The following is a 57671-nucleotide window of genomic DNA, read 5'->3' as shown; positions in this document are numbered from 1 at the left end:
GCTCGTTGCGTCCGGCTTGTGCGATGACGTCGCCCTTCTTCACTTCCGTGCCTACCGCCACCTTAACGCTGTCGAGGCTTTGGTACACGGTCACGAGGCCGTCCGGATGCGTAATCTCCACGAATTGGCCGACGAGCGGCTGCTTGTCCACGGCGGTTACCTTGCCGCCCTTTGCGGCCAGCACATCAAAGGTCTTGCTGTCCTCACGAGCGAGCGCAATGCCCGTCTGCGGGAGGAACTGGTCCTGGTACTCCAGCATCGCGGCTGCCTTCTCTTCGGCACTGGCATTCTTGTTGTAGTAGTTCGAGACGACATCCAGTGCGGTGCGGTCGGCAACCGGCCAAGCCATTTCTTCAACCGTTGCATTGGCGGGTACAGCATCATCCGGGGTCGGCTTCGTTTTATCCGGCTCCGTCATCGCCGTCTGCGGCGTATCGCTTCCGGTCAGCTTGTCGCTAACCGTTCCTTGATACCACCACATTAACGAAAAGATAATAGCCGCCGCTGCCAGATAGATTGCCGGATAGGCCCATTTTTTGCTGAGCATCCTTTTCCAGGTGCCGGCAGGTTTGGCGGTTTGCTGCTCCTCGGTAGTTTGGGGAGCGTCTTGCAAGTCTTTGTTCTCTTTCATTATATCATCACCTCATCACCCATTGTTGCCAGATTGGAAGCTTTTATACGCCCCGGATGAAAGGTTATGAAAAAGAAGTTTCAAAGCTTGCCGCCGCCTAGCGGCCCAGCGCAGAAGCGGGAAGGACCGCGCCGGCCTCTTCCAATTGGACGCCGCGATAGTAGTAGGTGATAATCTCTTCGGCAGTCTTCCCGGCCGCCGCCATCCCGTTCGCTCCCCATTGGCTCATGCCCACGCCATGGCCGTTGCCGTAGGTGGTTACGAGAATTTCATCCCCGCTCACCTTCCACGTAAAAGCGGAGGAGCGAAGACCCAGCTTCTCCCGCACTTCCCGCCCGCTGAACGTGGTACGGCCGATTTTTAGCGTTCCGACTCGCTTCCCCTCCGTCCGCTCCGTAACCTTCATCTGGGCGAACGCTTGGCGGATGCTGATCTTGCCGGACAGCCCTAGCTTTTGCAGCAGCTGCCGCCCGGTAAACCGGACGGTCGCTTCATAGCCGGGAGCTTCCTTGTCCCACGGGCTGCTCACGCTTTTCAGGTAAGGCTCCGAGACGCTCCAATACTCCTCCGCATTTTCCGTATAGCCGTTGCCCACGGAGAAAAAGACGGCGTTTATCGGCTTGCCTTTGTAGGTAATGATCTTACCGGCGGTCTCTTCCACCGCTTGCCGGAGCCGGGCCAGCTTCTCCTCATAGGCGGCTCCCCACGCCTTCTTCAGCTTGGCACGGGTAAGGTACGCTTGATGCTGCACCGTATCCGTGACCCAGGCCGTCTTGACCGGCACGCCGCTGAAGTCCTCGTCCAGGTAACGCCGGACGATGTAGGTTCTAGCGGCAAGCGCCTGTGCCTTGAGTGCCTCAGGGGCAAAGTCCGCCGGCATCTCGGCGGCCACCACCCCGAGGACATAGTCCTCGATCGGCAGGCGTTCGACCGTCTTCGCCTGTGACAGATACACCGGCACGACAAGCGAAAGCTTCTCCGCAAGCGGCGCAGCCGGGGCGCCGGGGTCGGCAGGAGCAGCGGCAGGAGCGCCCTGCCCGGCCTTTCCGCTGCCGGGCTGCGGGCTGGCTGCGGCCGGGCGAAGCTCCGTCGTAGCCGGGCTCTTGCCGCGCTCGTGCAAAAGAGCGCCTGCCGTTACCACCCCGAGCGCCGCTAGCAGGGCGGCGCCGAGGCAGAGAATCGGCAGCGAGGGGGTTCGGCGCACGCGCCACAGGGTCGTGCCGGGCGGGGATGCATTCGCCCCGCCGACCGCCGTCGTGCTGGTGAAGATGACGAGGCGGGGCCGGCGGATGACGCGGGACAACTGTTTCCGCAGCGGAATTCCGGCGCGTCTGCCTTCCTTCATGGCTTTCAGCGCAAGGGTTCCGACCGCCGCCAGCTTCCTCCACCGCGAAGCCGCTCGGCTTTCTTTTTTCAATCGATTCACTCCCTTTCGGGTTCTAGGGCTGTACTCGCTTGTCTGGTTCTCTCTATCAGGATTGCCCTCTCAAACCGGTTTGCAAACCAAGCCATGGAAGAATACAAGTGGCAAACAAGCTCGGCCATGGGACAATACCTACTCTATGAGGTGATCAGACCTGCTAGAACCCCAATAGAAGAGAATCCCCCTACCCGCCTCCGTCGCATAATGCGGAAAACGCGAAAAGGCCTCATCCTTCCATTTCGGAGGGATGAGGCTCTCGTGCAGCGCCGTTCTATTCTATTTCATGCGAAACAGCATCCAGCCGCCTCCGCCAACCATGAGGAGGGCCATGACCGTACCGCCGTAAGCGCGAAGGAGGGAGTTCATGAAGGCGGGGGCCGTCTCGCTCATCAGAACGAGGCAACCGGCGATGATCAACACCCCGCCCAGTACAGCCGGACGAAAGGGAAGCTCGTCTGCCTCATGAAGCGAAATCCCGTCCTCCATCAGGCGATTGACGAGGCGGGCCCTATGCATCGCATCGAACAAGCAGTAGAGGTAGAGAAGTGGAATTCCCAGCGAGAGAAACAGCGTGAGGGACGTGGAGAGGATGAACTCATTCCCGAGTGAAACGGCGATGGAAATGAGGACGATATTCAGCACGAGCCCGATCAGATAGGAAACCCCTCGCCTCATCAGGCCGAGGTACAGGTGTCCGAGTCCCGGGATGAGAAGGGAGAAGAACACCGCCAGCCCCACTCGCTTGCGGGGAGGTTTGGGATAGGGCGAGTATGGCGGGTACGGCGGGTGAAAGTCGTCCGGCGGTCCGGGGGGAGGGGAATAACGGAAGTCTGGCATGGACTCGATCTCCTTCGCTTGGCATTTGCCCTCATTGTAGAGGTTGCTTGTCATAGCCGGGTAGTGTCGGATGTCATCTTTCTCGTGACGGGAGCGTCATGTCCGCTGCAACCCGCTGTCATTTGCTGCAACCTGCCGCAACAGTCTACTTGCCCTCGCCGCTTGCAAACCAGGCGCGTTCTGTCGCCATGCGCGCCGCCTCCGCCCGGTTGCGCACGTCCATCTTCGAATAAACCGAGCTGATGTAGTTGCGCACCGTTCCTTCGGAGATGAACAGCTTGGATGCAATCTCCCGATTGGACAGGCCGTCGGACAGCCCGCGCAGCACCTGCTGCTCCCGCTCACTTAGGCCGAAAGCTTCAGCGGTGCTGAGAGCGGGGGACGAAGCTTCGGATCGCCCGTTCCCCGCCTGCGCGAAGATTTCGCGCGCCAAGCTTTGGGGAATCAGCGTCTCCCCCCGAGAGACGTGACGGATGCCGGAAGCGAGGTCCTGCGGGTCCATCGCCTTCAGCAAATAGCCTTCTGCGCCGGCATTCAGAGCGCCGAGCACCAATTGGACCTCCTGGAAGGTGGTGAGGATGATCACCTTCACCTGCGGCCATTGCTCCTTGATCCGCCGGGTCGCCTCAACTCCGTCCATCACCGGCATCTGAATGTCCATTAGTATGACATCGGGCTGTTCCACCCGACAGCATTCCACTCCCTCACTTCCGTCCTTGGCGAGCCATGCGACGGTAAGGTCGGGCTCCATGTCGAGCACGATCTTCAAGCTCTTGCGGATCAGCTCCTGATCCTCAACCAGCCCCAATCGGATCGTCTTCCTCATCTCCGTATTCACTCCGTCTCCTCCTCGTTTACCGATGGCTGGCCTGTCCGCCCGGCGCTCGCCCCCATGCCCATCACGGGGACGAGCGGCAGAACGCAGCGCAGCACCGTCTCCTTCCCCGGCCGGGAGGAGAGCGCAAGGCTTCCCTGCAGCGTCGCCACGCGCTCCTCCATGGAACGAAGGCCGAAGCCGGGCAGGAGCTTCTCGAAGCCGCTGCCGTTGTCGGCCACCATCACCTCAAGCTGCTCGGGGACAAAGGTAAGCGCGAGACGCACCCGGGAGGCCTGTCCATGCCGCTTGGCATTCGTCAGCCCCTCCTGCACGCAGCGAACCGCGGTCAGCCGCACTCCCTGCGGAACAGCGATTTCCTCTCCGCTTACCGACAGCTCCAGCTCCGTTCCGGTCGATCGCTCGAACTCCGACGCCAGCCGACGAACCTCCTCCAGCAGGCTGCCCGTGGGGTCGTCTGCCAGTCGGTGGATGCTTCGCCGCGTCGCGTCCAGTCCCTGCCGGGTAGAAGCAAGCAGCTCGCGCAAATGCTCCTTCGCCTCCTCCGGCGCCCCGTCGATCTGATAGCGGACCGCATCCATCCCGATGATAACCGAGGTGAGGGTGTGTCCCACCGTGTCGTGCAAATCTCTCGCCAACCGGCTGCGTTCCTCGAGGAGCGTGATTCGCTCGATCTGCTGCGAATACTGCTCCAGCGTCGCATTTTTCTCCCGAACGTCCGCCATCAGTTCGCGAATGCGCTGTCCCTCGGACACGAGCAAGGAGAGAGCAAGCCCCAATCCGTAAAAGGCCAGATACGAAACGAGGGTGTTGGCCACTGCCCCGAGCTCCCGAAGCTCCAGAGCCCCTCCTCCGTTCCCCAGCCAAAAGCCTGCCAGGGGGATGACCGCTACGACGAGCGGCGCCGCATACCAAAGTCCTTTTCGTCCTGTCATATAACCAATGGTTAAGGGCATGTAAAGGAAGTTGAACAAGGGGTCCCCTTCATAGAGGGTAGAGGTGTAGAGATATAGCCCGCCGGTCAGCACAATTTCTAATCCGGCATAAGCGAGCGGGCGAATCAATTGCGGGCGGAAGAACAATTGCGGCAACAGGAAGGAGAGAAAGAACCCCGCCGGAAGCAGATAATCGGCCGCTTCTGTCATCGGCTGCTGGAGTAGGCCGGCTACCCCGACGACGAACCAAACCGTTCGCAGCAAAAACAAAAAGGTGTTGAGCCCGGTCCATTTTCCTGCAAGCTCCCGGTTCTTGTCGTCCGTCATGCCGCCCCCTGCCCTCCCTCCTGTTGTCCCTATTACGAAATTCCTCTTGTCCCCATTATAAAAGAAGCTTCCCTGAAGCGGGTAGTGCCGTCTGTCATGAGCTTTGTCATACAAGCATGCGTCGACTCCGGGTAAGTCCCCAAAATGGGCCATACATGTGATGTGATGACCCCGGCAAACCAAAACAAGGCCGCCTGGAATATCTTCCAAGCGGCCTTGCTGTTTCTAAAAGAGAAACGATTTGATCATCCATGTACGCCATGTCAGCGTCCCATCTCACATTCTATGGCATAGAGCCTTTACGCCAGGGTTGGCTGAACCTGAAAGCGCGGGAGCTTTTCTTTCTCCGACTGCTCGGCAGCCGCTGCTGCTTCGGCTTCCGCCTTCGCCGCGACCGCTTCCGCGTCAATCCGAACGATATCAGCGCCCAAGGTATACAGGTTGCGGACGATGTCGGTGTAGCCGCGGTCGATGTGATGGATATCGGTAATCTCCGATTCCCCATCGGCAGTCATCGCCGCCAGAATCAACGCCGCGCCCGCCCGAAGATCCGTAGCCCGCAGCTTTGCCCCCGATAGCTTGCGCCCGCCGTTCACCACGGCGGTGCGTCCGTTGACCGCAATGTCCGCATTCATGCTGAGGAATGCTTCTACATGCATGAAGCGGTTCTCGAAGATCGTCTCCGTCACGAGGCTTGTGCCGTCTGCCCTTAGGAGCAGGGCCATCATCTGCGATTGCAGATCGGTCGGGAAGCCCGGATGCGGCAGCGTCTTGATGTCGACCGCCTTCAGCCGTTCTCCGGCTACCACGCGAAGGGCATTGTCCTCTTCTTCTACCGCGACACCCATCTCCTGCAGCTTGGAGATGAGGGGGCGCAGATGGTCGGCGATCGCCCCCTCCACCCGCACATTGCCGCCGGTAATCGCAGCGGCAATCATATACGTCCCCGCTTCAATCCGATCGGGAATGACCGTATGCACCGCTCCCGTCAAGCTTTCCACTCCGTCAATTCGGATGACACCGGTGCCCGCGCCGCGAACCTTGGCCCCCATAGCGCCGAGGAAATTGGCGAGATCGACAATCTCCGGCTCCATAGCGGCGTTCTCAATGATCGTCGTGCCCTCCGCAAGCGTTGCGGCGAGCATAATGTTCTCCGTGGCGCCCACACTGGCGACATCCAGGTAAATCTTCGCTCCCTTGAGCCGATTCTCCGAGCGAACCTCAATCCAGCCAGCCCCGACTTCGATCTCGGCGCCCATGGCTTCAAAGCCCTTCAAGTGCTGGTCAATCGGCCTTGTGCCGATGGCGCAGCCGCCGGGAAGCGAGATCCGCGCCTTGCCGAGCCGAGCCAGGAGCGGTCCGAGCACGAGGAAGGACGCGCGCATGCGCTGAACCAGCTCCGGGTCTGCCTCCGTCCGTGTCAAACGGGTTGCGTCGATCTGGACGGTTCCCTCGCTGTACTCCACTTGAGCGCCCAGGCTCGCCACCACCTGGTTGATGGTGAGAACGTCGTCCAGCCGGGGAGCCTCATGAATGATGCTTTTGCCCTCCGAACCAAGCAGCGTCGCCGCTAGAATAGGCAGAACCGCATTTTTGGCCCCGCTGATTTTGACCGTTCCCTTTAAGCTATGTCCACCGCGGACGATGATTTTCTTCATGCCGCACCCCTCCGCGTTCTGATGTTAACGCTAGTCATCTTCATACTGTTCGAAGCCTCATTTTCTTTTCATACGGTACCTGTTGCGCAAGGCCCGTTTTTTCCGTTCAACCGATTCGTTATACCCATTTTGAGCGGATGAGCGGCAGGTTATGCACTCGCCTTCGGAGGTGGTTGCCGCTTGCCTGGTTTCTGCTGATCTCAATCAGAAAAAGCCCTTCAAGCCAGAAGACCAGCTGATGTAATCGGTAAAGAAACGCCCTACCTCATAGCCGATCACGATGGCCAGCAGCAGCCGCAAAAGACCGGCCTTGAACGATTTCGGCTCCTTTATGATTCGGTCAAATTTCACCTGATCGAGAGCAATCCATGCGACCACAATGCACACAAGCATCGTGATGAGCGACGTCAGGCTCCCGACCGCAAGCGATCGTGCAATCCAATCCTCCTTCAACGCGGTACTCCCTTCTCCCTACAGAGTATGTGCCTTGGGCTCAGTTGGTTAATTCCCCATTGTTAACTTTAATGAGTACGGCTGAGCTTCTGGATTTGAGCCCGGTGCTGCCGAAACCTTGGCGTAATAAGTTCCCGGCTGCAGCTTCACGCTGGCGCCTTTTTCACGAAGGGCCAAGTCTTCCTGGCCATCCAGGGTACCCGCCTTCGCGATGGTCTTCACCGTGGAATCGGCCAGGATCAAATCGAGGTCTCCCGATGTCCACTCGCTCGTCATCGTCACCTTCACCTCGGTCTCCTTGCTGACCTTGAAGCGGAACCAGTCGACATCCTTCGGGTTGCTGATCACACCGCTGTAGGCCAAGTCCGGGCGCATCGCGGACGCTTGGTACGGCCGGTCGTCCGGTTCGCGCGGGTCCACCTTTTGCCCGTCGTAGTCGACTCGAAGCGTGTACTCCCCGGCAGGCGGCATCTGAGACCGCTCAATGCTTCCTACTCGAATGTAATAAAGCCCCGGCCTTACTTCCGCCTGATCAATTCGCTCCGGCTTGCCTTCATCCGCTCGGTCGACCACGGAGGCCGTCTCGTCCGCCCTTTGCAGCAAGAGGGTTAAATCGATCCTCTGCGAAACGGTGGACACCTTCAAGCTGAGCTTGCCGGGACGGTCCACCTGAAGGGAGAACCAATCTTCGTCACCTGATCGGTGGAAGGTTCCGGTCAGCACATGGCTGCGCGGGGCCAGCCGGTACGCGGTGTAGGGACGATCATTGCTTTCAAACCGATCCTCTTTCATCCGAAACTCCGGCAGCACATGGAGAACATCCGTCGGGTCCCCCTTCGGCAGGACAATTCGGATGGATAGACTTCCCGTCTTCACCGGGATTACATAAACGGCGTTTACGTTCGGCTGGATAACCTTCCCGGCAGCCTCTCCTTCATAATGCGCTTCGACAATGGCGTTGCTCGCCAGCCGATAAGGGGACAAGGTCAGGTCTACGTATCCGTCATAAGCGATGTCCAGCTTTACCCACTGTGCTCCTCCTCCCCCTGGAGGGGTCAGGTCGGTGAGTTTGCCGATCGGCAATTTCCTTGCTGTTTCTTTGGTAAGTCCGGCGTAGGAACGTATGGGGGCGTCCTTCGCAAGCGCCAGTGCGCGATCAGCCCGGAGCAGGCCGTAGCCGGTCTCGCTGTCCCAGCCTGCCCCCATCAGATCTTCAGCCGTCTCGCGAATGAGCGTCCGCACATCGCCGGGGTCAAGGCCCGGGTCCCGCTCCAGCACAAGCGCTGCCACCGCGGCCACTTGCGGTGCGGCGAGGGAGGTGCCGCCGCTGAAGCGGTAGGTTCCCTTGAGCGAGGTGGTAAAGACGTTCCACGGAGCAACCACGTCCATCTCCGGTCCGAAGTTGGAGAGCACCGCGCGGGAGTTATCTCCCATCACACCGCCTACAGCCAACACCGTCGGATAAGCGGCCGGGTATTTGACGTCCTTTCCTTCGTTTCCGGAAGCGGCGACGAGCAGCACGCCCTTCGATTCCGCATACCGGACCACGGTCTCCATATAGGTAGACGGTTTATTCAAGCCCAGCGACAGGACGACAATCTTCGCTCCGTGATCGACGGCATAACGAATGCCTTCCCCTAGGAGGTCTTCATCTCCCGTCCCGTCGGCCTCGAGTGCCTTGATCGGCATAAGATGCGCATTCGGCGCAATCCCGGCAATCCCTTTTTCATTGTTAGCCACTGCGGCAATGACCCCGGCCACATTCGTTCCATGCCCATTGTCATCCATAGGCGGAGTGCCCGGCGTAACGAGATTGGTTCCCTCAACCAGACGAGATGCCAAATCAGGGTGATTGAGCTCGATTCCGGTGTCGACGACTGCCACGACGACAGGCTTGGTGCCAGCGGGCAGCGGCTCCGGGTCGGGAACCCGAATCTGCTTTAAGTAAGTTTGGTGGCTCAGCATCGGATCGTTCGGAACCGCGGCCACCTGATAGGATTGATTTTGTTGGATGGAGACCGCTTCATCGGAGGCGGACCAGCGGGCGAGCCACGCCGAAACGCTCTTCCCTTGAGCCGGGCGAGCTACGGTTACATGCGCGTGTTCATGGCGACGAATCAGCTCGCTCTCCGCGAGGAAAGCGGCTGGAGGCTCGTCCTTCCATTCCACGATCCAGGAATCCGACAGCGCCGCTTGGTCGCCGGCAGGCACGGAAGAGGCTCCCGACGGCGCAGGGGCAAGGCTTCCGAAGGAAGAAAGAAGGAGGATCAGCAATCCCATCATGACAGCGGACACGATCCGGGTCGGATGCTTTCTTCTCATGTAAGGCAACCCTCACTCTGTTTATTTCAACAACTGGCTTCCGGCTACTCGCAGTCGATCTATAGGAGCCTTCCCTCACGCGCATTCTCTGCGTAACTTACGTGAGCAGGGCCCGATAAGGGATGAGAATTATCCCTGTTCTTGCATCATTTAACAGGAGTCGAACGAAAAAAGGCAGCGAATCGCTGCCTTGATTGCTGCTTGAAGCACGCATCCGGGTCGAAAGGTCCGGCTCTTCAACGTTCCGTTCCAGCATACCATTTCCGTTAGAAGAAATCCATGGCCCGCTTGAAAATGTTCGTGATGGGCCCGAGCAGCATTTGCGGGAAAAGCCCAAGCAGAACCCCCGTAATGGCACAACCCCAAAGAACAGCCTTAAGCGTCCAAGGAATCGTATCGTTCGGGTTTGCATTCGGACTTGCTTCCCATTCACCGCGAAGGAACATCTGGCGAATCAAGCGGAAGACGTAGACGAGAGCAAGGACGCTTGCCACGGCCATGAAGAGAGCGATGCCATACATCCTCAGCTGTACGGCCCCGAAGAGCAGGAACAGCTTGCTGAAGAAGCCTGCCGTCACTGGCAGCCCCGCCAGCGAGAGCAGGACGAGCAGCAGGGCGGCAGCGGTTCCCGGCGAGCGATAGTACAAGCCGGAGAAGCCGGAGAGCTCCGAGTTGCCGGAGAGCCGCTCCACGATCATCAGGCCCGCATAGGAGCCGAGCATCATAAGCAAATAGGCGGTGAAGGCATACACCAGCTCGGCAAGGCTGGTGAGCGAAACCGTGGAGAAGGATATCCCCGCCGGGAGAAGCAGGCAGCCCGTGCCCGCTACCCCTGCATAAGCAAGGAGCCGCCTCCCGTTCGTCTGACGGAGGGCGAGGAGGTTCCCCACCGCCGTCGAGAGTACGGCCAGCACCAGAATGCCCTGAAAGGCATCCTGCGCCAGCAGGCTCGCCCCTTCCGCCAAGGCTCCCTCGGGCACCGGCTGGCCGTAAAAGCCCCCGTAGAAAAGCCGAAGCAGCAGAGCGATTCCCGCTCCTCTTCCGATCACGGCGTGAAAAGCAGCGATCGGGGGGCTCGCTCCCTCGGAAGCGGCGATGGCTCCGTCGTGAAACGGAGCAGCGGCCAGTTTTACCCCTATCCCAACCAGAAGCAAGATCGCTGCCGCATACAGAAGCGGGATAAACCCGGGGTCCACTGTGCGGATGGACTCTCGGATCCCATCAAGCCGGGTGGAGCCGGATATCCCATAGAGAAGAGACATTCCGTAGAGGATGATCGCCGACGCGATTCCCCCCTGCAGGAAGAGCTTGAATGCCCCTTCGTTCGCCTTGCGGTCCCTACGCCGGATCCCCGCGAGCACCGAGCTGGACAAGCTTAACGTCTCCAGGCCGATGTAAAGGGTGATCAGGTCCGTGGAAGAAACCATCACCAGCGCCCCGAGGGAGGCAGAGAGCAGGAGTGCGTGGTATTCGCCCGCCGCCGTAATCCTTTCCCGCTCGGTCACGCCCCGGCTGAGGAGCAGGATGAGGCCGGTTCCCCCGAGAAGAAGCAGCTTCATCACGCTGCTGAAAGGATCGATTCGATAGCTTCCTCCGAAGAAAAGGAGAGGCTCCTTCATCCCGAACTGCGGAAGGAGGAGGCCCGCCGCGACCGCGATAACGGCAAGCGCCAGCCCGTTGTGCACCTGACGGGCCCTTGCCGTAGGCAGAAACAGATCAAGCAGCAGGATTAGAGCGAAGCCGGCAAGAAGGAGAAGCTCCGGTGCAAGACGCAGCATATCTCCAGCGTTGAATGAGCTCCAGGCAGAGGTATCCATCGTTTAGTCCCCTCCCTTTTCCACGCTGGATTGGATGTGGGCCGTAAACCCGGCAATGGTCTTCTCGACATGTTGACTGACGATTCCGGGGTAGATTCCGACGAGAAGAATGAGCGTAGTAAGCACAATGATCGGCACGGCTTCCCAGAGTGCGGCATCCCCGCGGCTGCCGCCTCCTGCCCCCTGCCCCCTATGCTCCTCACGGGGCTTTTGGAAGAGCAGCCCCTGAATCGTTCGCAGCATCACCGCCGCAAGGAGCAAGATGCCGATCACGGCGGCTGCGGCTACCCCACGGTGGGATTTCGCGATTCCGATGAAGATGAGAAGCTGACCGGGAAAGCCCGCCAGGCCGGGAAGGCCGGCAAATGCGAATGAAGCGAACAGCAGAACGCCGGTCAGGAAGGGATAGGCGGACCCAAGCCCAGCCAGTCGGACGAGCTCGGTCGAGCCGGCCCGTTCGCCCCAGCTTCCGATCAAGAGGAACAGAAGCGCTGAGATCAACCCGTGCGAGACGAGCAGAAGCACGGCTCCCGTCCAGCCCTCGGTGCTGAACGTCGTGAGCCCCAGAAGGACAAGGCTCATCTGACTCACGTTGGCGTAGGCAAGGAAGGATCGCAGCTCCCGTTGGGCGAGGGCGACCAGGGCCCCATAGAGAAAGCCGATCAGCCCGAGGACCGCGAGGGAAGAAGCCGCCGCTTTGGCCTGCTCGGGGAAAAGAACGAAGGCAAAGCGGAGCAAGCCGTATGCCCCCATCGTCATCCAAACCGCCGAGTGGATCATGGAGATGCAGGAAGCCGCTTCCGCCTGCACCCGAACGGCCGCCCGATGGAACGGTACGATCGGGAGAAGCAAGCCGAAGCCGGCAACCAGCAGCCCAAACAGGCTTACCCTCATCCCCGTGGTCATGGTGAATGGATTATCCACATAGTTCACGTAGGCGGCCGGGTTAGTAAAGAGGTTCATGCGAATCGTATCCAGGTCCCCGCTGTACCGAAAGGCCATCGTGGATTCCTCCACCGTGAACCCGGCCGTGCCGATCAGGATCAGGAAGGCGGTGGCGATCAGTGCTACCCCCATTCCGGCCGTAACCAGAAACCGGCTAGCCGCCTTCTCCCGGTCCGCCCCGCCCCAGATCCCCACGAGGAAATACATCGGAACGAGCGCGAACGCGAGAAACAAAAGGAACAGCGCCAGGTCGCGCGCCAGCAGCAATCCGATGACCGCTGTCTCCAGAAGCAAAAGCTGGATGTAAAAGAGCTTCCAGCGCTTCTTGATCTGCCGTGAGGCGAGCGAGGCCATGGCGAAGACGAGCGCCGTCAGAAAGACGAGCGGGAGCGACAAGCCATCCGCTGCAAGGTGGTAGTCGAAGGTTAGCGTGTAAGTGGAAGCGCCAAGCAGCTCCCGCTCCAGCGGAATGCGTATCCACGGGTAGCGCTCTGCCAACTGAAGGGTTCCCACCACCCCTTGGTAATGCACATAAGCCGTCCCTGCGAATAGGAGAGGCAGGAAAGAAGTCGCCATGCCCATCCTCTGCAGCAATCGGCCGTTTCCCTTCGGGGCTACTGCAAGGAACAGCACTCCAAGGAGTGGGGAAGCGAGCAACAAGCTTAGGAGGGGGAGTTTATCCCACATGCCAACCCCTCCTTCCGACGTACATCAGCAGCAGAACGACGAGGCCCGCGAGCGTAAGGAGCCCGTAGGTTTGCACGCGGCCGTTCTGCGGCCGGGCGAGCAGCCGGGCGAGCCCGTTTACGCTGCGCTCGGCCAGCACAAACAGCCGCTGGACAACGGCGCGCTCGAAGGCCGCTGCGGCGCGGGCGAGACCGCTCAGCGCCGCAGCCGCCGCCCGAGATAGCGCCGCGAAGCCAAACTCGGCCTCGGCCAGCGCCTGCAGGCGGGCGAAGCGGTCGCTCGCGCGCGAACCGCGCCGGTACAAGGCGAGGCCGGACGCAAAGCCGGCGGCGCTGAAGACGGCGACGAGCGCCAAGGCGAGGCCGCTCGCGCTGGGGCTGGCTCCGCCGCTGCCGGTGATCCAGCGGCCGAAGCCGGTGGCGTCGCCTGGCAGCAGCAAGGCCCCGCCCAGCACGGCGCAGGCGGCAAGCGCAAGCAGCGGGATCGCCGCGGAATCGGCGGGTACGCCCGCGCGGTCACCTTCCCGCAACGCGGGCGCGGGGAAGGCGAGGCGCAGGGCGCGGGCCATGCCGAAGGCGGTGAGCCCCGCGGTGAGAAGCGCGGCGGCGGCCAGTCCGGGATGCGGGCGAAGCCCCTCCGCTGCGATGGCGCCCCACGACCAGAAGCCGGAGAGGGGCGGGAGCCCGGCCAGCGCCAAGGCGCCCAAGGTGAACGTGCGTGCCGCCAACGGGTGCTGGGCGGCGAAGCCGGATTGGCCCAACCGGCGAAGGTCATCGGTGCCGGCTAGTTGGACGATAACGCCCGCCGCGAGAAGCACGAGCGCCTTGGAGAAGGCGTGCGTGAACAGATGGGCGAGCCCGGCGGCGTAGCCTGCATAGCTTCCCAGCCCGAGTGCGATCAGCACCAGGCCCAGCTGGCTGACGGTGGAATGGGCGAGCAGGCGGCCCACTCCCTTCGATAGGGCGGCCTGGATCGCTCCGAACAGCGCGGTACAGGCCCCGACAAGGGCGAGGCCTTGCAGCGCGATCGGCGAATGCAGCAAGATCGGGTACGTTCGGGCCAGGAGGTAGACGCCTCCGGCCGTCGTTGCTGCCGTGTGAAGAAGGGCCGCCGCTGGAAGGGGAGTGCGGTCGCTCGCGACGAGCCATAGGTGGAACGGAAGCTGCGCGGCTTTCGCGATCGCCGCGACGACGAGCAGCAGCGCCGCCGCCGTGACCACTCCACCGGGAAGGAAGGCCTCCCCCGACTCGGGAAACACATTTTGAAGGGTAAGGAAGTCTACTTCCGCTTCCGGCATCGAAGCATACAAGAGCAGGATCGCAACCAACAGTGCCCCATCTCCGAGCTTGCTCGCAAGGAACAGGCGCTTGGCCGCGAGGCCCACCCCCGGCGCTTCACCCCGAAAGCCAACCAGCAAGAAGCCTGCAAAGCCCAGCAGCTCCCAAAACAAATAAAACTGCAAGAGATTGGGTGAGAGCACAAGGCCCAGCATGGAGAACAGGAGCAGGGCTTGGTAGCCGAGAAAAGCCGGGTACCGCTCCTCTTCCATCATCCCGCCGCAGGAGTAAATGACGACGAGCAGAGAAAGGGATGTGACCAAGAGCAAGAAAAAGGCGCTTAGGTTTGTCACTTCAAACCCAAAGCTCAAGGTGAAGCTTCCCGCCTTGAGCCAGGTCCAATTGTTCCACGTGTAACCGGGAGAAGGGTCCGCATGCCGGCCCACCAGGACGAGCAGGGCGATAACCCAGGATGCACAGGCGGTGGAGACGCTTAAGGCGGCGGCTGACCGCTTCGCCTGACGGCCCATGGCGAGAAGCAAGAGGAAGGAGGCAAAGGGAAAAAGCAGCGTCAGCCAGGCGTAATGTAGAACCTCGGGCGGCATGAGCCCCCTCCTTTCTCAGTCTTTGAGTTCGTCCATGTCTTGGACATCATCCGTCGGTTTATTGCGGAACAGGGCCAGCAGCAGCGAGAGTCCGACCACCGCCGTAGCAGTTGCCACCAGGATGGCCAAGAGCGAGAACACCTGCCCCGAGGAAGAGGGAGTCGGCCCCAGTCGAGAGAACCCGACGAGGTTCAGTATCGCCCCGTTCAGCATCATCAGCAGCGACAACAGTACAACGGTGGCTTTTCGTCGGGTCAAAGCCCCATACAAGCCCAGGCAAAAGAGGAACGCCCCCAGCATGAGGCAGGGAACCAGCAGCTCGTTCATTCGCCGCCCTCCTCCCGTCGAATCAAGATGACGGCCGCGACCATCGCAATGGCAAGCAGTAGTGCCGCGAGCCCGAACGCCCAGGCGTAGGGGTGAAAAAGAAGCCCGAGTAGCTCGCGCCAGGTTCCCACGTCCGCCGACTCGGAGCCCTTGGCGAAGGGGGTCTTTCCGATAACGAGAACAAGAAAACCGAAGAGAAACAAGGCGCCTGCTGCCGCAAGCAAGCGGTGAATGAGCGCCGGAGCAGCCGACTTCTTCGCCTGCGTATGTTTCATAAAGGTGAGTGCGATCCAGGTGAGGGCCATCACAGCTCCTGTCCCCCAGAAGAATTGGAAGGCCGCTGCCACAGGAGCTTGGAGAAGCAGATAGATTCCAGCCAAGCTAAGGAAGACAACCCCCGCCGAAGTGAGCTGGCGGGACGTTTTCTCGGAACGCAGCAAAGAAAGACCGCCGCCTGCCGCAAGGATTGCCAAGAGGAGAAAGAGGAGCCCTTCCGGCTCCTTCGTTAGATCAGCAAGGGAAGTCCACATCTCGACGGGTCCCCCTTCGTGGTTTAATTCTTTCTTCCTTACCCATTCGGGATGAAGCGCAGCTTTTCCTGTCTGCACGTCCCATGAATCCGATGGAAGGGAACAAAAAAAGCGAAGGATCAGCTCCTCCGCTTTCGCTTAATGCTTATGTCTGGCAACATGAATCCGGTTGACGGCCCGCTTGAGTGCGAGCTCGGCACGGACGGCGTCGTACTCGTCGAGATGAAGCAGCCGGCTTTCCGCACGCCGCTTCGCCTCTTCGGCCCGGCTCAGGTCAATCTCATCCGGAAGCTCGGCCGTCTCGGCAAGGATGACGACCTTCTCCTTGGTGACCTCCATAAAGCCGCCGCCGATTGCAATAACCTCCTCCGCCCTTCCATCCGTCTTGATGCGGATCGGGGAAATTCGGAGAGGAGTGAGCAGCGGAATGTGGTTGGGGAGAATCCCGAGCTGTCCTTCGACGCCCTCGACCACGATCATGTTCACGTCGTGATCGTACACCTTGCGCTCCGGAGTCACGATTTCGAGTCTAAATGTGCTCACGTTCCAGCACCCTCCTGACTGAAACGGGATGCCTCTTCCCCCGCAAACGAGGCGGAAGAACGACATGTTCTTCGGCCCCTGCGGCGAAAACGGGTTCCGTTACAGAGTTTTCGCTTTCTCCACGGCGTCCTCGATGGAGCCGACGTTGATAAAGGCGATCTCCGGCAAGTCGTCGTATTTGCCCTCCAGCAGCTCCTTGAAGCTGCGGACGGTTTCCTTAACCGGTACATAGATACCTGGAATGCCGTTGAACGCGGCGGCCATGTGAAGCGGTTGGGACAGGAAGTTTTGAACCTTTCTTGCCCGGTATACCGTCACCTTGTCCTCGTCGCTCAGTTCGTCCATCCCGAGGATCGCGATGATGTCCTGAAGCTCTTTGTAGCGCTGCAAGAGACGCTTAACGCCTTGCGCCACTTCGTAGTGCTCTTCCCCAACGACTTCCGGGGTGAGGATCCGGGAGCTGGATGCGAGCGGGTCAACCGCCGGGAAAATCCCGATGGCCGCGATGTTCCGTTCCAGGTTGGTCGTGGCGTCCAAGTGAGCAAACGCCGTAGCCGGAGCCGGGTCGGTGTAGTCATCCGCCGGAACGTAGATCGCTTGGATCGACGTAACCGAACCGCTGCGGGTCGTGGTGATCCGTTCTTGCAGTTGACCCATTTCCGTTGCGAGCGTCGGTTGGTACCCTACGGCAGACGGCATGCGGCCAAGCAGAGCGGATACTTCGGAACCGGCTTGGGTAAAGCGGAAAATGTTGTCGATGAAGAGCAGAACGTCGCGGTTCTCTTCGTCGCGGAAGTACTCGGCCATCGTCAAACCGGCCAGAGCTACACGAAGACGAGCGCCGGGCGGTTCGTTCATTTGGCCGAAGACCATCGCCGTCTTCTCGATAACGCCGGATTCGGTCATTTCGTGGTAAAGGTCGTTCCCTTCCCGGGTCCGTTCCCCTACGCCTGCAAATACCGAAATCCCGCCGTGTTCTTGAGCGATGTTATGGATGAGCTCCTGCATCGTAACTGTCTTGCCGACGCCGGCGCCGCCGAACAGGCCGATCTTGCCGCCCTTCGGATACGGAGCCAGGAGGTCGATGACCTTGATCCCGGTCTCAAGGATTTCCTGAGTCGGGGAGAGGTCTTCAAAGCTCGGAGCCGGCTTGTGGATCGGGCTGAACTTCTTCGCTTGAAGGGGTTCCTTGCGGTCGATGCAATCGCCGACTACGTTGAACACGCGGCCCAGCGTTTCCGGTCCGATCGGGACCGAAAGAGGGGCTCCGGTGTCAACGGCTTCCATGCCGCGTACGAGGCCGTCCGTGCTGGACATGGCGATGCAGCGAATCGCATTGTCGCCCAGGTGGAGAGCGGTCTCAAGCGTTACCCGAAGGTCTTTCTCTCCAGCCGATTCCGCTTTCTTATCAATGGTGATGGCGCTCAGAAGGTCAGGAAGGCTTCCGCGTTCGAACTCAATGTCGACGACAGGACCCATGACCTGAATAACGCGTCCTTTGTTCATTTTAATTCCCTCCTAGTATCCATCCGCTCCCTGTAAGTGGGGCGGATCTACGCCGAATCCAGGCTACGCCTGCGAGTTCGCACCCGCGACAATCTCCGTAATCTCCTGGGTGATTGCAGCCTGCCGTGCCCGGTTGTACGTAAGCGTGAGATTGCCGATCAGCTTGGTGGCATTCTTCGATGCACTGCCCATCGCTGTCATTTTGGCTCCGAATTCGCTGGCCTTGCTTTCGAGGAGGGCGCTGTAGATGAGCGTCTCCGCATACTTGGGCAGCAACACGGCGAGCACATCCTCCGCCGAGGGCTCGAAGTTATAATCGACCGATCCGCGCTCCGCAGGAATGTCTTCGAGCGGAAGCAACTGCTTCAGCGTGGGCACCTGCATGATCGCGTTCACGAACCGGTTGTAGATGATGTGGATCTCGTCGAACGATCCGTTGGCGAAGTCTTTGACCGCCGAGGAAGCCAAATCCTTGATGTCGCTGAACATCGGCGTGTCCGACAGACCCGTCACTTCTTCCAAGACGGGGAAATTCCGCCGGCGGAAGTAGTCCCGTCCTTTGCGTCCCACGATGAGAAGCGTGTATTCGTCCGGCGACTGATGGCGCTCCTCAAGCACCTGAAGCGTCTTGCGGATCAGGTTGGCGTTAAAGCCCCCTGCGAGCCCGCGGTCAGACGTCATGACGAGATAGGCGGTCTTCTTGACCGGCCGCTTCTGGAGCATCGGGTGGGTCACATCCGCTTGCACGGCGGCGATATGGGAGACCATCTCGCGGATTTTCTCCTCGTACGGTCTAGCCGCTTCCGCCTTTTGCTGCGCCTTGCGCAGCTTGGACGCCGCGACCATCTCCATCGCCTTCGTGATTTGCTTCATGTTTTGGACGCTTCGGATTTGGCGTTTGATTTCGCGCATTCCTTTTGCCATGGTTTTCACCTCAATGCTTTCAGAGATGGGTGAGGTATATCCTCACCTTGATGAAAGCAACTTCGTAAGCAATCGCTATGCTTTCAGAGATGGGTGAGGTATATCCTCACCTTGATGAAAGCAACTTCGTAAGCAATCGCTAAGCTTTCAAAGATAAGTCCGGTTAAACCCGACTCTGATGAAAGCAACTTCGTAAGCAACTGCTAGCTTTCCGTTCGTTTATTTCGAGGGAGCGAATCCCTTGCGGAATTGTTCAATGGCTTCCTTCAGCGCCTTCTCGTTGTCGGCGGTCAGGTCCTTCGTCTCGCGAATGGAGGTGAGGATGTCCGGTTGGTTGGCATCGAGGTAGGCGAGGAAATCGTGCTCAAAGCGTTTGATGTCTTCGATCGCGACTTCATCAAGGTAGCCCTTGGTTGCGGTGTACAGGCTCACCACTTGCTTTTCCACGCTGAGCGGCTGTTGAATGCCTTGCTTCAGCATTTCCATCAAGCGAGCACCGCGGTTCAGGCGGGCTTTGGTGGAGCGGTCGAGGTCGGAGCCGAACTGGGCGAAAGCTTGCAGCTCGCGGTATTGGGCGAGGTCCAGCTTCAGCGTACCGGCTACCTTCTTCATGGCCTTGATCTGAGCCGAGCTGCCGACCCGGGATACGGATACCCCGACGTTGATGGCCGGGCGTTGGCCCGCGTAGAACAGATCGGATTCCAGGAAGATCTGACCGTCCGTGATGGAGATCACGTTCGTCGGAATGTAAGCGGAGATGTCGCCCGCTTGCGTTTCAATGAACGGCAGCGCCGTCAGCGAGCCGCCGCCGAGCTCATCGCTCAGCTTTGCTGCCCGTTCGAGCAGGCGGGAGTGGAGATAGAAGACGTCGCCGGGATAAGCTTCCCGACCCGGAGGACGGCGGAGCAACAGCGACAGCTCGCGGTAAGCGGCTGCTTGCTTCGAAAGGTCATCATAGATGATCAGCACGTGCTCGCCGCGGTACATGAAGTACTCACCCATGGCGCAGCCAGCATATGGAGCCAGGTAGAGCAGCGGAGACGGCTCGGATGCACTCGCCGTCACCACGATGGTGTAATCCATCGCTCCGGCGCGCTGCAGGGTGCCGACTACGTTGGCTACCGTGGATTGCTTTTGGCCGATGGCGACGTAGATGCACTTCACGCCATTGCCCTTTTGGTTGATGATCGTGTCGATCGCGATCGTCGTCTTCCCGGTTTGGCGGTCGCCGATCACGAGCTCCCGTTGGCCGCGGCCGATCGGGATCATCGAGTCAATCGCTTTAATCCCCGTTTGCATCGGCTCGAAGACGGACTTGCGGTCCATGACGCCGGGAGCGGGAGATTCGATGTTGCGGAATTCGGTCGTGGCTGCCGGACCCTTGCCGTCAACCGGAATGCCGAGCGTATTGACGACACGGCCAAGCAGGGCGTCGCCTACCGGAACCTGCATGATGCGGCCGGTGCGCTTCACTTGGTCGCCTTCCCGAATATCCGAATACGGACCGAGAATAACGATACCGACGTTGCTTTCCTCCAGGTTGAGCGCCATCCCCATGACGCCGTTGGAGAATTCCAGAAGCTCGCCGGCCATGCAGTTTTCCAGGCCGTGAGCGCGGGCAATCCCGTCACCGACGGTGATAACCGTGCCGACTTCGTATACTTGCAGGTCGGCTTGGTAGTTCTCGATCTGACTTTTGATCAGCGTGCTGATTTCTTCCGCTCTTATACTCAAAGGAATTCACCCCTATCTACAATGCTTTGCTGGTTACCAAGGTTTTGCGCAGACGGGCGAGCTTCCCAGAGAGGCTGCCGTCATACAGCATGTCGCCGATCCGTACCGTGAGACCCCCGAGCAGGTCGCTGTCGATGACATTGACCACGCGAATTGTCTTGCCGGTCTTCTTGCTGAACTGGGCTGCAATCTCGGCGGCTTCCTCTTCCGTAAGCGGAAAAGGAGTGGTGACCACGGCTTCGGCTTGCCCGAGGGCAGCGCCGGCGAGCTTGCGGTAGTCCTCGATGAGGGACGGAAGCAGCGCCTCGCGTCGGCGGTCCACCAGCAGCTTGAGCAGGTTCTCCACCTCTTCGGCTACCTTCCCCGCAAACAGGCTCGAAAGGACGCCCTTCTTCACTTCCGGCTGCAAGCCGGGGTGACCCAGAAGGGTTCTCAGCTCTTGGCTTGTCTCGTAGGCAGACGCCACCAGCTTGAGGTCCTCTTCTACTTGTACGGCGCGCCCGCGTTCGCTGGCCAGCTCATATAGCGCCTTCGCATAGCGTTTGGATGCTGCCGTGTCCCTGCTCATGACTGGTTATCCCCAATCTCTTTGAGGTAGTCGTCAACCAGCTTCTTTTGCGCGCTCGGATCGACTTCTTTCTCGATGATCTTGGAGGCGATGCGCACGGACATGTCGCTCACTTCGCTGCGCAGGGCGCTGATGGCTTTGTTCTTTTCGCTCTCGATCTGCTGAACCGCTTCTTCCTTCACGCGGGTCGCTTCGGTACGAGCGGAGTGAATAATCTCTTCTGCTTGACGGTTAGACGATTGACGGGCTTGCTCGACGATGCCGAACGCTTCCTTGCGCGCCGTGTCCAGCGCAGCCTTTTGATCGTCCAGGAACTTCTGGCTTTCGGCCCGACTGGCCTCCGCCTTCTGAATTTCACTTTGCACATACTCGCGCCGCTTCTCCATCATGCCGAACAGCGGTCCGAACGCGTATTTGTTCAGGAGCAGGTACAGCACGATAAAGGAAATGATTGTTACAAGAAAATTTACTAAATTAAAGGTCACGGTTAGTCCTCCCTTCGGCAGCATGGCCGCTAATGCGGCCACAAGGATAAACGGCTTTCGGCGCCGGATGGACGCCGAACGTTTACCGCAGGATTGCCGGAATCAAACAGTCACACGCCTACTTCCGGCCATACAAGTAAAAGGAAGGCGCGGATGGCTTAGGCCTTCCCCGCCAAACCCGGTCAATATGAACTTAGGCTCCGAAGTAGAACAGGAACGCGAGGACGACACCCAGAATCGGCACAACTTCGACGATACCGACACCAATGAACATCGTGGTTTGCAGCGTGCCGCGCAGCTCCGGCTGGCGGGAAATGCCTTCCAGCGTTTTGCTGACGATCATGGCGTTACCAATACCGGCGGCGATAGCGCCGAGACCTACTACGATTGCTGCTGCGAGATATGCTAATACTCCCATTTTGAAATCCTCCCTAAGCGTTGTTTTATTGGGTATGGAAAGGTCTGCCCGGGTTCTTATGTGCGATGTCCGAACAGGCTTTGAAGCTCATTGGATGCATGTCTTGCCGAAGGGTTAGGCATGCTCCTCCTCATGGACCGTCGCCTGAGCGATGTACACGAGCGTGAGGATGGTAAACAGGAATGCCTGGATCGCCCCGACAAAAATACTGAAGCCCTGCCAGACAGCCATCAACGGGATCCCGAAGAATCCGGCCATGGTGATGGTGGAGATCAACACTTCACCCGCGAAGATATTGGCGTACAAACGAATAGCCAACGTGACGGGTTTGGCAATGGTCTCAAGCAGGTTTAACGGGAAGAAGAAGAAGTAAGGCTCGAAATAGTGTTTCAGGTAATGGCGGGTGTTCTTTGTCGCCCCTTGGAAGTGGATGATGAGGAACACGACGAGCGCCAGCCCGGCTGTGATCGACAGATCCGCCGTCGGCGACTTCCACCAGGAGATCTCAGCACCGTGATGGCCTTTGGCGATCGCAGTATCGATGACCTCTTGGGAAACGAGTGTCTGCCCTGCCACAATCAACGGCTCATGATGCTCGGTTGTCACCAGAAGCGGCAGCCCGAGCAGGTTGCTTATAAAGATAAACATGATCAGCGTCATGCCCAGAGAGACGTATTTCTTGCCCGTCTTCATATCCTGGGTGCTCGCCACCATGCCTTGTACAAACTCGACGACCCACTCCAAAAAGTTTTGCAGTTTGGAAGGGCGGGTTACGGAGAGGTTTCTCACCGACAGCCGGGCGAGTACAAACACGATGATGCAGGCAACCAAGATGGTCAAAACGCCGGCGACGTCAACCTCGAAGCCGTGGCCCAGATCCCATATCGGAAATTCATGCATGGATATAATTCACCCCTTTCCCCAACCTTGCCCTTAGTGTTTTCGAAAAGCGGAGAAAATCCCGTAAACAATCGTGCCAAACTGGACGAAAACCAGTCCGATCACCATGCCGACGAGATTGACCTGGGGCGCTTTGAAGGCCAGGTAGGTCGCTGCAAGCACAATGCCCACTCGCGTGACGAAACCAAATCCCAAGGTTCTTGTCTCCGACCTTTGAACGAGATGTCGGGTGATGCGCTCGGTCTTCCGACCGAGATTCCAAGAGATGGCCACGCTGACGGCCGTCCCAAGTGCCAATCCCAGTCCCATCGCTCGAAACGAAGGGAGGAGAAGGGCGAGCACCAAGGAGGCGGTTATAAAGCAGAAAGCGTGGCGAAACAGCTTGCGAAGCAGTGCAGCCAGGTCATCCATTCGAATCCTCCAAAAAGCGCTTGATCAGGAGAACCGCTCCTGCAAGACCTAGCGCGAGACCAGCAAGCGTACCTGCGATCATCCAGGTTTTGCCGCCATCCGTCAGTCGATCTATGTATCGGCCGCCGAAGTACCCTCCCAAGACCGCGATGCCTACCTCCACAGCAAGCGACCCGACAAGTCCGGCAGCTTTCCACGCGTCGTAAGGCTTCGTTGATCCGGGTTCCGGCATGCGGTTGTCCCCTTTCAGAACCTTTTAAGCGGTTGCAAGCAGACCCTTTCCCGGGACGAAAATCCCTCGAAGAATCCTCATTCATTGTAGCTAAGGCGTGCATCAGTGTCAATTCGATAAAAAGATAAATTTCTGTGAACGGGCATCTAAAAAACCCTGATAAATCAACACTTGTGTCGTTTTGTTCTTTTTGCTACCGTTTCCACTGTGACGCACTCTATTGACAAATCTCACAATCTGTTATATGGGGCTTTGTACCTAGTTTGCATAATTCACGGAAATCCCTTGCTATTACTGGGGTTTTCGGTGTTGCCTACGACCAACATTTCCAATGAAAGTCGGCCGGTCCGAGGCAAAAGCCCCGCCGGCCGTCAGAATTCGCTATTTTGTTGTCATTCGCCCGCACCGAACGGTTCCGGTCCGTCTTGGGCGATTCCGAAGTGGTATTTGATCGCCTGTACTATTCGCTCCGAAGCGTGCCCGTCCCCGTAAGGATTAGCGGCCTGGCTCATGCGAGCGTACAGCTCATCATCGGTCAGCAGCGCTTTTGTGCGTGCGTACACATCCTCTTCCTTGGTGCCAACCAGCTCCAGCGTACCGGCATCGACGCCTTCCGGCCGCTCGGTCGTATCCCGAAGCACCAGGACCGGAACGCCGAAGGACGGAGCTTCTTCCTGCAGGCCGCCCGAATCAGTGAGAATCAGGTGGGTATGCGGATAGAAGTTGTACATGTCCATGACATCAAGCGGATCGATCAGCTGGATGCGTGGATGATGGCCGAGAATCTCGCCCGCCGGCTCACGTACAGCAGGGCTCAGATGGACCGGGTAGACGATCGCAACATCCTCAAACTCGTCAGCAATGCGCTTTACCGCCCGGAAAATCTGACGATGCGGCTCCCCTTGCGATTCGCGGCGATGCGCGGTCATCAGGATGAGGCGCTTGCCCTTCGCCCAATCGAGCATGGGGTGCGTATACCCTTCACGGACCATGTAGCTCGGTACGTCCGTGATGGTATTGCCCGTAATAAACACGCGATCTTGCGGCTTGTTTTCCTTAAGCAGATTGCCCGCCGACCACGAGGTCGGGGCAAAGTGCAAATCCGCGAGAACACCGGTCAGCTGCCGGTTCATCTCCTCCGGGTAGGGAGACAGCTTGTTCCAGGTGCGCAGGCCCGCTTCCACGTGCCCCACCTGAATCTGCTGCAGAAATGCGGCGTAGCTCGCGAGGAAGGTTGTGATCGTGTCCCCATGGACAAGCACAAGATCCGGCTTTGCTTCGGCCAGCACCGGCTGAAGTCCTTGAATGACCCGCACCGTCAATTCTTCCAGCGACTGCCGGTCTTTCATGACGTTCAGGTCATAATCGGCCTGAATGGCGAAAGTCTCCATCACCTGATCCAACATCTGCCGATGCTGGGCGGTGAGGCATACCACTGACTCGATTTCCTCCGGATGGCGCTCCAGCTCAAGCACGAGCGGGGCCATCTTGATGGCCTCGGGTCTCGTTCCGAAGACCGTCATCACTTTCAGTCGCTTCATAGACTCACCTTACCTTATCCATGGAAGCCGGACGCGCAAGGCGTCGGTCCGAAATGGGAAAAAGCCCGCTTCCCCGCCGGGCACCCTATATCGTACGAACGAGAAGCGCTCCGGTTTCATTTTAATCTTTTTATTTGGTTCCAAACAGACGGTCGCCTGCATCCCCAAGACCTGGAATGATGTAGCCGTGATCGTTCAGGTGATCGTCAATCGCCGCTACGTACACGTCCACATCCGGGTGAGCTTCCTCAATCGCCTTGACGCCTTCGGGTGCTGCGATGAGGCACATCAGCTTGATCTGCGTACAGCCGAGTCGCTTCAGCACGTCGATCGCTGCAATCGCGGAGCCGCCGGTTGCCAGCATCGGGTCGATGACGATCAGCTCGCGTTCGGTAACGTCCGTCGGCAGCTTGGTGTAATATTCGACCGGTTGCAGCGTCTCCGGATCACGATAGAGGCCGATATGGCCGACCTTGGCTGCCGGAAGCAGCTTCAGCACGCCGTCTACCATGCCGAGACCGGCACGCAGGATCGGAATCAGGCCCAGCATGCGGCCGGAGATGATCTTCGATTCGGTGGTGGCCACGGGGGTCTTCACCGTAACCGTCTCAAGCGGAATGCTGCGGGTGATCTCATAGGCCATCAAGGTCGCCACTTCATCGACCAGCTCGCGGAAATCCTTGGTCGTCGTGTTTTCGTCACGAATGTACGTCAGTTTGTGTTGAATCAGCGGATGATCGCATACTACTACTTGTCCCATCAGGTTTCCTCCCGAACGGTTTCCCGTTTTTCCTTAAAACTTTGTCCATTATAGCACAACCGATTCATTTAATCTTTTCCAAAACCATGAACGTGTCATTCTTCTTTATGAGCGGAAAATGCAAAAAAAGAGCCGGCGCATCAACCGCTTGGGGGCGGAGTGCGCCGAGCTCTTTGGAACGTGTTAGCAAACCCATGCATGGGCGGATAATGATGAGAAACTCTGAAGTTTGGCCGTCTGCGGCCATCGTCAGAGAACCTTAATAAGCAAGGTCCTTGTACAGCGGGAATTGCTCCGTCAGCTCGCGAACCATGCCGCGCGCCTTGTTCAGAGCCGCCTCATCCGTCGGATTCTTTAGCGTGAGCGCGATGATTTGACCGATCGTTTTCATCGCAGCTTCGTCCATTCCGCGGCTCGTCGCAGCCGGAGTGCCGATGCGGATGCCGCTCGTCACGTTCGGGCTCGTCGGGTCAAACGGAATGGCATTCTTGTTGACGGTCACGCCGACTTCGTCGAGCAGGCGCTCGGCGGCTTTGCCCGTGATGTTGATGCTGCGGAGGTCGACGAGCATCAGGTGGTTGTCGGTTCCCCCGGAGACGATGGTCAAGCCTTCCGCGATCAATTCCTCAGCCAGCACCTTGGCGTTCTTGACGACCTGTTCGGCATACGTCTTGAAGTCCGGCTTCAGCACTTCGCCGAAGGATGCAGCCTTGCCGGCAATGACATGCTCCAGCGGGCCGCCCTGGGTTCCCGGGAAGACGGCTTTGTCGATCGGCTGCGCCCACGCCTTGCGCGTGAGGATCATCCCGCCGCGCGGACCGCGCAGCGTCTTGTGGGTGGTCGTGGTCACAAACTGGGCGTGCGGGACCGGGCTCGGGTGGACGCCGGCGGCGACGAGGCCCGCAATGTGGGCCATGTCGACCATGAAGAGGGCGCCGACATCCTGCGCGATGGACGCGAACGCTTCGAAGTCGATGGTGCGCGGGTAGGCGCTCGCGCCGGCTACGATCAGCCGCGGACGATGCTTGAAGGCCGCCTTGCGGACTTCGTCATAGTCGATGCGGAAGTTGTCCTCGCGGACCCCGTAGGCCGCGAAGTTGTACAGCAGGCCGGAGGCGTTGACCGGGCTGCCGTGCGTCAGATGGCCGCCGTGGGCGAGGTTCATGCCGAGCACCGTCTCACCGGGCTTCAAGGCGGCGAGGTAGACGGCAAGGTTTGCTTGCGCGCCGGAGTGCGGCTGAACGTTGGCATGCTCGGCGCCGAAGATTTCCTTGGCGCGGTCGCGGGCGATGTCCTCGACGATGTCGACAAACTCACAGCCGCCATAGTACCGCTTGCCTGGGTACCCTTCCGCATATTTGTTGGTCAGCACGGACCCCATCGCTTCGAGTACGGCCGGGCTGACGAAGTTTTCGGAAGCGATCAGCTCAATGTTGTTCTTCTGACGGTTCAGTTCCTTCCCCATCGCTGCGAGAAGCTCCGGGTCCTGCTTGCGCAAATGTTCCATGTCCATCCTCCCAATGATTTGGATAATGTGTCAGGCGCGTCTCCCTTGCTCAAAAAGAACTAGAGCCAGAAAGCACACCCGTATGATAACCGTGCCGGGCAAGAGATGCCCGGTCACTGGAACTTCCCCATTTCGAACCTGGCGCGGGCGACCGCGCCTGCGGTTACGTGCAAGAGCCGAGCTCGCGAGCCGCCGCCGGGTCGTAGACCGCGCGCGGGCCGCCGATCAGCTTCGGGCGGCTGTACGCCATCGTCACTGCGGCTTCGCCGATCCGCTTCACAGTCGGACGAACCGGCACGGCGACGGGCTTCAGATGCATGCCGATGAGCGTTGACCCGATGTCGATCCCGGCATCGGCCCGCACCGCTTCCAGGACGACCGGCGCGCTCGCCATCTGGTAGGCATACGCGGCGAGAGAGCCGCCCGCGTGGGCGACCGGGATGACCGAGACCGGTTCCCATGCCGGATAGTGCGCGAGCCATTCGCGTTCCGCCACGAGCGCGCGGTTCAGGTGCTCGCAGCATTGGAACACCGGGCGGATGCCCTTCTTCTGCCGCACGCGCTGAACCCCTTCCCAGAGGCCGCGCGCGATGACCAAGCTGCCGGCGGAGCCGATTCGCTGACCGGCCACCTCGCTCGTGCTGGCCCCGATGACCACGAGGCTGCCGACGGCTAGACCGCCCGCCTCCACCAGCTCCAGCAGGGCTTGCTCCACAAGATCGGCAAGCTCGTCCGAAGACAGCGCCGCCTCCCGTTGTTCGCTCATATCGATTCGTCCCCTTCCCTACGCTCTTCACTCACCCTTCAACCGACTTCACCTTCGGGTAAGATCAGGGATGGAGAGCCGCCGAGTTCTCCAGCTGCATAACCTTGGCGATCCGTCCTTGATGCCGTTCTCCCTGCGAGAAATCGGTCGACAGCCAGACGCGGAGAATCTCCTCGGCAAGCCCCGGGCCGACCACGCGCTCGCCAATGGCCAGCACGTTTGAGTCGTTATGCTCCCTCGTCGCTTTGGCGGAAAAGAGGTCGTGCACAAGTGCACAGCGGATGCCGGGAACCTTGTTCGCTGCAATGGTCATTCCAATGCCGGTTCCGCAGATCAGCACCCCCTTGTCGGCTGCTCCTGCCGTCACTTTGCCGCAGACGGCAGCGGCATAATCGGGATAATCGACAGAATCCGGTCCGTTGCTGCCGAGGTCGATGACCTCATGCCCCAGGCTCTTGACCACCTCCGCTAGCTTGTTCTTCAGTTCGTAGCCGGCGTGGTCGGCCCCCATTGCAATCTTCATGTCTAACGCTTCCCCTTTCAATCAAGGGCATGCTTACAAACACGCCCAGTTCTGCGTCCTATTATACCCCGAATCGCCTCCTCTTGGCACGAGATGCCCTGATAAAGGTTGGGGTGTCCGCCGATAAGAGAAGGCGATCCCCGGTGGCATGGCAACAAAAAAAGAGCACACTCACGCACAAAACATGCGCAAGCGTTGCTCTCGCCCAGGCGGCCGGCCGTTCTCCGAAGCTTCCCTGTGGATATCCACTCGAGCCGCCAGTCACTTCGGAGCTGCATACGTTGTCTCTATCGTAGCGGGATCGACGCCTTTTGTAAAGGCCATCACCGCTTCAACTTTCTTCCTGCTTCAGCCTCTCGATTAACCGCGCAAGGGCGCCCTCGATATCGCGCGCACAGATGCGGTAATCTTCCAGCGTCCCTCCGAACGGATCCGAGATGTCCTGTTCCTGTACGAGGCTTTCCAGAAACCGCACCCTTCCTCTCTCCGCTTCAGACAGGTGCTGCCCGAGTGAATGCTTCGTAACGAGCTCGACCAGTTCCCGATCCGCCCCTTCCTCCTCGCGTTCACAACCCGCATACTCCAGAAGGGTAAAAATCTTCCCCTGCGCCGACGGAAACCGAGACAGCACCTGGTTCTTGTGCCGGGCCGTCATCGTCAGAATCAGGTCCGCCTCCGTGACGAGCGATTCTCGGACCGGCTGCGAGTGAAGCCTTTCTCTCACGCCCTTGTCGGCAAGCACTCGCTGGGAGTGGGAGGAGATGGAGCTTCCTTCCATGGCGGCGACTCCCGCCGACTTCACCTCAATAGACAGGCCGGCTTCCAGAGCCATCTTGCGCAAAAGCCCCTCGGCCATCGGACTGCGGCATGTGTTGCCGGTGCAGACGAACAGTATGGTTTTTCCCATGAAAGTGTCTCCTTTCCGAAGAAATCGGGTGATTTCTCCATTATACCCTATTCGGAGACCGTTAGGGAAACGGGAGCTTGAGGAGATTTTCGCCTCTTTCTCATGAGAACTAGCCAGAAGGTTCCTTGTTCGGCTATCGTCAGAGGATTGCGCTCGAAGGAGTTCGACTGGCGGTCGAATGTGCACCTAGATGCTAGAACAAAAAACGGAGCCCGAACGTGAGCAGGATGAACCCCCCGAACGCTTCTCCATAGCTGCCTACCCATTCGCCCACTCGCCGTCCGAGCAAGAGCCCAGAGATCGACATCAATCCGCCGAAGGCGCCAAAGAGCAGCACCGTCAGGATGAGGTCCGTGGCGAACATGCCCAGCGAAACCCCGACGGAGAACGAATCGATGCTCACCGACAGCGCAAACAGCAGCATGCCCCAGGTGGAGCGATAGCCAGCGGTTTGAGGCCGGTCGGGCTTGAGCGAGTTGTAGATCATATGAGCCCCGAGCAGGACAAGCAGGACGCCTCCTGCGGCCGTCGCCAGACTACCGAGCAGCTCCCCCAGATAATGGCCCGTGAAGATTCCAATCAACGGCATCACCACATGGAAGATCGCGATGATCACGCTCAGCTTGAGCACATCAAGCAGCCGGATTCCGCGAAGCCCGATCCCGATTCCGAGCGAAAAAGCGTCCAGCCCGAGGGCGAACGCCATCAAAATGAGCGTGACCCATTCTCCCCACTGCACGGTGTTCATGATCCACTCCCCTTTAAGACCGAAGCTAGTCCTGAGACGACGCGAGCACGGCGCTCATCATCGGCATTTGAGCGGGAGCCGCTAAGGGTCCATCCACCATGCGCCAAGAGCTCGTCAGTCTCTTGGTACAAGACTATGCGCTGCTAAGAGGAAACATGTCCTTCGGGCTCGCGTAAAGGGGAACTTGCATAAAAGCATATAAAAAAGCGAGATGACGTCTCTTCTCTCAACAGAAGAGGTGTCTCTCGCAGATAAACTCAAAGCTCATGCGGAACCCCCTGGCCCATGGCCGGGAAGTTCATTCACCCGGATTCGTCGGGTCGTCCAGCCGAATGACCCGACCGCCCGCCGCCTTGCGCAGCCGGTTCATGACCGCTGCACCGATGCCCGCCTCATCCACGGCCTCGGCCAGAATGAACGTAACCCCCGCCTCGTCGAAGCGGCGGAGCGCATCATAGAGGCCGCGGGCGAACGTCTGCGGCTCGGCTTCCCGGCCGAACACGACGACGGCATCGGCCGCAGGATAACGGGCGGCGCGTTCCTCCGCCGCCAGCACGCCGGTGCGCTCGCCCTGCGCCTTACGGCGGGCGAGCTCGGCATTGATCCACGCGGTGCGGGCTCCCTCCTCACGTGCGGTGACGAGCGTGAGGGCGCCCTTCGGCGCGTAGTGCTTGTACTTCACGCCCGGGGATTTCGGCGCTTCCGTTTCGGGAGCGGCGGCCCCTGGGGGCTGGTTGGCGGAAGCGGCGGTCAGGGGGTCCGCCCCGGCGTTCATCTCGCCCGCGACCGTGACGGCGATGCCGGGCAGCGCGCGGCGAAGGTCCTCGGCACTCACACCGCCGGGGCGCAGGATGTGGACGCCCGCCGTTCCCGCCTCGACGACCGTCGACTCGACGCCGACGCCGGTCGCACCGCCGTCGACCACTCCGGCGATGGCGCCGGACAGGTCGTCCAGCACGTGCTCGGCGCGCGTCGGGCTCGGCCGCCCGGACCGATTGGCGCTCGGCGCGGCCAGCGGGCGACCCGACGCCCGGATGAGCGCAAGCGCAACCGGGTCGTCGGGCATGCGCACGCCGACCGTGGAGAGCCCGGCGGTTACGCGAGGCGAGACAGCGCCCGGCATGACCGGCAGGATCAGCGTGAGCGGGCCGGGCCAAAACGCATCCATGAGCCGTTTCGACAGCTCGTTCGGCTCTGCGGTCAGCCCCACCAGTTGCTCGCGGTCGGCGATATGCACGATCAGCGGGTTATCCGCCGGCCGTCCCTTGGCCGCGAATACCCGCTCCACCGCTTCCGTATTTCCCGCATCCGCCCCAAGCCCGTAGACCGTCTCGGTCGGAAACGCCACCGGCTCGCCTTGCCGGAGCTTGTCCGCGGCCTCACGGATCGCGGGATGCCCCGGATCGACTTGGACCGGGTCGACTTGCCACCTCTTCGTCATGTGTCATTCCCCATTTTTATCTCAGACGGGCAGGGCCCGCCCCTGTTGTTCAGGTTTACGCGGAGTTTCCATCGGGCCAAGAACCGCCCGAAACCACTGTTGCCCATTATAGCGCGACTTCCCCATTACTGTCACGGGAGCGAGTCCCGTTACCCTTCGGACGGAACCGGGATAGAACCCTGGCGGAGTCTCTTTGCCCCTTCCTTCTTCTAAGAGAACAGCCCCTTGACCCAGCGGAAGAACGATTTCAGCATCTCCCAGAGGAAGAACTTCGCCTTCGGCGCTTCCTCGGCCTTCTGGTCCTCTCCCTGATCGGCACTCGCGCTCTTGTCCAGCTTGCCGTTCTCGGCCTTGTCCTTCTCGGCGCCTTTCTTTGAGGCGTCACTCGCCGCGGCTCCAGCCTTCCCTTCGCCAGCAGCAGCTTTCTTGTCGTCCGCTTCCTTTTTGGTGAGTACGGCCTGTTTCAGCTCGGCCCCGTCCTCTTCCTTGGCTACCGCGTCGGCGAAGCAGAGCGGCGGGAACAGCACGCACCACCAGTTCTGGCCTTCTCCCCGGCCGAGCGTGATGCGCAGTGCTTCATATTCTCCTGCCCCGTAGAGCTTGGACCCGAACATTTTCTCCGGAAATTCCACCTGCCCCAGCTCCACGGAATATCCGTACGAAAAGCCCCGCGTCTCCAGAAGGCGCCCCACCAGCTCTTCTAGCTCGGGAAGATGGGAGCGAATGGCGGCTCGCGCGCCTGCCAAGTCCGTCGGCGAGGATGCCCACCCGTTCAGTTGGGCCTCAATGCGGTCGCGGATGACGCGCTTGATCGCCTGATCTGCAATCGTGTCCGAGTTGGCGATGATGCGGATGCGAATCGACTCTCCCGGAATGCCCGACTGACCGAGGGCTCCTGCTTTTTGCGTCTGCCACTGCAGAAGCAGCATCAGCAAGGAGAAACAGAGCAGTGCCGCAACCCGACCGTTCATTCGCTTGACCATCCTCATCACGCCCGCTTTCTTCGTTCATAGCCTCAGTATCGCCAGCGGGCAACTCTCGTAAACGTGCAACTCTATGAAAATTACTATGAAAATCGTGAAGCTCGATTCAAGGCGAGATTCAGGTCAAGTAGGTCAGGTAATTGCCGTGGAGCGGATGCGCATGCATGCCTTAAGCAATGCGAATTCACCCGCAAATTGTGTTATGATTTGACCGAGTAGATGCCCGAACGGAGGCTTAGCGCGTGCACTGGTATAAAACCTTTTTCGCAAATATCGCGATCCTGCTTACGTTGACGTATCTCGCCAGCCTGTTCAACAAGTACCTCCTGCAGGGAATCAGCCGCAGAAATCAGAGCCTGCTCTTCATTTTTGCCGCCATTCTCGGCGGGTGGGTGTCGATGTTCTTTGGACTGCCGCTTGCGGAGGATGTGCTCTTCGACCTTCGGTTCGTTCCGCTCATCATCGCGCCCATGTTCGTGAATTCGTCCTCCTGCTATCTTTTGATCGGAGCCGGCATTGGACTCTCCCGCCTGACCTTCTCGCCGACGGCTGCGGCTTCTTGGGTCGGCCTTTTGAATATGGTCATTCTGGGTCTCGTTGCGGCCGCCTTGCACGAGGTGCTGAAATCGCGGTCCTATTCTTCCCTGCAAAAGAACCTCATCTTCCTGTTTGTGATAAACGTCCTTAACGTGGTGGTGATAACCGCGTTCGGCGTCATCCCGGCGTGGGAGTATTTGACGCACATCGCTCCGCTGACCTTTCCGATGAGCATCCTGCTGAGTCTGTTCTTCTCCTTGCTCGTACGGGATTTTCAAATGGATTCCCGCCGTCAGGTAAACCTCCGCGAGGCGAACCGGGAACTGGCGGTCCAATATGAGATTTCACAGCAGCAGACGGCGGAGCTCGAGGAGACCACGGCGGCCCTGGAGGAGCACACTCGCATGCTGCAGCTGAGCAACCAATACAAGAGTGAGTTTCTCGCCAATATGTCCCATGAGCTGCGCACCCCGTTGAACAGCATGCTGATCCTCTCGCAGCTGCTCGCAGAGAATCGGAACAAAACGCTGCCGCCCGAAGAGGTCAGCTATGCCGAGATGATCCATTCGTCCGGCAAGGACCTGCTTCGTCTGATTAACGACATCCTCGACTTCTCCAAGGTAGAGGCAGGCAGACTTGAGCTCATCCGGGAGCCGGTCAACCTGAATGAGCTTCCCAGCATCCTCGAGCGCACCTTTCATCCGCTCGCCCAGCAGAAGGAGCTGGCCTTTCAGATCCAGCTTGATTCGGGGCTTCCCGATATCATCGGAACAGACGGTCAGCGGCTGCACCAGATCTTGACCAACCTTCTTTCGAATGCGTTTAAGTTTACGGAAAAGGGAATGGTCACCCTTTCCCTTCGCCGCTGTGAGCAAAATGAGGTGGTGGAGGCCTTCCGCCTGCAAACGGAACGGATGCCGGAAGGACTTCCGGACCTCAGCGCCTTCGGTGCATTATTCGAGCCGATCCAGAATTGGGGTCGCCTGCCCGAAGGAGGCCGCTTGCTGCCGCTCTCGTCAGCGGCGGGTGCAGCTGCGAAGAGCAGCCTTCCGCTGGAAGAGCCGGGTGCTGCGGAATCAACTGGTACAGGTCCCCCGCCGGCAGACCGCGAGGCTTCCAGGCAAGCCGCATCCGAATGGCTGGCTTTCACCGTGGAAGATACGGGCATCGGCATCCCGAAGGAAAAGCACTCCTTCGTCTTTGAAGCCTTCCGCCAGGCAGACGGCACGACGAGCCGGAAGTATGGCGGTACGGGCCTCGGCCTGTCCATCTCGCGCGAATTCGCGAAGCTGCTCGGCGGCTTCATTCAGTTGGACAGCGAGGTGGGCTGCGGGAGCCGCTTCACGCTGTATTTGCCCTATTCCCCCGAGCCGAAGGGGGATTGAGCGAGGGCAAGTGAGTTTCTTTTATCGCTACCAAAACAAGAAGAGCTTCTCCCTTGATAAGACCGCGGGATCGCGGCCAAGGGGAAGCTCTTTTCGTTTGCTCTCATTGTTCGATTCGGTTATCCGGTTCCCGCCACCACATGGCGGGGGATGCCCGCATAATCGACGATCTGCTCGGTCCACTCGAAGCGGCCGGTGGAGCGGAGAAGCGCCTCCACCGCATCCGCCTGGCCCTGGCCCAGCTCGAAGCCCACGAGGCGCGGAACCGCCGCGAGCTGGTCAAGCTGTTCAACCATCCGCCGATAGGGAATAAGGCCGTCCGGACCGCCGTCCAGCGCGAGATGCGGCTCATGATCGCGCACCTCGCGCATGAGGCCGGAGATATCGGCGGACGGAATGTACGGCGGATTGGAGACGAGAATATCCGGCGCGAGCCCGGCTTCCGCGAGCGGCGCCAGCAGGTCGCCCTGCAGCCAGCGAATGCGGTCGGCTGCGCCGTGATGAGCCGCATTCTCGCGGGCGACTGCCAGGGCGTCCGGCGACAAGTCGACGGCCGCGAGCTGCCACGCCGGGCACAGCGTCGCCAGCGTGACCACGATGGCTCCGCTGCCGGTGCCGATGTCGGCGGCAAGCGGAGCCCCTTCGGGCCACAAGCGGCCGCCGTGGCGAGCGATGGCCTCGACAAGCAGCTCCGTCTCCGGCCGCGGGATGAGCACCGCCGGACTCACCTGGAAGGAGAGCCCGTAAAATTCCTGCTCGCCGGTGATGTACTGCAGCGGTTCTCCGGCCGCGCGGCGTGCAAGCCGCGCCTGCCATTTCTCCTCCGCTGCCGTCGGGAACGGCTCGGGGAAGCGCCACAGCAGCTCGGCATCGGGAACACCGAGCTGCAGGGCGAGGAGGCGGCGGACGCTCACCTCTGCTTCTTCGACTCCCGCCGCCCGTAAAAAAGAGGAAGCCTGCACATAGGCTTCCCGAATGGTTTTTGCTGTTGCTTCTGGAGTCATGAGGGCTCCTCCTATCTATCTATCAAGCCAACCGGCTTATTGAGCTTTTTCGAGCAGCTCCGCTTGGGCGGCCACCGTCAGCGATCCGATGATCTCACCCAGATCACCGTTCAGCACGGTATCCAGCCGATGCAGCGTGAGGCCGATGCGGTGATCGGTTACGCGGCTCTGCGGGAAGTTGTACGTGCGGATGCGTTCGCTTCGGTCTCCCGTGCCCACCTTGCTCTTCCGCTCGTCGGCGTATTTCGCCTGTTCCTCTTGCAGGAACTTGTCGTAGATGCGGGCGCGCAGCACCTGCAGCGCCTTCTCCTTGTTGGAGTTCTGCGACTTGCCATCCTGACAGGTCGCCACGATGCCCGTCGGAACGTGCGTAACGCGCACCGCCGACTTTGTCGTGTTGACGGACTGTCCGCCCGCGCCGCTCGAACAGAAGGTATCGACGCGGATGTCGCTCTCCTTGATGTCGATCTCGACTTCCTCGGCTTCCGGAATCACCGCAACCGTCGAGGTGGAGGTATGAATCCGGCCGCCTGATTCGGTAACGGGAATCCGTTGAACACGGTGAGCCCCGCTCTCGTATTTCAGCTTGCTGTAAGCCCCTTTGCCGCTGATCATGAACACGACTTCCTTGAAGCCGCCGAGGTCGTTTACGCTCGTATCGAGTATCTCGACCTTCCAGCCCTGCGTGTCCGCGTAGCGGGTATACATGCGGTACAGGTCGCCTGCGAAGAGTGCCGCTTCATCGCCGCCAGCCGCCCCCCGGATTTCGACGATCACGTTCTTGTCGTCGTTCGGGTCCTTCGGCAGCATGAGCACGGTGAGGCGCTCCTCCAGCTCTTCCTTGCGCGTGCTGAGCTCATCAATTTCAAGCTTCACCATCTCGCGCATCTCATCGTCCAGCTTTTCATTTTGCATCGCCTTGGCCGCATCCAGCTCCGAGACCACGCTCTCGTATTCTTTGTAGGCGTCGTACGCTTCCTGCAGATCGGATTGCTCCTTGGAGTACTCCCTCAGCTTGGCCGAGTCGTTCGCCACATCCGGATCGCACAGGAGCTCGCTCAATTTGTCATAGCGGTCTGCCAACGCTTGCAGACGGTCCAGCATGATGGTTCCCTTCCTTTCCTATTCGGATCCTTTGGCTGATCTATGCAATAACGATCACATCGGTCCCGCTCTCCTCGCCTGGTTTCCTTCTACACGTTAAAACGGAAGTGCATGACGTCGCCGTCTGCCACAACATACTCCTTGCCTTCAAGCCGCAGCTGCCCCTTCTCCCGAGCTGCTGCCATCGAACCGGCCGTCACCAGGTCGTCATACGAGACCACCTCGGCGCGAATGAAGCCGCGCTCGAAATCGGTATGAATGACCCCGGCGGCTTGCGGAGCTTTCGTTCCCTGCTGAATGGTCCAGGCGCGAACCTCTTGAACCCCCGCCGTGAAATACGTATACAACCCGAGGAGCTTGTAGGCGGCACGGATCAACCGGTTAAGTCCCGATTCCGTAAGGCCCAGCTCCTCCAGGAACATCTCTTTGTCCTCGCCCTCCAGCTCGGCGATCTCCGACTCCACCTTCGCGCTGATCGGAACGACCTCTGCGCCTTCGGCAGCGGCGTATTCGCGTACCGTTTGCACGTACGGGTTCTCGTCAGCATTGGCTGCTTCCGCTTCGCTTACGTTCGCGGCATAGACGATCTTCTTCAGTGTGAGCAGCGGCATGTCGCGAATGAGCAGGCGCTCTTCGTCCGACATCTCGACGCTGCGTGCTGGTTTATCTTCATAGAGCGCGTCCTTGATGCGCTCCAGCAGTTCGACTTCAGCGGCGTACTTCTTGTCTCCGCCCTTCATATTCTTGCGCGTGCGGTCGATGCGCTTCTCTACCGACTCCAGGTCAGCCAGAATCAGCTCGAGGTTGATCGTCTCGATGTCGCTGATCGGGTCCACCTTGCCGGAGACGTGGGTGATGTTCTCGTCGACGAAGCAGCGAACGACATGCACGATCGCGTCTACCTCGCGAATGTGGGCAAGAAACTTGTTGCCAAGGCCTTCCCCTTTGCTCGCGCCCTTGACGAGTCCGGCGATATCGACAAATTCAAACGCCGTCGGAACGATGCGGTTCGGGGTCACGACCTTTGCCAGTCCCGCAAGCCGTTCATCCGGAACTTCAACCACGCCGACATTCGGATCAATGGTGCAGAACGGGTAATTGGCCGATTCAGCTCCTGCCTGGGTAATCGCGTTAAAGAGGGTGGACTTGCCAACGTTCGGCAAACCGACAATGCCTGCTTTCAATGCCATCTATAGAACACTCCTTGTCATCTGGAAGAGTACATCCTTATTATTATACAGAAAAAGCCGATAAAAGGATAGGGGAGCCACGGCGGTTTGAGAACCTTTGTCAAATGAGTGTAATTCTTGCCCTGATTTTCTGAATGAACTATAATTTAGGTGGATTAGAGGGGGAACGTATGACCACGTCCAGGACTCATATCGAAATGTTCGTTCCTTGGTGCTCGACCCTATAGGAAAGTCCTCCTGTTTCGGGAGGACTTTTGTGTCGATTTAACCCCCTCAAGAATCGGGCATTCCTTAAAAACGCAACACCCTCCAATCCGCCACCATGTCCGTTTGGGCATGGAATGCTTTTCGGCTGTCCGGCCAAGAATTTGTGCATTTGGAGAGGTGTGTGCGGCTATGCGCATATTGATTGCGGACGACCATGAAATCCTGCTGCTGGGTCTATGTCAATTGATGAAGACGGAGTCGGACATGGACGTGATCGGTACGGCGAAGAACGGCAAGGAAGCCTTGGAAAAGACGATCGAGCTCGTTCCGGACATCGTGATCATGGATATTCATATGCCGGTGATGGACGGTTTGACGGCGACCCGAATGATCAAGGAGACCCTTCCTCAGGTGGAGGTCCTCATCTTCACTGCTCTCGACGGGCCGGATGACCTTCGAAAGATTCTCGAATCCGGCGCCTCCGGCTACCTGCTCAAAACTTACGGCGACAATGACCTGTTTACCGCCATTCGGTCGGTCTATGCCCGTTCTCCCTATCTATACCCCCATGCCATGAAGCATATGATTCGCACAACTCCTCCCTTGACCGTTCCGGGTCCGGCGGCGGCCCCTCCTTCGTTCACGGCGGCCAAATCTACGCTGACCCCTCGGGAACAGCAGGTCCTTTTCTTGATTGCCAAGGGACATTCCAACCGTGATATCGCCGAGGTGTTGAGCATTTCCGTCAAGACCGTCGAAGCCTTCAAAAGCAAGATTATGAACAAGCTGCACCTGTATACTCGTCCAGCACTTGTGGACTACGCGGAGAAGGCGGGGTACTTTTTGAAATGACCCGATTGGAAAAGCACCGGAGCTTATGCTTCGGTGCTTTTTTCCATCCTTACCATCCCCTTGCTCCGAATCCCCCTCCTTACGACCTATCGAACTCTTACGGGTTATCCCCCTATCCTTACTCCCTTTCTCTGTTCTACGTAGGAACTTTCCCTAATTGAAAGGGATTATCGATCATGAAATAATTCCCTATAATGCATAATTCGACATAACACTGTTATGGAGGATAAATGAGGGGAGGGACTTATGACGTTCAGAGGTAAGGAAGGCCTAGCTCGTCTATTCCGAACGAAGAACCATTCGAAGGGGCAAGCTTCCCAACGGTCAGTAACCCAAGCACCCGCAAAACGCGACAAAACCAATTGGAGGAATGCTCGAATGAAGGTGAAAATCCAAACCCGATTGACCCTTGCTTTTCTCGCTGTGCTTATTCTCCCGAGTGCCGCCATCGGTTGGGCTTCCTACAACAAAGCCGCTTCTGCGGTGACCAGTCAGATTCAGTCCAACACCGAGCAAAACGTCTCCTACGTGAATCGGCAAATTACCGACCTGCTTAAAACCAGCTTGACCGACATGGACTACTTAGGCAAATCCGTAAATGGCTCCATGGCTCAAGGGGGCAATAGTCCTGAAATTCGCAAGGTGCTGGACGCCTACAAAGCCGTTCACGCTCAGTATGACTCTGTGTTTTATGCCAACCCCTCTGGGCTGATGATTCAGTCCCCCAATAAAGCCCTTGATGGGGATTACGATCCAACGAAGCGGCCGTGGTTCTCCAACGCAAGCGACAACAAAGGGAAAGCGGTCGTGTCCGACCCAATCGTATCGAAGGACGGCACCGGCAAGATTCTCGTTCATACATCCAAGGCGACGGATGACGGCTCCGGTGTCATCGGCGGAGGCCTTGACCTGACCTATCTGTCGCAGGTCGTCAACTCCTACAAGATTGGGGAATACGGGTACGTCTTTATCGTCGATGCCCAGCATAATTATTTGATTCACCCGACGAGAGAGATCGGCTCCAAGAACGAACAGACGTATATCGACGATATTTACAAAGTGGACAAGGGCACCATTTCCTATAACGTGGACGGAAAAGACAAGCGAGCTGTCTTCGCCACAAACCCGGAAACGGGCTGGAAGATCGTCGGGACCATCGAGGTGTCTGAGATCAAGGCAGCTTCCCAAGACATTCTCTACACGACGCTTGAGGTGCTGTTGATCGCTATCGTGCTGGGCGTTATTGTCATCATCCTGATCACCCGTTCCATTACCACACCGCTCAAGCGGGTAAATGCCGCTACGAAGCGCATCGCGGACGGAGACCTTACGGAAGACGTGGTCGTCGCTTCCCGCGACGAGTTGGGTGAGCTGTCCAGCTCGGTCAATGAAATGATGCACAAGCTGCGCGAGTTGATCGGCGGAGTGGTTCACTCCTCGCAAAACGTAGCGGCTGCCTCCCAGCAAATCTCCGCAACGACCGAGGAGATTGCCTCCGGAAGCACCGAGCAGGCCAACGCCGCCCTCAATATGCAGGAGCTGTTCCGCGAGTTGACGGATGCGATCAACAACGTAGCCCAAAACGCGGAGGAAGCTGCCGACCTGGCGGCGCAATCGACGAAGATCGCGGGAACGGGCGGCGTCAAGATCACCCAATCCATCGAGAGCATGAACCACGTCAATCGCCAGATGAACCATCTGGAGGAAGACTCGCAGCGCATCGGGGAAATCATCGAGGTCATCGACGACATCGCCGATCAGACGAACCTGCTCGCCTTGAACGCAGCCATCGAGGCGGCGCGTGCCGGCGAACAAGGCCGCGGCTTCGCGGTTGTTGCCGATGAGGTGCGCAAGCTTGCTGAACGCAGCAGCGACGCCACGAAGCAGATCACGACGATTATCAAAGGCATGCAGGAAAATACCCGCAAGAGCGTCCAAGCCGTTTCGAGCGGCATGAAGCAATCCGAGGAGACCGGAACGGCATTCGAGGAGATCATCCAGAAGATCCGCGAGACCGCGCACAAGGTCGATGAGATCGCCGCAGCTTGCGAGGAACAGGCGGCTCAGACGGGCGAGGTCCTGCAAGCGATCGAAAGCATCTCTTCCGCGAGCCAGCAATCGGCGGCTGCATCGGAGGAGACGGCCGCTACCTCGCAATCACTCGCCCAGCTGGCAGACGGATTGAATGAAGCCGTCTCTGTCTTCAAGGTGAATTAAAGAAAGAGGTGGCCCTATGCCCGAACCGGGAACCGAGCAATACATTGAATTCATGGTTCAAGACGAGCAATACGCCATCTCGATTCATGACATTTTTGAAATCATCAAGATGCAGACGATCACGCCCCTGCCGAATGCAACTCACTACGTCCGGGGCGTCATCAACCTGCGCGGCAGCATCGTGCCGGTCCTCAGCCTGCGGAGCCTCTTCTCGCTGGAAGAAGCCGCCTATACGAAAGCAACCCGGATCGTCGTCGTTCACCACCACGAAGAAACCGTCGGCATCATCGTCGACCGGGTCAACAAGGTGACCACCTTTTCCGATATTCAGTCCCCTCCAGAACAGGTGGGCGACCGGGACGGCGTGCTCTTTACCGGCATCGGCATTGCGCCGCACGGGCTGATCGGCATTTTGAAGCTGGAGCAGGTCCTGCTTCATGAGCAGGGGTGACCGAATGTGAATGCGGATTATCAAGCCGCCTTTTTAGAGGAGCTGGAAGAACTGTTGCTCGTCATGGATCACGACGTGCTGAAGCTGGAGCAGGAGGCCGATTCTGAGCCGATTGTGCAGAGCCTGTTTCGCATCGCCCATACCATTAAGGGTTCATCGGCCGTCATGGGCTATGAGGAGATCATGCTCCTCACCCATGCGCTCGAGAGCTTGCTCGAACGTGTTCGGAATAAAACACTTGCCGTTTCGATCGACCTGATCGATCTTCTGTTTCGTGCGATGGACGGGCTGAAGCATGCGCGGGATCAACTGGTTCTGGGGGTTCCCTGTCCCGTTGACCTCGCCCTGCTGATGGGAGAGTTGAGCGCCTTTTCCTCTGCTCTACCCCCTGTCCCCCGTCGCACCCAGGTGCAAGCCGCTCCGCCGGAGCTGGGAAAGAAGGTGCAGGAAGCCCGCGATCAGGGCTTCCAGGTTCACTGGATTTCCCTATCGATCGCAGCAGAATGCCTCATCAAGGGGGCCCGTGCGTTCCTCATCAGCTCTCGGCTGAAGGAATGGGGAGACATTCTTGTCGCCAATCCCGATCTGGATGAGATTGATGAGCTTTCCCAAGGGGAACTGGAGATCCGCTTCCTCTACGCCGGAGGCCAAACCTTGGAAAGCCTCGAAGCGCTGCTGCTGTCGCTGACGGAAGTCGTTCGATTGAAGATTGATCCCTATGAAGAACCGGAATCCGGGACAGACCCTTCCTTCCAGGAAGAATATCCGTCAGCGGTGAGGCCGTCTCCCTCCCCTGCGGCGGGGAAAAACCAGTCGGTTCGGGTAAACGTGGAGCGCCTGGAGCATCTGATGAACCTGGTCGGTGAGCTGGTTATCGACCAGACCCGCATCGCTCAGATCAAGCGGCAGCAAAAAAAGGAGGTCATCCACGAAACCGTGGAGGACCTCGAACAAGTATCGGATCACCTTACCCGCATCATCACGGACTTGCAGGAGTGCGTCATGAAGGCACGGATGTTCCCGATCGATCAGCTGTTCAGTCGCTTTCCTCGCATGGTGCGCGATCTTGCTCGCTCCCTCGGTAAGGAGGTCCGCCTCATCATGGACGGGAAGGACACCGACCTGGACCGTACCTTGATCGAGGAGATCGCCGATCCTCTCGTTCATCTGGTCCGCAATGCCGTCGATCACGGGATCGAGCTGCCGGACGCTCGCGAGAAAGCCGGCAAGGACCGCAAGGGAACCTTGCGGCTGCAAGCGGCCCACGAGGACAACCAGGTGGTGCTCACGCTGGAGGATGACGGAACCGGTATCGATCCCGAACGGATGAGGCAATCGGCCGTAGCCAAACAGCTTCTCAGCCGAGAGGAAGCCGCCCTGCTTTCGGATTACGAGGCGATTCGCCTGATCTTCCGGCCCGGCTTCTCCACAGCGTCCCGGGTCAGCGACATCTCCGGGCGCGGGGTCGGGATGGACATTGTCCGAAGTCACATCGAGAAGCTGAACGGTATGATCGACATTGAGACTCGCTGGGGACAAGGGACGCGCTTCAAAATCAAGCTCCCCCTCACGCTTGCGATCATCGTCGGCCTCCTGGTCAAGCTCGGCTCCGAGACGTTTATCATTCCGATGAGCAACATCGCGGAGATTGTGCGCGTCGAGCCGAAGGAAATCAAAACCATCAAGGGACAGCCGGTGCTTCTGCTTCGGAACCAGGTGATCCCGGTGGCCTGCATTCACGAACAGCTCCAGGTGGAGAAAGGCGATTGGACGCGGAAGCACATCCCGCTCGTGATCGTCGGCTCCGCCGAAAGAAGGCTTGCGCTCGCCGTGGACGAGCTGCTCGGCAACCAGGAGATCGTGATCAAGTCGCTCGGCCATTATGTCGGCAAGGTTCCGGGCATAGCAGGCGCTACGATCCTGGGCGACGGCAAGGTTGCCTTCATCCTGGATATCTCCAGCATCTTTACCTTAGCCGAGGGCCGCCATTCTGGAGGCGGCTTCGAGAAGTAACCAAACGGGGTGGGGCGATAATCGCCTCACCCCGTTGTGCGTATTCGAGTGTGCAGAGGGTCGATAAGCCGCGCCTACCCCCGGCTCTCCGTTGAAGCAGGCGGAAGGATCGCTGGGCAGACACGGTTTCGCCCGCGCTCCTTGGCCTGGTAAAGCGCTTTGTCCGCCTTTTGCAGCAAGTCCGCAAGCGAATCCCCAACCGTTTGAACCGTAGCAAGCCCAAAGCTTGAGGTGACCGTGATCTCCTCTTCCTCCCATGGAAGGGGGGAATGTGCCAGGTCGGTTCGAATCGCTTCCGCTATACCGAAGGCTCCGGACAGGCTGGTCCGGGGAAGAGCACAGACCAGCTCCTCTCCTCCATAGCGGGCAAATAAGGCCGCCTCCGGAAGGTGCCTCTGGCAGATCTGGACGACATGCACGAGAGCCTGATCCCCGGCAAAATGGCCGTACGTGTCATTCACCAGCTTAAAATGGTCGATGTCCAGCAGGAAAAGGGAGAAGCCCTTTCCTTCATAGAGACAGGCTTGATAGAGCTGTTCCGCCTGCTCCAAAAAGAAGGTTCGGCTCAAGATCCGGGTCAGGCCGTCATGGGTAGCCAAATACCGAAGCCGCTCTTCGCTCACCGCGGCTTCGGTAACATCGAGCAGGGTCATCATGCGGCCGATCGCGTCGCCCCTGCGATTGAGAACAGGCGCCACGTACACTTCGTAATGCCGGATATCTTCCTGCTGCTCCCAGCGAATGCGCTGCCCGCCATCGAGCTCGGAGGAGGCAAGGCGGGTGAGCAGATTTCGCCCGCCGGCTTCCATCTCCTTAAGCTTATCCAGGGTAAAGCCAAGATGGGGCGTGCACAGGACGGGAACAATCCGCTGGGCCGCCCGATTGTAGTCGACAAGCCGATCAAGCGGGTCGAGCACAATGACGCCGTCCCGCATGCTTTCAAAGATAAAATCTCGCGCAATGGGCGCGATGTCGATCATGCCGGTCGTCTTCATCGCCCAAATGTAGCAGGCGGAGGTCAGGGTGAGAACAAAGGGAACGGGGTCCATTCCGTAGGGAGTGGCCCCTATCATATAGAGGAAGGCCGAAGCGATCGGCAGCAATTGGCCGATCAGCATGGCGAATACTTGCTTGCGGTAGACCGGCGTCTTCCGCCACTGGCCAATCAGAATCAAGGAAGCCAACAAGAGGCAGCCAAAGGTGTAACAGCCTTGGACCACATACCAGTTTCCTACGACGACATCGGCTGTCTTGTAAGGGGCTCCTTCCCGCCAGTAGATAGAGCGGTAGAAGAGGTGGTGCCAGGAATTGGTCAGCAGCAGGATGAGGGACAGGGAAGGAATGATGAACAGGCTGGCGATCACCTTCCGCTTCAGCCACCGCTCCATGGCGGTGTAGTGAAGGACGGCCAGCAAGGACAGCGGAGGACAAAAGGCGATTCCGATGTACTCCACTCCGATCCAGCCCATGACCTCGGGGAGCGTCTGGCTCACAAGCTCCATGGCAAAGCCAAATATGTAGATGGATGCCGTTATGGATACTCCAAAAAAGGCCCATTTCCCTGTGAAATGGGTTTTGATCGTTCCGACATAAACGCCCATGAGGAGGTTGAGGACCCCCGATATCGACACAAGGGTGAGGAGGACGATGGTGATGGAATTCAACGGCTTTGGGCTCCTCTCGGTCGCGATGGAGGAATTCTCGTGAAACCCCCTTATTATATCATGGACCGACAGGCTTGTATGCGGCTTCTGCTACGGCATATCCTTGACGCATAAGCGGTTTAAGCTCCTTCTGGGGGGGAGCTGAGGTTTAGCTCGACCTCTTCTTCACGGGCATTACGGCCAGCACGTTCTCGTTCTTGAACAAGCGGGGAGCATGCCGCGACCAGCAATAGGCGGTCATCCCATCGGGATCGGCCGACAGCACGCGAATCCTCCGCTGGGTAAGCCGATTCTCCCGATCCAGATAAATGATATCGACGTTCTTTCCTACATACCGTTCAAAAGGGGTCATCATTCAGGAATCCTCCTCATTCCTCATTCCGGATCTGAAATTTCCTCATTCTACATGTTCCTCATTCCGCTTCCGCATGTAGAAGCTCCGTTCCCCTTCTTTCACGTTGAGAAAACAGGAACTTCTGTTCCCCCTTAGTATACTCCACTCTCTGCCAGTTATGCAAACCTATGTTCGTATTTTTTGTGTATTTTGCGCGAACGGCTTCCTAATCTTCAACGGAGGGGGCTTAGTTTGCCAAGGAATGCGCAGCCAAGTAAAATAAGTGGAGTTATCCACTGAGTTGTCCACCGATTTGGGTAGTTATCCACAGTTTTATCCACAACATGTTAACAACGAATGAATGTTCGTTTTTTAGCATGCCGAAAGGAAGAGTCGGATGTCTGAAACCGCTGACCTGCACGAGCACTGGATGAAAGAAGCGCTGCGGGAGGCCGAGAAAGCCCGTGATATCGGCGAAGTGCCCATCGGGGCGGTGATTGTCAGGAATGGCGAGATTATCGGGCGCGGTCATAATCTCCGGGAGATTGCCGCCGATCCGACTGCTCATGCGGAGATGATCGCCATTCGCCAAGCCAGCGAAGCAATTGGAGCTTGGCGGCTGCTCGACTGCACGCTCTACGTAACGCTAGAACCCTGCCCTATGTGTGCGGGGGCCATCGTTCAGGCGCGGGTCCCTGCCGTTGTATATGGAACGGAAGACCCGAAGGCCGGATGCGCCGGAACACTCATGAATCTCCTGCAGGAGCCGCGATTCAATCACCGGACAGAGGTAATCGGTCCAATGCTTCAGGAGGAATGCGCCGGCATCCTTACGTCCTTCTTCCAGGACTTGCGCCGCAGATTGAAAGAAGAAAGGAAGGAACGTTCTTGAGATCCTCAAAATGGCTTATTCTCGCCGGAGCATGCAGCTACGGCATTCTCTCTACCTTTGTCGTCTTCGCCTATGACCAAGGCTTCACGGTCGACGAGGTCGTAGGAGGGCAAAACTTCCTCGGGTTTTTGCTGATGGCCCTCACCTTCGGCATGTCCCGGTTGGCTGCCAAAAAGAAGGCCGCCTCCGCTCCCTCCGGCTTTGGCCGACTCAGCATCGGCAATAAGCTGCGGGGCAGGGATTACGCCGGACTGCTCGCGGTCGGGCTGCTGATGGCCTCCACCGGGATGCTGTACTACGGAGCCCTCTCCTACATCCCGGCTTCCCTTGCGATCGTCCTGCTCTTCCAATTTACCTGGATCGGGGTGCTCATCGACGCGCTTCTGCTGCGGCGCAGACCCTCGGGCTTGGAATGGGGCTCCATCGCGGTACTCTTTGCCGGAACCCTGCTTGCCGGAGGAGTCGTCGGCAGCGGCTTGGGTGAAGTGAAGCCGCTGGGCATTCTGCTCGGCCTCGGCTCGGCCGTGACGTACGGCCTCTTTATTCTGCTCAGCGGACGGGTGGCGCCGGGAGGAGCCCCGCTCTCCCGAAGTCTCACCATGAGCCTCGGCTCCGTCACGCTTACCTTCCTGGTTTATCCTCCTGTTTTCCTGACCAACGGAGCGCTCCTGAACGGGCTCTTGCTGTGGGCGCTGCTGCTCGCGCTCTTCGGCGCCGTCATTCCGACGCTCTTCTATGCCATCGGGGTGCCGGGAACGGGCGGTACGCTCGCCTCGATCCTGAGCGCGGCCGAGCTTCCCACTGCGGTCCTGATGTCCGCCTTCGTGCTGCGCGAGAGTGTCACCCTGCTGCAATGGTTCGGCGTCCTCGTCATTCTGGCAGGGATTGTTCTGCCGGAGTGGTCGAAGCTTCGCGGAAGTCGGTAAAGCGCCATGGGCCGTCTTGCGACTCTTTCCGTCCGCAACCCGAAGCGATTTTGCGCCGCCATTCTGCTCGTTACGCTTCTGCTCAAGGTCGTACTTGTCTTCGCCTGCGGCGAACGGTTCGACTACCAGTCCGATGACCGGGAATACCTGCGCTCCGCTCGCATTCTCTTGGAGCAGGGAACGCTGACCTATAACGACCCCAGCCGCCCGACGGCCTTCATCACCCCGGCTTACCCTGGCTTTCTTGCGCTTCTCATGCAAGCATTCGGCACGGGGACGGAAGTCGCCCAAGCCGCCCGCATCGTGCAGGCGGTGCTGGTCACGGTGGCCCTCTGGCTGCTGTTTCGAATCGGGACCCGGCTGTTTGAGGAGCGAACAGCGCTTCTTGCCGTTGTCCTGTGCAGCCTTTATCCGCCGCTCTGGCTGATCTCCAATTTCTTGTTTACGGAGTCACTCTTCCTCACCGCGCTCCTCCTTCTCCTTGCCATCTCGCTCCGCGCCGAAGAGAACCCGACCATCGGCATGGCCGTCCTCTTCGGTCTCGTATGGGCGGCGGCTGTCTATGTCCGCCCCACGGTCGCCCTGTGGCCGGGCCTCTTTTTCCTGCTGCTCGCCATCCGTCGAACGATCCCCTTGGGGCGTCTCGTCCGCTTGGGGCTTGTCGCAGCGCTCGCTTTCTCGCTCTGTCTGGCGCCCTGGTGGGTGCGCAATGAGCGAGTCTCCGGGGGAGCCTTTATCCCGCTCACCCAGTCGTCGGGCAATCCGCTGCGGCTCGGCACTTATCCATGGACGGTGCCCGCTCTCTTCCTGGACGAGCAGCGCACCTGGCACAGCACCGATAACCTGTGGGTGAACGACAAGCTTGACCAGGAGCAGGCCGTCGAACGAATAAAAGACGGGTTCTCCCATCATTTCTGGGTCTATGCGAGCTGGTACACCGTGGGCAAGTTCCTCCTCTTCTGGGGAGATGTGTTCTATTGGCTCCCGCTACCCGGCGTCCCGCTCGCCTTGGCCATCGCCGCTCACTACTTGTTCCTCATTCCCGGCTTCATCGGATTTTGGCGGCGGCGCAAGGATCGCAACGTGCAGACCCTGATCAGCCTCCTGGGCTACTTCTCCGTCCTGCACATGGTGTATCTGCCCCATTCCCGCTATGCGCTCCCGCTCATGCCACTGGTTCTTCTGCTTGCGGCCGCCGAGCTGCGCAGGCGTTGGCGGAAGCCGCATGCTCTACAATGAAACGGACAATCTCCTAATAAAAACGAGACGCGTTCCAGTCGTGGGTAACGACTGGAACGCGTCTCGTTTTCCTATAGGCAGCCATCCTCGTATCGGCCTGTTACAGCGGAAAGCCCGCTTCCATCAGCGCCAGCGCTTCGTCTGCCAAATCTACAAATTCTCTCTCGGGGTGCTCGTTATAGTGCATCTGCACGGAGACCATGATGCCGACCAACGCCGCTGCCAGCGCGCGGATCTTCAAATCATCAGGGTCGCAGCCTTGCCGCTCCGCGATTATCGTCCCAATCATATTCACGGTTCCCATTACCTGCTGGAGCAGAGGCGCGCGCAGCTCGGGGATGGACATGGTCAGGGAAATACGATCCCACAGCGCCGTTCGCTCCTCTTCGGAGATGGTGGAGTATCCTTCGCGCAGGGCGTTGCGAAAGGCGCGAATGGGGTGCAGCCCTTCCGGCTGCTTGCGATAGTTCTCGACCAACAACGGGTCGTAATCGTCTTCCACCACAACGGCTTCCTTCGTCGCAAAATAGCGGAAAAAGGTGCTGGGCGAGATCTCCGAGAGTTCCGCAATCTGCTCGACCGTCGTCGCTTGATACCCTTGCTCCCGGAACAGCTGCATAGCATTGCTTTGAATCGTTGCTTTCGTCTTTACCTTTTTGCGCTCACGCAATCCAAGCTTGGGCGGGTTTTCATCCGGCACAGCTATCCCTCCATAAACCTGTCAAAGCCCGCGATCGTGCGGGTTTTCTTCAGTTTACCTTTTTTTCAGCAGGAGGGACAGCCCATGACGATGCGTTCACGCGCTCACGTCGGATTCACCCTGGCCCTTGCCCATCTCCGAGTGACGGGGAAGAAACAGAATCGCCAGGAGGAAGCTGACTGTGGCAATGCCGCCGCAGATCCACAACAGTTGGCCCATCCCGCCGATATAAGCGGCCTGTATCCGCTCCAGCAGGTCCTCCAGCTTCAGCTTGCGGGCGATGGCCGCCCCGGCGGAGACGCTGCTCTTCATGGCATCGGCCGTCTGACCGGGAAGGCCCTCGAGAGGGAGGCGGCTCCGGTACGCGGAGTTGAGAACGGAGCCGAGCACCGCGACCCCAACGGCCCCGCCCACCTGGCGCAGCGCCATAATCAATGCGGAGCCGACGCCTCCGCGTTCCTCGGTCAGCTCACCTACGGCCAAGTCCATCGAGGTGGGGAGCGCAAAACCCAAGCCCACGCCAAACAGGGTAATCCAGAGGGCGACAAAGGCATAACTGCTCTCCAGTTGAGTAGCGGTCCCTAAGATCAGACTGCCGGCAATCACGGCAAACCCCAAGGAAACAACGACTCGCGCGCTCAGCCTTTTGATGAGGGCGTCCGAGCCTTTTGCACCCACCATCATTCCCCCGATCATAGGAAGCAGCCTCAGACCGGTGTCGAATGCGTCAGCACCTTTTACAGCTTGAAAATACTGCGGCATCACGAACAGCAGCCCGAACATGGCAAAGGACACGCAGGTGGCCAGCAGCGTCCCCCAAGTAAAGCGGGAGGAACGGAACAAAGACAGGTCAATCAGCGGATGACGGGCTTTGCGCTCCCAAGCCACGAAGAGGGCGAGGAGCAATACCCCGGCGGCCAGGGCAAGGAGGGCCATTCGATCATCCCAGCCGTGCTCTCCCGCCCGGATGATCCCGTAGGTAACGCCAACAAGCCCTGCACTAGAGCCGACCACCCCGGGGAAATCCAACGAAACGCGTTCCTGGCTGCGCGATTCCGGCATCAGCAGCCCGACGGCCATTAAGGCAACCGCAATGAGCGGAAGGTTGATGAGAAAGACCGAACCCCAATGATACTGGTTCAAGAGCCATCCCCCAACGATGGGGCCAAGGGGAATGCCCAGCATGTTCACCGTCATCCAGACGGTCATTGCCTTCGTGCGCTCTGCCCCTTTAAACAGCACAGGAAGAATCGAGATGGAGAGCGGCATGAGAAAAGCCGCACCCAGGCCAAGCAAGGTCCGCATCCCGATCAGCATGGCGGGGGTATTCGAGACAGCGCAGGCAGCGGAGGCTCCGCCAAACAGGAGCAGGGAAAGGAGCAGCAGTCGTTTGCGTCCAAATCGATCGCCCAGCATACCGGCAGGCAGCAGCATGGCTGCCATAACAAGGTTGTACGAGTCCAAAATCCATTGCAATTCGCTCGTGGAGGCCTGCAGGTCCATAGCCAAAGTAGGCAGCGCCACGTTGAGGACCGTCATGTCCAGACCGACGGCTAACAAACCCAAGGCCAGCGAGAGGAGTACCCACCAGCGGGACTTCTCCGAACGTACCATTTTCCATCACCCTTTAATAATAGTATGAACTTCATAATTGGATATTATTACTTTTGATAGTCACTGTCAAATTAAATACTATCTCACTTCAATCGTCCTCTGCGTTCCTTCTTCCTTATTGCTTTTCCTTCTTAATAATTTTGCTCGTTTGGACAGGGAAAACCGATGGTTCTGTCGAATCTAAATGACATCGGATGTAAAGCAGGTGCGCTATGGTGAAAGAGTTGATCGTCAACGGCTCGCTGTTGATTTCCTTTTTGTTTTTCTTCTATCAAGTTTCGGATCGAATGGAGGGCCGCCTTCGCCCCCGCGCCAGGCAGTTCGTCCACGGGCTCGCCTATGGAATCCTCGGCATTCTCCTCATGGTCTTTACCGTCGCCATCACCGACAAGACGATCATGGACTTTCGGATGATCCCGATTATGCTGGCCGCCTTCTACTGTGGTCCGGCCGCTTCCTTCCTCACAACGGCCATCATTGTGATGGCGAGGGTTACGTTGTTCGGTTCGTCAGGACTGATCTTAACCGTCACCCTCATCAGCCTCCCTCTCTTCGCCCTTGGACTCAACCTGATCAAGAAGCTCGAAGTATCCCCGAAGATTCGGTGGGTTTACGATAATTTGCTCGCTATTTGTACGACCGTCGGCATTTTCTACTTCCTTATTCCCGATCATCAGACCTGGCTCTACACGATCCTGGTCTACAGCACCGTCCTCGTGCCGGTTACCCTGCTGACCTTCCTGTTTGCCGAAAACCAGCAGCGCTCTCTGCAGAACGCCAAGGAGCTCCAGAACAAAACCACCGAGCTCGAGCAGATGTTTGACAAGGTGGGCTCGGCCATCTGGTCCTGGAATCGGGTGACGGGCAAAATGTCCGTCTCGAGCGAAATCGAGACGATCTGCGGGTACAGCCGCCTGCTTCTGGAGGAAGAGCCCCTCCGCTGGCGCTCCCTGCTTCACCCGGATGACAGCCGGACCTACGATGTCACCATCCAAAAGGTGCGGAACGGCGAAAATGTCACCCGCGAATCCCGGCTCATTCAGCCGAGCGGCAAAATGATCTGGGTGCAGGAGTCCTTCCGTCCCGTGCTGGACGAGAAAGGGAACCTGGTCAAAATCATCGGCTCCTTCGTCGACATCACCGAGATTAAGCGGCATGAACAAGCCCTGCGCGAAGGGCGCAATCGCCTCTCCATCACCTTGGACAGCATCGGAGACGGGGTAATCTCCACGAACGCCTCCGGCATTGTTCAATACCTCAATCCAGTGGCAGTCAAGCTGACGGGTTGGACCTCGGAGGAAGCGGTCGGCCATTCCATCGACGAAATCATGCCCATCTATCATGAGAAGACGAGAGAGAAGGTCCCCAATCCCGTCTTCCGGGCGATTGAGGAACGCCGCGCCGTGGATATGCCGCCCGAAACGTGCCTGGTGCGCCGGGATGGCAGCGAGCTTCCCATCGATGACAGCGCCGCGCCGATCCTGAACGAAAACGGGGTCATCACTGGTGTCGTGCTTGTCTTCCGGGACATTCAGGAACGTCGCTTGCAGGAAGAACGCATCCGTCATTTTGCCTTCCACGATGCCCTGACCGGGCTTCCCAATCGCCGGATGTTCCTCGATCGGCTGACGGCCTGCATTGAGCTTCAGCCGACCGGATCTTCACTTGCTCTTTTGTTTATCGACCTGGACCACTTCAAGCTCATCAATGACTCGCTTGGGCATGAGATGGGGGATCAGCTCCTCATCGAAGTGGCCCGGCGCCTGGAGGCTTGCGTGCGCGAGCAGGACACCGTTTCCCGGCTTGCAGGAGACGAATTCACCGTGATTCTGAACGGTGTCACGATGAAAGAAGCCGGAGACTACGCACTTCGCATTAAGCATGCCCTCAGCCGCAAGTATCGGCTGGGGGACAACGAATGCTTCACCAGCCCGAGCATCGGCATCAGCATGTACCCGCAGGACGCCCAGGATGCCGAAGCGCTTATCAAATGCGCCGATACCGCCATGTACCATGTGAAGACCCACGAGAAGAACCATTTCCGCTTCTTCTCTGCCGACCTAAGCGAGAAGATCCTTCGGAAGGTGGAGATCGACAAGGGGCTTCGGGATGCCTTGGAGCGGGATTCGTTGCGCCTGGAATACCAGCCGAAGGTCGACCTGGTCTCCAACCAGTTGACCGGCTTCGAGGCGCTGCTTCGTTGGGATCACCCGGAATGGGGACCGGTGTCTCCAGATGAATTCATTCCCGTCGCCGAGGAGACCGGCCTCATCATTCCGCTCGGCGAGTGGGTGCTGCGCACCGGCTGCCGCCAATTCCGCAAGTGGCTGAGCACCGGCAATCCGGGAGAACGGCTCGCCGTAAACCTGTCGGTGAAGCAGCTCCAGGATCCGGGGCTCCCGGCGCTGGTGGAGCGTGTGCTGGAGGAGGAACAGCTCCAGGCCTCGCAACTGGAGCTGGAGATCACCGAGACGATCATGAAGCAGGGCGAGCAGACGGTTCGCATTTTGCAGCATCTCAAGGATATGGGCGTCTACATCTCCATCGACGATTTCGGTACCGGCTATTCCTCGCTCAGCTACCTGAACCGTCTGCCCATCGATGCCCTCAAGATCGACAAATCATTCATCCGCAACATCTACTCGGATCATGCGGATTCCGAGATCGTCACGACCATCATCACCCTCGCGAAGAGTCTAAATTTGAAGGTCATCGCGGAGGGTGTGGAGACGAAGGAACAGTTGGATTTCCTGAGGGCGAACAACTGTCACGAAGGACAGGGCTACCTGATCGGGCGCCCCTCCCGCCCGGAATCCATCGAGCAGACCTTGCTCAAAGGCTGAACTGTTATTTATTCGAAGCAAAAAAGGCTCGCCTTCCCCTGCTGCGGGGGAGGCGAGCCTTTTTGATTATCGGGTGCGGCAGACCTAGAACAGCTCGCGCCGCTCGAAGAAACGTACGGCCAACTGGGCGGATAGCACGTAGATGAGAACAGCTGCCAGGAGAAGAACCAGGCTGACCCGCGAGGGGGAGAGGCGAGATATGTGATTCGAGAAATTTTTCAACCATTCGGGCGGCCCGCTTCCGTTATTGCCTAACCGGGTGAATACATAACCGCCCGCCATCCCGAACGCAAAGAGCCCCAGAATGACAAAGCGCTGCAAGGTCTGCGCCCGGATCATGCCCAGCTTAAACGCAATGGGAAGGAAAAAGGAGACGACGATAGCAAAAGCCAGAATAACAGCGCTCAGTTGAAGGACCGCGAGCTCCCACGAATCGGAGATAAATCCGAGCGGACGGCCGAGCAGCCAGAACCCTACCGTGAGCGGCAGGAACACGAGGGCGATGCTCACATACTTCGCTCGAACAATTTGCTTGCGGGCCAATGGAAAGGCCAGAATAAGCCGCAACGCATGGTTTTTCTCGTCTTCATAGAGAGACCGGCTGGCATAGCTGTAGCCGACCACAAACACCGGCATGACCATCGCCGTAATACCGGCCTCATCCGTCATCGAAAACACGAAGGTCATGAACAGCCCTGCCAGCACGAAGAGCAGGAGCGACCGTTTCTGCACCGTGATATCCTTCGCAATCAAGGCTAGCATACGAGTTCCTCCCTTTGGCTTCCGCTCAGTCGGACAAGAAGCTCGTCCAGGGTTAGACGGTCGGTCCGGTACTCCGCTCCAGGAAACCGGGCGGCAAACCGGCGGCGAAACTCCGCTCCGTCCTGCACGATTCCACTGTAGCCGAAATCGCCTTCCTTCTTGCCGCACAGGAGGGCATCGAGCTCGGGGCTCTTGCAGCGGTTATCAGCCTTGACGATCGACCAGCCGTCCAACAGCTTGTGCTTCTCCTCGCTCAGCAGAATCCGCCCGTTGTCGATCAGCGTCAGGTAATCCGCGATCTTTTCCATGTCGGAGGAGATGTGAGAGGAGAAGAAGATGGTGCAGTTCTCATCCTGCAAGAGCTCCAGGAACACCTCCAGCAGCTCGCTGCGAACGACCGGATCAAGCCCGGACGTCGGTTCGTCGAGGATCAAGAGCTCCGGGTGATGCGACAAGGCAAGCGCCAGCGACAGCTTGACCTTCATCCCCCGCGACAGCTCCTTGACCTTCTTGCCGGGATCGACCTGAAAGCGATCCAGCCATCCGGCAAACTGCCGGGAATCAAATCGGGAGTAGAACTTCCCGACGAATCGCCCCGTCCAGGCAGCCGTCATGTCCTCGTAAAAGGGCGAATCCTCGCTCACATACCCGATTCGATCCCGGATGCCGATCGGATTGTTGGCGTAGTCCTCGCCAAATATGCGAATACTGCCGCTGTCCCCTTTGACCAGATCCAAAATGCACTTGATGGTGGTGGTCTTCCCCGCCCCGTTGCGGCCAGCAAATCCCATAATATACCCGCGCGGAATGCGGAACGACACATCCTTCAATTCGAACCGCTCGAATCGCTTGCTTAGTCCCTGCACCTCAAGCGCATACTCACTACCTGCCATGTCCACTCCTCCTCCAATTGCTATTCCTTCAGCAAGAGCTCCAGCATCTTCGTGATTTCCTCATCACTCATTCCGAGTGCTCGTCCCGCCGTGATCGCATCCTCCAGGTGCTGCTGCATCCCCTTTAGCTTCGCTTCCCGGACAAAGGCAGCCCCCGCCTGCGCGACGACGGAGCCCTTCCCTTGCCGGGTGACGATAAAGCCATCAGCCTCCAGATCGTCGTACGCTTTCTTGACCGTAATCACGCTGATCTCCAGCTCCTTGGCGAGTGCCCGGATCGAGGGAAGCGATTCCTCCGGCAGAAGCCGCCCGTTCACGATCTGCTCCGTAATCTGTTTCTTGATCTGCTCGTAGAGCGGAAGCGGATCATTGTTCGATAGAATGATGTACAAGCCTTCACCTCGCCAACAACTGTTTATATATCTATATGCACAGTTTACTCCTTTTATGAACAGTGTCAAGAGGAGGCGATTGGTTCTTCCCCGTTTGCTTCTGTGCACCAATTGGCACCCATTCGCCTTATGAAAGCAAACTCCCTTTTATCCTATCTTCACGGTTCCACCGTTCACACCAAAGAGCATGTGCTGCTGCCCTCCTCCTTGTTCCCTTCGGAGTTGGCCGCCCAATTGTTTCAGGCCTCTCGAACATATGACATAGAAAGCTTCGTCCATACCTCCGACGACTCCTTTTATCTGATGCAGAGAACAGAGAAGTCCCTGCCCTATGAAGCACGCATCATAGTCGCCGGCACCGTGCGGGAAGATTTGGAACAAGCCCTTCGCCGCAATGAAATCACCGCATGCAAATTTTCGATTCTTGGCGATATCGAGAAGCTCCACCTTATGCAGGCTGAGTTGATTCGGCAATTTCAGGGCAGCATCAATGTGTTTATTTCCGATAAAGATTGTCTCGATCTCATGCCTCTCAGCGTCTCGAAGGGAGCGGGATTGTCCGTTTTGGCGAAGCATTTGGGACTGCGGCCTGATGAAATCGCATGCATCGGAGATTCGTACAACGACCTCTCCATGTTTGCCTTTACCCCGCATAGCTTTGCGATGGAGAATGCCCCCGATGAGGTAAAAAGAGAAGCCCGCTGTGTCGTCCGCTCCGTTGCCGAAGCCGTGGAGCTTGCCTTTGAAGCCAACCGCTTCATGAGGGGCTGAGAAAGGACTCTCCCGCGTTGAGGCTGTTGCTATCTACATCGGGAAACCACTTCAACCCAATAGCCTTCTGGACACCATCGTGTGATCAGGTTGTGGTCAGGCAACCACCGGCAGCTCCGACTGTTGGGGGTTGCCTTTTACTCGTCCATTCCGAAGCACCTATCCCAATTGGGAGATCGACTAAGAGGTGTCCAGGCTGTTGCCCGACGATCGAACGTTTGAATGTTCCGTTATGGAGTAATGAAAAGTTGACAAAATGTAACCACTTAGTTACAATGAACATGTAATCAAAACGTTACATTAAGTAAGGGGTGAGTTACATTGATTGAAAATCGCATTAAAATTTTGAGGGCTGAACAAAATTGGACTCAAGCTGATTTGGCAGAACTTCTTGGTGTATCGAGGCAGGCCATTATCTCCATAGAGAAATATAAATATACACCTTCCCTGGAGTTAGCCTTCAAAATTGCAAAAGCATTTAACGTATCCATTAATGAGGTATTTATGCTGAAGGAGGATGAGCAATCATGATTTCGAAAACCGTACTGTTGGTTGTAATGCTTGTATTGGGTGTAGGGCTTTTTAGTAATGTCTTTTACAAAGCTATTAAAAGTGTAAAGTACAAAAACGATGAGCGTTGGCAATTGGTTCAGAATAAGGCCAACAAAGCGATATATTGGTACCAAGGTTTGATTACAATCGTACTTGCTGTCGTATTGGTTGTAGATACATTAAATCCTATTCAAATTAGCTTGAGTGTTTCGAATGTAGCATTATCTGCCTTTATGCTGCTGTTTCTCCAACATGGAATTGAATTCGTTTTCTTGATGTATTTTGATAAATCATTATAAGACAGCAGCGGGGTTAGGAAGGCTGGCGCATTAACCCTTTCAGCATCCGAAAGTTGCGCCTCCAAGGGCCATGATGGTATAATAGTGGACGCTGCGTTCCCGTAGCTCAGCAGGATAGAGCGACAGTTTCCTAAACTGCAGGTCGGAGGTTCGAATCCTCTCGGGAACGCCATACATAGTAAATATTATGGGGGCTTCCCAGAATGATATGCTCCCCATATAGTAGACAGGTGAAAAAACAAAGACCTGTTACTGTATGGGGAGTATTTTTATGGAGAAAAAGAAATTTACGGCATTTGAGAAATTAACGATCCTTGAAGAAAT

At 58.4% G+C, this 57671-nt stretch carries 54 protein-coding genes, 1 tRNA gene and 1 riboswitch (1 of these 56 running past the window's edge); of the genes, 13 read left to right on the top strand and 42 right to left on the bottom strand.

What is annotated here, in order from left to right:
* From AAFN83_RS17565 to spoIIR, 32 genes are all read right to left on the bottom strand, one after another.
* Positions 1–631: the 5' portion of a peptidoglycan DD-metalloendopeptidase family protein gene (locus AAFN83_RS17565; protein ID WP_347771719.1), read on the bottom strand. 86 nt of this gene lie to the left of the window's left edge; only the first 631 of its 717 coding nucleotides appear in the window; the start codon lies at positions 629–631; its stop codon lies beyond the left edge, outside the window.
* A 97-nt stretch (positions 632–728) separates the two neighbouring features.
* The gene (gene spoIID / locus AAFN83_RS17560) at positions 729–2048 is read right to left on the bottom strand and encodes a stage II sporulation protein D (protein WP_347771717.1); all 1320 of its coding nucleotides are present in this window, start codon (positions 2046–2048) and stop codon (positions 729–731) included.
* 282 nt (positions 2049–2330) lie between these two features.
* Positions 2331–2891, bottom strand: coding sequence for a hypothetical protein (locus tag AAFN83_RS17555; RefSeq protein ID WP_347771715.1), 561 nt, complete (start codon positions 2889–2891; stop codon positions 2331–2333).
* A 145-nt stretch (positions 2892–3036) separates the two neighbouring features.
* The gene (locus AAFN83_RS17550; protein ID WP_347771713.1) at positions 3037–3729 is read right to left on the bottom strand and encodes a response regulator; all 693 of its coding nucleotides are present in this window, start codon (positions 3727–3729) and stop codon (positions 3037–3039) included.
* The gene (locus AAFN83_RS17545) at positions 3726–4988 is read right to left on the bottom strand and encodes a sensor histidine kinase (protein WP_347771711.1); all 1263 of its coding nucleotides are present in this window, start codon (positions 4986–4988) and stop codon (positions 3726–3728) included. The genes AAFN83_RS17550 and AAFN83_RS17545 overlap by 4 nt, the downstream gene beginning before the upstream one ends.
* Before the next feature lie 299 nt (positions 4989–5287).
* Entirely contained in the window at positions 5288–6646 is a 1359-nt protein-coding gene (murA, locus tag AAFN83_RS17540) for a UDP-N-acetylglucosamine 1-carboxyvinyltransferase (protein ID WP_347771709.1), read from the bottom strand.
* A gap of 204 nt (positions 6647–6850) precedes the next feature.
* Positions 6851–7099, bottom strand: a complete 249-nt coding sequence (locus AAFN83_RS17535) for a DUF1146 family protein (protein ID WP_347771707.1) — start codon at positions 7097–7099, stop codon at positions 6851–6853.
* A 48-nt stretch (positions 7100–7147) separates the two neighbouring features.
* Positions 7148–9421 carry a S8 family serine peptidase gene (locus AAFN83_RS17530; protein ID WP_347771705.1) on the bottom strand — a complete coding sequence of 758 codons (2274 nt, stop codon included), beginning with the start codon at positions 9419–9421 and terminating at the stop codon, positions 7148–7150.
* 266 nt (positions 9422–9687) lie between these two features.
* On the bottom strand, positions 9688–11238 hold the full coding sequence (locus AAFN83_RS17525; RefSeq protein ID WP_347771703.1) for an NADH-quinone oxidoreductase subunit N: 1551 nt from the start codon (positions 11236–11238) through the stop codon (positions 9688–9690).
* Positions 11239–11241: 3 nt separating this feature from the next.
* Positions 11242–12870 (bottom strand): complex I subunit 4 family protein, encoded by a 1629-nt coding sequence (locus AAFN83_RS17520; protein ID WP_347771701.1) that lies wholly within the window; start codon positions 12868–12870, stop codon positions 11242–11244.
* Positions 12860–14752, bottom strand: a complete 1893-nt coding sequence (locus tag AAFN83_RS17515) for an NADH-quinone oxidoreductase subunit 5 family protein (protein ID WP_347771699.1) — start codon at positions 14750–14752, stop codon at positions 12860–12862. The genes AAFN83_RS17520 and AAFN83_RS17515 overlap by 11 nt, the downstream gene beginning before the upstream one ends.
* A gap of 15 nt (positions 14753–14767) precedes the next feature.
* Positions 14768–15079 (bottom strand): NADH-quinone oxidoreductase subunit NuoK, encoded by a 312-nt coding sequence (gene nuoK, locus AAFN83_RS17510; RefSeq protein ID WP_347771697.1) that lies wholly within the window; start codon positions 15077–15079, stop codon positions 14768–14770.
* On the bottom strand, positions 15076–15609 hold the full coding sequence (locus AAFN83_RS17505) for an NADH-quinone oxidoreductase subunit J (protein ID WP_347771695.1): 534 nt from the start codon (positions 15607–15609) through the stop codon (positions 15076–15078). Before AAFN83_RS17505 ends, nuoK begins: the two co-directional genes overlap by 4 nt.
* A gap of 138 nt (positions 15610–15747) precedes the next feature.
* Positions 15748–16152: a F0F1 ATP synthase subunit epsilon gene (locus tag AAFN83_RS17500; protein WP_347771693.1), complete on the bottom strand. Its 405-nt coding sequence runs from the start codon at positions 16150–16152 to the stop codon at positions 15748–15750.
* A gap of 99 nt (positions 16153–16251) precedes the next feature.
* Positions 16252–17658: a F0F1 ATP synthase subunit beta gene (gene atpD, locus AAFN83_RS17495; protein WP_347771691.1), complete on the bottom strand. Its 1407-nt coding sequence runs from the start codon at positions 17656–17658 to the stop codon at positions 16252–16254.
* Positions 17659–17721: 63 nt separating this feature from the next.
* Positions 17722–18582 (bottom strand): ATP synthase F1 subunit gamma, encoded by an 861-nt coding sequence (gene atpG, locus AAFN83_RS17490; RefSeq protein ID WP_347771689.1) that lies wholly within the window; start codon positions 18580–18582, stop codon positions 17722–17724.
* 219 nt (positions 18583–18801) lie between these two features.
* Positions 18802–20316 carry a F0F1 ATP synthase subunit alpha gene (gene atpA, locus AAFN83_RS17485; protein WP_347771687.1) on the bottom strand — a complete coding sequence of 505 codons (1515 nt, stop codon included), beginning with the start codon at positions 20314–20316 and terminating at the stop codon, positions 18802–18804.
* Between the two features lie 16 nt (positions 20317–20332).
* Positions 20333–20884, bottom strand: a complete 552-nt coding sequence (locus AAFN83_RS17480) for a F0F1 ATP synthase subunit delta (protein WP_347771685.1) — start codon at positions 20882–20884, stop codon at positions 20333–20335.
* A complete protein-coding gene (gene atpF / locus AAFN83_RS17475; protein ID WP_347771683.1) occupies positions 20881–21369 on the bottom strand; it encodes a F0F1 ATP synthase subunit B in 489 nt (162 codons plus the stop codon). Before atpF ends, AAFN83_RS17480 begins: the two co-directional genes overlap by 4 nt.
* A 193-nt stretch (positions 21370–21562) precedes the next feature.
* Positions 21563–21787, bottom strand: coding sequence for a F0F1 ATP synthase subunit C (gene atpE, locus AAFN83_RS17470; protein ID WP_347771681.1), 225 nt, complete (start codon positions 21785–21787; stop codon positions 21563–21565).
* Between the two features lie 114 nt (positions 21788–21901).
* Positions 21902–22687, bottom strand: coding sequence for a F0F1 ATP synthase subunit A (gene atpB, locus AAFN83_RS17465; protein ID WP_347771679.1), 786 nt, complete (start codon positions 22685–22687; stop codon positions 21902–21904).
* 33 nt (positions 22688–22720) lie between these two features.
* Positions 22721–23098 (bottom strand): ATP synthase subunit I, encoded by a 378-nt coding sequence (locus AAFN83_RS17460; RefSeq protein ID WP_347771677.1) that lies wholly within the window; start codon positions 23096–23098, stop codon positions 22721–22723.
* Positions 23091–23330 carry an AtpZ/AtpI family protein gene (locus tag AAFN83_RS17455; protein WP_347771675.1) on the bottom strand — a complete coding sequence of 80 codons (240 nt, stop codon included), beginning with the start codon at positions 23328–23330 and terminating at the stop codon, positions 23091–23093. The genes AAFN83_RS17460 and AAFN83_RS17455 overlap by 8 nt, the downstream gene beginning before the upstream one ends.
* 392 nt (positions 23331–23722) lie before the next feature.
* Complete coding sequence (wecB, locus tag AAFN83_RS17450) at positions 23723–24871, bottom strand: non-hydrolyzing UDP-N-acetylglucosamine 2-epimerase (protein WP_347771673.1); 1149 nt, start codon at positions 24869–24871, stop codon at positions 23723–23725.
* A 130-nt stretch (positions 24872–25001) separates the two neighbouring features.
* A complete protein-coding gene (upp, locus tag AAFN83_RS17445; RefSeq protein ID WP_347771671.1) occupies positions 25002–25631 on the bottom strand; it encodes a uracil phosphoribosyltransferase in 630 nt (209 codons plus the stop codon).
* Positions 25632–25890: 259 nt separating this feature from the next.
* Positions 25891–27138 carry a serine hydroxymethyltransferase gene (locus tag AAFN83_RS17440; RefSeq protein WP_347771669.1) on the bottom strand — a complete coding sequence of 416 codons (1248 nt, stop codon included), beginning with the start codon at positions 27136–27138 and terminating at the stop codon, positions 25891–25893.
* A gap of 163 nt (positions 27139–27301) precedes the next feature.
* The gene (locus tag AAFN83_RS17435) at positions 27302–27904 is read right to left on the bottom strand and encodes a TIGR01440 family protein (RefSeq protein ID WP_347771667.1); all 603 of its coding nucleotides are present in this window, start codon (positions 27902–27904) and stop codon (positions 27302–27304) included.
* 64 nt (positions 27905–27968) lie between these two features.
* On the bottom strand, positions 27969–28427 hold the full coding sequence (gene rpiB / locus AAFN83_RS17430; protein WP_347771665.1) for a ribose 5-phosphate isomerase B: 459 nt from the start codon (positions 28425–28427) through the stop codon (positions 27969–27971).
* Between the two features lie 196 nt (positions 28428–28623).
* Positions 28624–28702, bottom strand: a riboswitch (ZMP/ZTP riboswitch).
* Between the two features lie 56 nt (positions 28703–28758).
* Positions 28759–29334 carry a low molecular weight protein arginine phosphatase gene (locus AAFN83_RS17425; protein WP_347771663.1) on the bottom strand — a complete coding sequence of 192 codons (576 nt, stop codon included), beginning with the start codon at positions 29332–29334 and terminating at the stop codon, positions 28759–28761.
* Positions 29335–29527: 193 nt separating this feature from the next.
* The gene (locus tag AAFN83_RS17420) at positions 29528–30082 is read right to left on the bottom strand and encodes a manganese efflux pump MntP (RefSeq protein ID WP_347771661.1); all 555 of its coding nucleotides are present in this window, start codon (positions 30080–30082) and stop codon (positions 29528–29530) included.
* A 298-nt stretch (positions 30083–30380) separates the two neighbouring features.
* Positions 30381–31523 carry an L-threonylcarbamoyladenylate synthase gene (locus tag AAFN83_RS17415; RefSeq protein WP_347771659.1) on the bottom strand — a complete coding sequence of 381 codons (1143 nt, stop codon included), beginning with the start codon at positions 31521–31523 and terminating at the stop codon, positions 30381–30383.
* A gap of 209 nt (positions 31524–31732) precedes the next feature.
* Positions 31733–32494, bottom strand: a complete 762-nt coding sequence (gene spoIIR, locus AAFN83_RS17410; protein ID WP_347771657.1) for a stage II sporulation protein R — start codon at positions 32492–32494, stop codon at positions 31733–31735.
* Positions 32495–32748: 254 nt separating this feature from the next.
* Here spoIIR and AAFN83_RS17405 point away from each other — a divergent pair, with 254 nt between their 5' ends.
* Positions 32749–34428 carry a sensor histidine kinase gene (locus tag AAFN83_RS17405; RefSeq protein ID WP_347771655.1) on the top strand — a complete coding sequence of 560 codons (1680 nt, stop codon included), beginning with the start codon at positions 32749–32751 and terminating at the stop codon, positions 34426–34428.
* A 119-nt stretch (positions 34429–34547) separates the two neighbouring features.
* Here AAFN83_RS17405 and prmC read toward each other — a convergent pair whose 3' ends face one another.
* The 3 genes from prmC to ychF form a co-directional block, all read right to left on the bottom strand.
* A complete protein-coding gene (gene prmC / locus AAFN83_RS17400; protein WP_347771653.1) occupies positions 34548–35432 on the bottom strand; it encodes a peptide chain release factor N(5)-glutamine methyltransferase in 885 nt (294 codons plus the stop codon).
* 36 nt (positions 35433–35468) lie between these two features.
* Positions 35469–36536, bottom strand: a complete 1068-nt coding sequence (gene prfA, locus AAFN83_RS17395) for a peptide chain release factor 1 (RefSeq protein ID WP_347771651.1) — start codon at positions 36534–36536, stop codon at positions 35469–35471.
* 89 nt (positions 36537–36625) lie between these two features.
* The gene (gene ychF, locus AAFN83_RS17390; protein WP_347771649.1) at positions 36626–37726 is read right to left on the bottom strand and encodes a redox-regulated ATPase YchF; all 1101 of its coding nucleotides are present in this window, start codon (positions 37724–37726) and stop codon (positions 36626–36628) included.
* Positions 37727–38122: 396 nt separating this feature from the next.
* Between ychF and AAFN83_RS17385 the strand changes: the two genes are divergently transcribed.
* The 4 genes from AAFN83_RS17385 to AAFN83_RS17370 all read left to right on the top strand — a co-directional run bounded on the left by AAFN83_RS17385 (position 38123) and on the right by AAFN83_RS17370 (position 43466).
* Entirely contained in the window at positions 38123–38785 is a 663-nt protein-coding gene (locus tag AAFN83_RS17385) for a response regulator transcription factor (protein ID WP_347771647.1), read from the top strand.
* Positions 38786–39163: 378 nt separating this feature from the next.
* Positions 39164–41002: a methyl-accepting chemotaxis protein gene (locus AAFN83_RS17380; RefSeq protein ID WP_347771645.1), complete on the top strand. Its 1839-nt coding sequence runs from the start codon at positions 39164–39166 to the stop codon at positions 41000–41002.
* 16 nt (positions 41003–41018) lie between these two features.
* Positions 41019–41453 carry a chemotaxis protein CheW gene (locus AAFN83_RS17375; protein WP_347771643.1) on the top strand — a complete coding sequence of 145 codons (435 nt, stop codon included), beginning with the start codon at positions 41019–41021 and terminating at the stop codon, positions 41451–41453.
* A 6-nt stretch (positions 41454–41459) separates the two neighbouring features.
* On the top strand, positions 41460–43466 hold the full coding sequence (locus AAFN83_RS17370; RefSeq protein ID WP_347771641.1) for a chemotaxis protein CheW: 2007 nt from the start codon (positions 41460–41462) through the stop codon (positions 43464–43466).
* A 74-nt stretch (positions 43467–43540) separates the two neighbouring features.
* On the opposite strand, the gene AAFN83_RS17365 is transcribed toward AAFN83_RS17370, so the two are convergent.
* On the bottom strand, positions 43541–45130 hold the full coding sequence (locus AAFN83_RS17365; RefSeq protein WP_347771639.1) for a histidine kinase N-terminal 7TM domain-containing diguanylate cyclase: 1590 nt from the start codon (positions 45128–45130) through the stop codon (positions 43541–43543).
* 148 nt (positions 45131–45278) lie between these two features.
* Positions 45279–45485, bottom strand: coding sequence for a hypothetical protein (locus AAFN83_RS17360; RefSeq protein ID WP_347771637.1), 207 nt, complete (start codon positions 45483–45485; stop codon positions 45279–45281).
* A gap of 376 nt (positions 45486–45861) precedes the next feature.
* On the opposite strand from AAFN83_RS17360, the gene tadA reads away from it, so the two are divergent.
* Genes tadA through AAFN83_RS17345 form a run of 3 tightly spaced genes read left to right on the top strand, consistent with a single transcriptional unit; the run spans position 45862 to position 48521 of the window.
* The gene (tadA, locus tag AAFN83_RS17355) at positions 45862–46356 is read left to right on the top strand and encodes a tRNA adenosine(34) deaminase TadA (protein WP_347771635.1); all 495 of its coding nucleotides are present in this window, start codon (positions 45862–45864) and stop codon (positions 46354–46356) included.
* The gene (locus AAFN83_RS17350) at positions 46353–47282 is read left to right on the top strand and encodes an EamA family transporter (RefSeq protein WP_347771633.1); all 930 of its coding nucleotides are present in this window, start codon (positions 46353–46355) and stop codon (positions 47280–47282) included. Before tadA ends, AAFN83_RS17350 begins: the two co-directional genes overlap by 4 nt.
* A gap of 6 nt (positions 47283–47288) precedes the next feature.
* The gene (locus AAFN83_RS17345) at positions 47289–48521 is read left to right on the top strand and encodes an ArnT family glycosyltransferase (protein WP_347771631.1); all 1233 of its coding nucleotides are present in this window, start codon (positions 47289–47291) and stop codon (positions 48519–48521) included.
* Between the two features lie 100 nt (positions 48522–48621).
* On the opposite strand, the gene AAFN83_RS17340 is transcribed toward AAFN83_RS17345, so the two are convergent.
* Both AAFN83_RS17340 and AAFN83_RS17335 read right to left on the bottom strand, forming a co-directional pair.
* The gene (locus AAFN83_RS17340; RefSeq protein ID WP_347771629.1) at positions 48622–49221 is read right to left on the bottom strand and encodes an acyl-CoA-like ligand-binding transcription factor; all 600 of its coding nucleotides are present in this window, start codon (positions 49219–49221) and stop codon (positions 48622–48624) included.
* Positions 49222–49317: 96 nt separating this feature from the next.
* Positions 49318–50835 (bottom strand): MFS transporter, encoded by a 1518-nt coding sequence (locus AAFN83_RS17335; protein WP_347771627.1) that lies wholly within the window; start codon positions 50833–50835, stop codon positions 49318–49320.
* A gap of 212 nt (positions 50836–51047) precedes the next feature.
* Here AAFN83_RS17335 and AAFN83_RS17330 point away from each other — a divergent pair, with 212 nt between their 5' ends.
* Complete coding sequence (locus tag AAFN83_RS17330) at positions 51048–53678, top strand: EAL domain-containing protein (protein WP_347771625.1); 2631 nt, start codon at positions 51048–51050, stop codon at positions 53676–53678.
* A gap of 84 nt (positions 53679–53762) precedes the next feature.
* On the opposite strand, the gene AAFN83_RS17325 is transcribed toward AAFN83_RS17330, so the two are convergent.
* From AAFN83_RS17325 to AAFN83_RS17315, 3 genes are read right to left on the bottom strand one after another with little or no spacing between them, the layout of a single operon-like run.
* On the bottom strand, positions 53763–54440 hold the full coding sequence (locus AAFN83_RS17325; RefSeq protein WP_347771623.1) for an ABC-2 transporter permease: 678 nt from the start codon (positions 54438–54440) through the stop codon (positions 53763–53765).
* The gene (locus AAFN83_RS17320; protein ID WP_347771621.1) at positions 54434–55333 is read right to left on the bottom strand and encodes an ABC transporter ATP-binding protein; all 900 of its coding nucleotides are present in this window, start codon (positions 55331–55333) and stop codon (positions 54434–54436) included. Before AAFN83_RS17320 ends, AAFN83_RS17325 begins: the two co-directional genes overlap by 7 nt.
* A 20-nt stretch (positions 55334–55353) precedes the next feature.
* Positions 55354–55725, bottom strand: coding sequence for a GntR family transcriptional regulator (locus AAFN83_RS17315; RefSeq protein WP_347771619.1), 372 nt, complete (start codon positions 55723–55725; stop codon positions 55354–55356).
* A gap of 27 nt (positions 55726–55752) precedes the next feature.
* Here AAFN83_RS17315 and AAFN83_RS17310 point away from each other — a divergent pair, with 27 nt between their 5' ends.
* The 4 genes from AAFN83_RS17310 to AAFN83_RS17295 all read left to right on the top strand — a co-directional run bounded on the left by AAFN83_RS17310 (position 55753) and on the right by AAFN83_RS17295 (position 57519).
* Positions 55753–56496: an HAD-IIB family hydrolase gene (locus AAFN83_RS17310; protein ID WP_347771938.1), complete on the top strand. Its 744-nt coding sequence runs from the start codon at positions 55753–55755 to the stop codon at positions 56494–56496.
* A gap of 321 nt (positions 56497–56817) precedes the next feature.
* Positions 56818–57027: a helix-turn-helix transcriptional regulator gene (locus tag AAFN83_RS17305; protein WP_347771617.1), complete on the top strand. Its 210-nt coding sequence runs from the start codon at positions 56818–56820 to the stop codon at positions 57025–57027.
* The gene (locus AAFN83_RS17300; RefSeq protein ID WP_347771615.1) at positions 57024–57347 is read left to right on the top strand and encodes a hypothetical protein; all 324 of its coding nucleotides are present in this window, start codon (positions 57024–57026) and stop codon (positions 57345–57347) included. The genes AAFN83_RS17305 and AAFN83_RS17300 overlap by 4 nt, the downstream gene beginning before the upstream one ends.
* Positions 57348–57442: 95 nt before the next feature.
* A tRNA-Arg gene (locus tag AAFN83_RS17295) sits at positions 57443–57519 on the top strand.
* Positions 57520–57671: the final 152 nt, after the last annotated feature.

This window comes from Gorillibacterium sp. CAU 1737 (assembly GCF_039888655.1).
Lineage (GTDB): Bacteria > Bacillota > Bacilli > Paenibacillales > NBRC-103111 > Gorillibacterium.
This window is presented reverse-complemented; position numbering and strand designations above follow the sequence as displayed.

Excerpts from the sequence above, each read along its gene's own strand:
- nuoK (WP_347771697.1), bottom strand. The coding sequence starts at position 15,079 with ATGAACGAGCTGCTGGTTCCCTGCCTCATGCTGGGGGCGTTCCTCTTT.
- AAFN83_RS17480 (WP_347771685.1), bottom strand. The coding sequence starts at position 20,884 with ATGAGCAGGGACACGGCAGCATCCAAACGCTATGCGAAGGCGCTATAT.
- atpE (WP_347771681.1), bottom strand. The coding sequence starts at position 21,787 with ATGGGAGTATTAGCATATCTCGCAGCAGCAATCGTAGTAGGTCTCGGC.
- AAFN83_RS17360 (WP_347771637.1), bottom strand. The coding sequence starts at position 45,485 with ATGATGACCCCTTTTGAACGGTATGTAGGAAAGAACGTCGATATCATT.
- AAFN83_RS17300 (WP_347771615.1), top strand. The coding sequence starts at position 57,024 with ATGATTTCGAAAACCGTACTGTTGGTTGTAATGCTTGTATTGGGTGTA.
- atpG (WP_347771689.1), bottom strand. The coding sequence starts at position 18,582 with ATGGCAAAAGGAATGCGCGAAATCAAACGCCAAATCCGAAGCGTCCAA.
- AAFN83_RS17335 (WP_347771627.1), bottom strand. The coding sequence starts at position 50,835 with ATGGTACGTTCGGAGAAGTCCCGCTGGTGGGTACTCCTCTCGCTGGCC.
- spoIIR (WP_347771657.1), bottom strand. The coding sequence starts at position 32,494 with ATGAACGGTCGGGTTGCGGCACTGCTCTGTTTCTCCTTGCTGATGCTG.
- atpB (WP_347771679.1), bottom strand. The coding sequence starts at position 22,687 with ATGCATGAATTTCCGATATGGGATCTGGGCCACGGCTTCGAGGTTGAC.
- upp (WP_347771671.1), bottom strand. The coding sequence starts at position 25,631 with ATGGGACAAGTAGTAGTATGCGATCATCCGCTGATTCAACACAAACTG.
- AAFN83_RS17505 (WP_347771695.1), bottom strand. The coding sequence starts at position 15,609 with ATGTGGACTTCCCTTGCTGATCTAACGAAGGAGCCGGAAGGGCTCCTC.
- AAFN83_RS17520 (WP_347771701.1), bottom strand. The coding sequence starts at position 12,870 with ATGTGGGATAAACTCCCCCTCCTAAGCTTGTTGCTCGCTTCCCCACTC.
- prmC (WP_347771653.1), bottom strand. The coding sequence starts at position 35,432 with ATGACTCCAGAAGCAACAGCAAAAACCATTCGGGAAGCCTATGTGCAG.
- atpD (WP_347771691.1), bottom strand. The coding sequence starts at position 17,658 with ATGAACAAAGGACGCGTTATTCAGGTCATGGGTCCTGTCGTCGACATT.
- wecB (WP_347771673.1), bottom strand. The coding sequence starts at position 24,871 with ATGAAGCGACTGAAAGTGATGACGGTCTTCGGAACGAGACCCGAGGCC.
- AAFN83_RS17330 (WP_347771625.1), top strand. The coding sequence starts at position 51,048 with ATGGTGAAAGAGTTGATCGTCAACGGCTCGCTGTTGATTTCCTTTTTG.
- AAFN83_RS17425 (WP_347771663.1), bottom strand. The coding sequence starts at position 29,334 with ATGGGAAAAACCATACTGTTCGTCTGCACCGGCAACACATGCCGCAGT.
- AAFN83_RS17455 (WP_347771675.1), bottom strand. The coding sequence starts at position 23,330 with ATGCCGGAACCCGGATCAACGAAGCCTTACGACGCGTGGAAAGCTGCC.
- AAFN83_RS17555 (WP_347771715.1), bottom strand. The coding sequence starts at position 2,891 with ATGCCAGACTTCCGTTATTCCCCTCCCCCCGGACCGCCGGACGACTTT.
- AAFN83_RS17525 (WP_347771703.1), bottom strand. The coding sequence starts at position 11,238 with ATGGATACCTCTGCCTGGAGCTCATTCAACGCTGGAGATATGCTGCGT.
- rpiB (WP_347771665.1), bottom strand. The coding sequence starts at position 28,427 with ATGAAGATTGCAATGGGGGCCGACCACGCCGGCTACGAACTGAAGAAC.
- AAFN83_RS17415 (WP_347771659.1), bottom strand. The coding sequence starts at position 31,523 with ATGACGAAGAGGTGGCAAGTCGACCCGGTCCAAGTCGATCCGGGGCAT.
- AAFN83_RS17530 (WP_347771705.1), bottom strand. The coding sequence starts at position 9,421 with ATGAGAAGAAAGCATCCGACCCGGATCGTGTCCGCTGTCATGATGGGA.
- AAFN83_RS17435 (WP_347771667.1), bottom strand. The coding sequence starts at position 27,904 with ATGAGCGAACAACGGGAGGCGGCGCTGTCTTCGGACGAGCTTGCCGAT.
- AAFN83_RS17320 (WP_347771621.1), bottom strand. The coding sequence starts at position 55,333 with ATGGCAGGTAGTGAGTATGCGCTTGAGGTGCAGGGACTAAGCAAGCGA.
- tadA (WP_347771635.1), top strand. The coding sequence starts at position 45,862 with ATGTCTGAAACCGCTGACCTGCACGAGCACTGGATGAAAGAAGCGCTG.
- AAFN83_RS17420 (WP_347771661.1), bottom strand. The coding sequence starts at position 30,082 with ATGAACACCGTGCAGTGGGGAGAATGGGTCACGCTCATTTTGATGGCG.
- AAFN83_RS17345 (WP_347771631.1), top strand. The coding sequence starts at position 47,289 with ATGGGCCGTCTTGCGACTCTTTCCGTCCGCAACCCGAAGCGATTTTGC.
- AAFN83_RS17380 (WP_347771645.1), top strand. The coding sequence starts at position 39,164 with ATGAAGGTGAAAATCCAAACCCGATTGACCCTTGCTTTTCTCGCTGTG.
- AAFN83_RS17545 (WP_347771711.1), bottom strand. The coding sequence starts at position 4,988 with ATGACGGACGACAAGAACCGGGAGCTTGCAGGAAAATGGACCGGGCTC.
- AAFN83_RS17385 (WP_347771647.1), top strand. The coding sequence starts at position 38,123 with ATGCGCATATTGATTGCGGACGACCATGAAATCCTGCTGCTGGGTCTA.
- murA (WP_347771709.1), bottom strand. The coding sequence starts at position 6,646 with ATGAAGAAAATCATCGTCCGCGGTGGACATAGCTTAAAGGGAACGGTC.
- AAFN83_RS17460 (WP_347771677.1), bottom strand. The coding sequence starts at position 23,098 with ATGGATGACCTGGCTGCACTGCTTCGCAAGCTGTTTCGCCACGCTTTC.
- AAFN83_RS17325 (WP_347771623.1), bottom strand. The coding sequence starts at position 54,440 with ATGCTAGCCTTGATTGCGAAGGATATCACGGTGCAGAAACGGTCGCTC.
- AAFN83_RS17440 (WP_347771669.1), bottom strand. The coding sequence starts at position 27,138 with ATGGAACATTTGCGCAAGCAGGACCCGGAGCTTCTCGCAGCGATGGGG.
- ychF (WP_347771649.1), bottom strand. The coding sequence starts at position 37,726 with ATGGCATTGAAAGCAGGCATTGTCGGTTTGCCGAACGTTGGCAAGTCC.
- prfA (WP_347771651.1), bottom strand. The coding sequence starts at position 36,536 with ATGCTGGACCGTCTGCAAGCGTTGGCAGACCGCTATGACAAATTGAGC.
- AAFN83_RS17515 (WP_347771699.1), bottom strand. The coding sequence starts at position 14,752 with ATGCCGCCCGAGGTTCTACATTACGCCTGGCTGACGCTGCTTTTTCCC.
- AAFN83_RS17375 (WP_347771643.1), top strand. The coding sequence starts at position 41,019 with ATGCCCGAACCGGGAACCGAGCAATACATTGAATTCATGGTTCAAGAC.